At 63.6% G+C, this 57671-nt stretch carries 42 protein-coding genes (1 of these 42 running past the window's edge); 29 read left to right on the top strand and 13 right to left on the bottom strand.

Annotated elements, in window-relative coordinates:
- The 5 genes from V4558_05805 to V4558_05785 all read left to right on the top strand — a co-directional run.
- Positions 1-1203 carry the 3' portion of a Gfo/Idh/MocA family oxidoreductase gene (locus V4558_05805; protein ID MES2304999.1) on the top strand. 42 nt of this gene lie to the left of the window's left edge, so 1203 of the gene's 1245 nt are visible here — the last part of the coding sequence; the start codon falls outside the window, past its left edge; the stop codon is at positions 1201-1203.
- Between the two features lie 101 nt (positions 1204-1304).
- Positions 1305-1622, top strand: a complete 318-nt coding sequence (locus tag V4558_05800) for a heavy metal-binding domain-containing protein (protein MES2304998.1) — start codon at positions 1305-1307, stop codon at positions 1620-1622.
- Between the two features lie 333 nt (positions 1623-1955).
- Positions 1956-3095: an FIST N-terminal domain-containing protein gene (locus V4558_05795; protein ID MES2304997.1), complete on the top strand. Its 1140-nt coding sequence runs from the start codon at positions 1956-1958 to the stop codon at positions 3093-3095.
- 2 nt (positions 3096-3097) lie between these two features.
- Positions 3098-5902 (top strand): response regulator, encoded by a 2805-nt coding sequence (locus V4558_05790; GenBank protein MES2304996.1) that lies wholly within the window; start codon positions 3098-3100, stop codon positions 5900-5902.
- Positions 5899-8055: an EAL domain-containing protein gene (locus V4558_05785; GenBank protein ID MES2304995.1), complete on the top strand. Its 2157-nt coding sequence runs from the start codon at positions 5899-5901 to the stop codon at positions 8053-8055. Before V4558_05790 ends, V4558_05785 begins: the two co-directional genes overlap by 4 nt.
- A 166-nt stretch (positions 8056-8221) precedes the next feature.
- Here V4558_05785 and V4558_05780 read toward each other — a convergent pair whose 3' ends face one another.
- From V4558_05780 to V4558_05750, 7 genes are all read right to left on the bottom strand, one after another.
- Positions 8222-9514: an acetyl-CoA hydrolase/transferase C-terminal domain-containing protein gene (locus V4558_05780; GenBank protein ID MES2304994.1), complete on the bottom strand. Its 1293-nt coding sequence runs from the start codon at positions 9512-9514 to the stop codon at positions 8222-8224.
- 194 nt (positions 9515-9708) lie between these two features.
- On the bottom strand, positions 9709-10416 hold the full coding sequence (locus V4558_05775; protein MES2304993.1) for a hypothetical protein: 708 nt from the start codon (positions 10414-10416) through the stop codon (positions 9709-9711).
- A 16-nt stretch (positions 10417-10432) separates the two neighbouring features.
- Positions 10433-11836 carry a multicopper oxidase family protein gene (locus V4558_05770; GenBank protein MES2304992.1) on the bottom strand — a complete coding sequence of 468 codons (1404 nt, stop codon included), beginning with the start codon at positions 11834-11836 and terminating at the stop codon, positions 10433-10435.
- Positions 11837-12128: 292 nt separating this feature from the next.
- Positions 12129-13871 (bottom strand): CHAT domain-containing protein, encoded by a 1743-nt coding sequence (locus V4558_05765; protein ID MES2304991.1) that lies wholly within the window; start codon positions 13869-13871, stop codon positions 12129-12131.
- 39 nt (positions 13872-13910) lie between these two features.
- The gene (locus tag V4558_05760) at positions 13911-17417 is read right to left on the bottom strand and encodes a caspase family protein (protein MES2304990.1); all 3507 of its coding nucleotides are present in this window, start codon (positions 17415-17417) and stop codon (positions 13911-13913) included.
- Positions 17414-17674: a hypothetical protein gene (locus V4558_05755; protein ID MES2304989.1), complete on the bottom strand. Its 261-nt coding sequence runs from the start codon at positions 17672-17674 to the stop codon at positions 17414-17416. Before V4558_05755 ends, V4558_05760 begins: the two co-directional genes overlap by 4 nt.
- Positions 17675-17742: 68 nt before the next feature.
- On the bottom strand, positions 17743-20601 hold the full coding sequence (locus V4558_05750; GenBank protein MES2304988.1) for a serine/threonine-protein kinase: 2859 nt from the start codon (positions 20599-20601) through the stop codon (positions 17743-17745).
- Between the two features lie 317 nt (positions 20602-20918).
- Between V4558_05750 and V4558_05745 the strand changes: the two genes are divergently transcribed.
- The 3 genes from V4558_05745 (at position 20919) to V4558_05735 (ending at position 23243) form a co-directional block, all read left to right on the top strand.
- Complete coding sequence (locus V4558_05745) at positions 20919-21815, top strand: hypothetical protein (GenBank protein ID MES2304987.1); 897 nt, start codon at positions 20919-20921, stop codon at positions 21813-21815.
- 203 nt (positions 21816-22018) lie between these two features.
- The gene (locus tag V4558_05740; protein MES2304986.1) at positions 22019-22432 is read left to right on the top strand and encodes a DUF1761 domain-containing protein; all 414 of its coding nucleotides are present in this window, start codon (positions 22019-22021) and stop codon (positions 22430-22432) included.
- A 142-nt stretch (positions 22433-22574) separates the two neighbouring features.
- Positions 22575-23243, top strand: a complete 669-nt coding sequence (locus tag V4558_05735; protein MES2304985.1) for an endonuclease/exonuclease/phosphatase family protein — start codon at positions 22575-22577, stop codon at positions 23241-23243.
- A gap of 149 nt (positions 23244-23392) precedes the next feature.
- Here the strand turns inward: V4558_05735 and V4558_05730 are convergent, their stop codons facing one another.
- Positions 23393-23737 (bottom strand): zinc ribbon domain-containing protein YjdM, encoded by a 345-nt coding sequence (locus V4558_05730; protein MES2304984.1) that lies wholly within the window; start codon positions 23735-23737, stop codon positions 23393-23395.
- Positions 23738-24005: 268 nt separating this feature from the next.
- Positions 24006-24302, bottom strand: a complete 297-nt coding sequence (locus V4558_05725; protein ID MES2304983.1) for an addiction module antidote protein — start codon at positions 24300-24302, stop codon at positions 24006-24008.
- Between the two features lie 202 nt (positions 24303-24504).
- Here V4558_05725 and V4558_05720 point away from each other — a divergent pair, with 202 nt between their 5' ends.
- From V4558_05720 to V4558_05700, 5 genes are all read left to right on the top strand, one after another.
- Positions 24505-24765 (top strand): DUF4160 domain-containing protein, encoded by a 261-nt coding sequence (locus V4558_05720; GenBank protein ID MES2304982.1) that lies wholly within the window; start codon positions 24505-24507, stop codon positions 24763-24765.
- Positions 24766-24771: 6 nt separating this feature from the next.
- A complete protein-coding gene (locus V4558_05715) occupies positions 24772-25020 on the top strand; it encodes a DUF2442 domain-containing protein (protein ID MES2304981.1) in 249 nt (82 codons plus the stop codon).
- An 11-nt stretch (positions 25021-25031) separates the two neighbouring features.
- Positions 25032-25955 (top strand): hypothetical protein, encoded by a 924-nt coding sequence (locus V4558_05710; protein ID MES2304980.1) that lies wholly within the window; start codon positions 25032-25034, stop codon positions 25953-25955.
- Positions 25956-26089: 134 nt separating this feature from the next.
- On the top strand, positions 26090-26314 hold the full coding sequence (locus V4558_05705; GenBank protein MES2304979.1) for an addiction module protein: 225 nt from the start codon (positions 26090-26092) through the stop codon (positions 26312-26314).
- A 154-nt stretch (positions 26315-26468) separates the two neighbouring features.
- Complete coding sequence (locus V4558_05700) at positions 26469-26822, top strand: BrnA antitoxin family protein (protein MES2304978.1); 354 nt, start codon at positions 26469-26471, stop codon at positions 26820-26822.
- A gap of 264 nt (positions 26823-27086) precedes the next feature.
- Here the strand turns inward: V4558_05700 and V4558_05695 are convergent, their stop codons facing one another.
- A complete protein-coding gene (locus tag V4558_05695) occupies positions 27087-27749 on the bottom strand; it encodes a hypothetical protein (GenBank protein MES2304977.1) in 663 nt (220 codons plus the stop codon).
- A gap of 580 nt (positions 27750-28329) precedes the next feature.
- Between V4558_05695 and V4558_05690 the strand changes: the two genes are divergently transcribed.
- The 11 genes from V4558_05690 (at position 28330) to V4558_05640 (ending at position 44413) form a co-directional block, all read left to right on the top strand.
- The gene (locus tag V4558_05690) at positions 28330-29511 is read left to right on the top strand and encodes a DUF262 domain-containing protein (GenBank protein MES2304976.1); all 1182 of its coding nucleotides are present in this window, start codon (positions 28330-28332) and stop codon (positions 29509-29511) included.
- A gap of 8 nt (positions 29512-29519) precedes the next feature.
- Positions 29520-30050 carry a HEPN domain-containing protein gene (locus V4558_05685; GenBank protein ID MES2304975.1) on the top strand — a complete coding sequence of 177 codons (531 nt, stop codon included), beginning with the start codon at positions 29520-29522 and terminating at the stop codon, positions 30048-30050.
- Between the two features lie 199 nt (positions 30051-30249).
- A complete protein-coding gene (locus tag V4558_05680) occupies positions 30250-30747 on the top strand; it encodes a hypothetical protein (GenBank protein ID MES2304974.1) in 498 nt (165 codons plus the stop codon).
- A 70-nt stretch (positions 30748-30817) separates the two neighbouring features.
- The gene (locus tag V4558_05675; GenBank protein MES2304973.1) at positions 30818-31192 is read left to right on the top strand and encodes a hypothetical protein; all 375 of its coding nucleotides are present in this window, start codon (positions 30818-30820) and stop codon (positions 31190-31192) included.
- 933 nt (positions 31193-32125) lie between these two features.
- Positions 32126-33409 (top strand): DNA cytosine methyltransferase, encoded by a 1284-nt coding sequence (locus V4558_05670; protein ID MES2304972.1) that lies wholly within the window; start codon positions 32126-32128, stop codon positions 33407-33409.
- Positions 33410-33516: 107 nt separating this feature from the next.
- Positions 33517-35814 carry a hypothetical protein gene (locus V4558_05665; protein ID MES2304971.1) on the top strand — a complete coding sequence of 766 codons (2298 nt, stop codon included), beginning with the start codon at positions 33517-33519 and terminating at the stop codon, positions 35812-35814.
- Complete coding sequence (locus V4558_05660) at positions 35811-37379, top strand: hypothetical protein (GenBank protein MES2304970.1); 1569 nt, start codon at positions 35811-35813, stop codon at positions 37377-37379. Before V4558_05665 ends, V4558_05660 begins: the two co-directional genes overlap by 4 nt.
- A gap of 294 nt (positions 37380-37673) precedes the next feature.
- Positions 37674-42905 (top strand): hypothetical protein, encoded by a 5232-nt coding sequence (locus V4558_05655; protein MES2304969.1) that lies wholly within the window; start codon positions 37674-37676, stop codon positions 42903-42905.
- Positions 42905-43318 (top strand): very short patch repair endonuclease, encoded by a 414-nt coding sequence (locus tag V4558_05650; protein ID MES2304968.1) that lies wholly within the window; start codon positions 42905-42907, stop codon positions 43316-43318. The genes V4558_05655 and V4558_05650 overlap by 1 nt, the downstream gene beginning before the upstream one ends.
- A 434-nt stretch (positions 43319-43752) precedes the next feature.
- On the top strand, positions 43753-44274 hold the full coding sequence (locus V4558_05645) for a nucleotidyltransferase domain-containing protein (GenBank protein MES2304967.1): 522 nt from the start codon (positions 43753-43755) through the stop codon (positions 44272-44274).
- Positions 44261-44413 carry a hypothetical protein gene (locus tag V4558_05640; protein ID MES2304966.1) on the top strand — a complete coding sequence of 51 codons (153 nt, stop codon included), beginning with the start codon at positions 44261-44263 and terminating at the stop codon, positions 44411-44413. Before V4558_05645 ends, V4558_05640 begins: the two co-directional genes overlap by 14 nt.
- Positions 44414-44429: 16 nt before the next feature.
- Here V4558_05640 and V4558_05635 read toward each other — a convergent pair whose 3' ends face one another.
- Complete coding sequence (locus tag V4558_05635; protein MES2304965.1) at positions 44430-45098, bottom strand: hypothetical protein; 669 nt, start codon at positions 45096-45098, stop codon at positions 44430-44432.
- Positions 45099-45415: 317 nt separating this feature from the next.
- Between V4558_05635 and V4558_05630 the strand changes: the two genes are divergently transcribed.
- Positions 45416-46117, top strand: coding sequence for a hypothetical protein (locus V4558_05630; GenBank protein ID MES2304964.1), 702 nt, complete (start codon positions 45416-45418; stop codon positions 46115-46117).
- A gap of 128 nt (positions 46118-46245) precedes the next feature.
- On the opposite strand, the gene V4558_05625 is transcribed toward V4558_05630, so the two are convergent.
- Positions 46246-46527, bottom strand: coding sequence for an XRE family transcriptional regulator (locus V4558_05625; protein MES2304963.1), 282 nt, complete (start codon positions 46525-46527; stop codon positions 46246-46248).
- Between the two features lie 505 nt (positions 46528-47032).
- Between V4558_05625 and V4558_05620 the strand changes: the two genes are divergently transcribed.
- A complete protein-coding gene (locus tag V4558_05620; protein MES2304962.1) occupies positions 47033-48073 on the top strand; it encodes a hypothetical protein in 1041 nt (346 codons plus the stop codon).
- 161 nt (positions 48074-48234) lie between these two features.
- Here V4558_05620 and V4558_05615 read toward each other — a convergent pair whose 3' ends face one another.
- Positions 48235-49956 (bottom strand): OPT family oligopeptide transporter, encoded by a 1722-nt coding sequence (locus tag V4558_05615; GenBank protein MES2304961.1) that lies wholly within the window; start codon positions 49954-49956, stop codon positions 48235-48237.
- A gap of 358 nt (positions 49957-50314) precedes the next feature.
- Between V4558_05615 and V4558_05610 the strand changes: the two genes are divergently transcribed.
- From V4558_05610 to V4558_05600, 3 genes are all read left to right on the top strand, one after another.
- On the top strand, positions 50315-51766 hold the full coding sequence (locus V4558_05610; GenBank protein ID MES2304960.1) for a M20/M25/M40 family metallo-hydrolase: 1452 nt from the start codon (positions 50315-50317) through the stop codon (positions 51764-51766).
- Positions 51767-51993: 227 nt separating this feature from the next.
- Positions 51994-55176 (top strand): protein kinase, encoded by a 3183-nt coding sequence (locus V4558_05605; GenBank protein MES2304959.1) that lies wholly within the window; start codon positions 51994-51996, stop codon positions 55174-55176.
- A gap of 182 nt (positions 55177-55358) precedes the next feature.
- On the top strand, positions 55359-57548 hold the full coding sequence (locus V4558_05600) for a family 20 glycosylhydrolase (GenBank protein MES2304958.1): 2190 nt from the start codon (positions 55359-55361) through the stop codon (positions 57546-57548).
- Positions 57549-57671: the final 123 nt, after the last annotated feature.

The raw sequence follows: 57671 nt of genomic DNA, 5'->3' as shown, positions 1-57671 counted from the left end.
GGCTTCAACACCCGCTTCCACATCCAGTCGTGGACCGGCGTGCGCGACGCCGATGTCCGCGGTGTCTACTCACCGAACTACAAGAACGCGGCCTCGGCTGCGGCGCTCGCCAATCAGCTCAATGTCGGCCCGGCCAAGGCGTACAAGTCGATCACCGAGATGGTGGCCGACCCCGACATCCACGCGATCTGGCTCTGCGGCCCCAATCACGCCCGCATCGAGAACGTCCGCGAGATCTGCGACGCACTCCAGAGCGGCAAGGGCGAACTCCTCGGCATTGCCTGCGAGAAGCCGCTTGCGCGTGGCGTGAGTGAGGCGAAGGAAGTCCTCAAGCTGATCACCAAGGCCGGCATCAAGCACGGCTATCTCGAGAACCAGCTCTTCTCGCCCGGCATCATCCGTGGCCGCGACCTGATCTGGGCGCGTGGTGCCAAGACCACCGGCCGGCCGTACCTCGCGCGCGCGGCGGAGGAGCACAGCGGTCCGCACAACGCCTGGTTCTGGCAGGGCGACAAGCAGGGCGGGGGCGTGCTGAGCGACATGATGTGTCACTCGGTCGAGGTGGTGCGCTATCTCCTGACCGAACCGGGGAAGCCGCGCTCGTCGCTGAAGCCGGTGAGCATCAACGGCCGCATCGCCTCACTGAAGTGGAGCCGGCCGCACTACGCCAAGCAGCTCAAGGCACGCTACGGCAAGGAAGTCGATTACCTCAAGCGGCCGAGTGAAGACTTCGCGTCTGTCTCGATCACCTACGAGACTCCTGAAGGGCTGCACGTCGTTGGCGAAGCGAGCACGTCGTGGAGCTTTGTTGGCGCAGGCCTCCGCCTCTCGGCCGAATTGCTCGGTCCCGAATACTCGATGAGCTGGAACACGCTCAACAGCGAACTCGCCTGCTTCTTCTCGCGCGAAGTGCAGGGGAAGGCCGGCGAGGACCTGGTCGAGAAGCAGAACGCCGAGATGGGGCTGATGCCGGTGGTACCCGACGAGGCCTCCACTTATGGCTACACCAACGAGAATCGCCACTTCGTGAATGTCTTCCTCGGCCGCGAGCAGGCCATCCTCACCTGGCAGGATGGTCTCGAGGTGATGCAGACCCTGATGACCGCCTATATGAGTGCCGAACAGGAGAAGACCGTCGCCTTCCCGCCGCGCGGGCTCGATGCCTTCATGCCTGCCGTCGCCAAGGGGACCTGGAAGCCGTAACGCGGCACTATCCTTCAGCTGGCAGTTGAATTCGCCCACTACTCCGGAGCAGCACCGTGCCATCGCTCATTCGGTCGCAGGTCTTCGACTTTCCGCACGAGATGACCACCACCGGCTTCGACATCCCGGGCTACATCATCACCAACAACCTCGGCGTCGTCCGTGGCGTCGTGGTGCGCTCGCGTTCCGTGATCGGCACCTTCGGCGCCGGGCTGCAGACCATCTTCGGCGGCAACATCTCGATCTTCACCGAACTCGCCGAACGCGCCCGTCAGCAAGCCTTCGACACGATGCTGCAACAGGCGCACGTCGCCGGCGCCAATGCCGTCATCGGTATTCGTTATGACGCGAATGAAATGATGAAGGGCGTGACGGAAGTGTTGTGCTACGGGACCGCCGTGATTGTGCAGGCAGAATAGAGACTGGAGACTGGAGACTAGAGACTGGAGACTAGAGACTAGAGATTAGAGGTTGTCACCCTGAGCGCAGCGAGGGGGCGGAGCTTCCTCTTACGAGTGGGCTCCGCCCCCTCACTTCGTTCAGGGTGACAACTCTTCATCGGAGCTCCGCCCCCTCGCTGCGCTCAGGATGACAACCTCTAGTCTCTCATCTCTAGTCTCTAGTTTCGCTCAGCTTCCCCCTCAACCAACCGATAGCCAATGTGATCCGTGAGTGCGCACGATGCACGGATCACATTGGCGATGAAGAAGTCTTCATACTCGCCGTGATTCTTTGGTGCGCGCGAGGCGTTTGTGGAGATCAAACAGGTCACCCTGGCCGCTCCCTTTCTGGCGACCGCCGAACTCGAACCGCTCGTCAGCATCGCGCCACATCTGGTCCTCGTCTTCGCGCCGACGGAAGCGTTCACCGACCCGGCCTTCGTGGCGCACCTCAAACAGACCTTCCCCAACTCGCATCGCGTCGGCTGTAGCGACGCCGGACAGATCAGCAACGCGGGCGTCACCGTCGGTCGGGCGAGCATTACCGCGGTCCATTTCGACCGCCCCAATCTTCGCGTCGCCTGCGCCACGGCCCCCGATATGGCCTCGTCGCGCAATGCCGGCGTCGCGCTGGGCCGGGAGCTGAGCCGCGGCGACCTCACCGCCGTCCTCCTCCTCGGGCCCGGCTTCGACCTCAACGGCAGCGCCCTGATCGAAGGGCTCGCCGAAGCGGTCGGCCCCGAAGTGATTCTCACCGGCGGGCTCGCCGGTGACGATGGCCGGTTCGAGGAAACTTGGACCTACTGCGGCGATACCGCCTCGCCCCGGAACGTGGTCGGCGTCGGCTTCTACGGCGATAGCGTCACCGTTTCCCACGGCTCCTTCGGGGGCTGGGCCCCCTTCGGCACTGCGCGCAAGGTGACCCGCTGCGATGGCAACATCCTCTACGAGCTCGATGGCGTCCCCGCCCTCGAGGTCTATCGCCGCTATCTCGGCGAGTATGCCGCCGGACTCCCCGGCACCGGCCTCCTCTTTCCGTTCTCGATGCTCAGCGACGAGCACGACGACCTCGGCCTCATCCGCACCATCCTCGGCATCGACGAGAGCACCGGCGCCCTGATTCTCGCCGGTGCCGTGGTCCAGGACGGTTACCTCCGCCTGATGCACGCGAGCACGAACGCACTGGTCGACGGCGCCGAGATGGCGGCGAAGGCCGCGATGTCGCTCAACAACGCCCCGGGTGATGGGCTTGCGATCATGGTGAGCTGTGTCGGCCGACGGCTGATGATGGGCGGGAGGGTCGAGGAAGAGTTCGAAGCAGTCGCGGCCGTCTTCGGCGAAGAGGCGACCCTCGCCGGATTCTACTCCAATGGGGAATTCGCGCCGATCCTGGGTACCTGCACCGGCGTGCTCCACAATCAGACGATGACGATCGCGTACTTGCACGACTGACGATGATGCACAAACTCCTGGCCCGCCAGCTCCGACGCTCCCTCGGGATTCGCGACAGCGATCATCTCGAGGCAGTCCTCGGCGCACTGGCGTCCGTCAGTGAGGGTTTGCCGCCAGATAGCGCCAAGGTGCTTCTCGGACTGCGCGCGCTCCTCGATCAGGTCGATGATGCCTACGTCCAGAGCGACCGCGACCTCGAGTTGCGCACCCGGAGTCTCGATCTCAGCTCGGCCGAACTGATGCAGGCCAACAAGCGCCTCGCCGGTGAAGCCGCCGCCGAGCGCCGTGCCATGCGCACCCTGCGCGAGACCGTCGATCGCCTCGCGACCCGACCCGACATCACGCCGCTCCACGAGACTGCGACGCACGCCGGCGAAGACGACCTCGAAATCGTCGCTGCACAGGTCGCTCGGCTCGTCGAGGAGCGCGAAGCGACCCAGGAGCACCTGCGACAGAGCGAATCACGCTTCCGTTCGCTGACCGAACTCTCGTCCGACTGGTACTGGGAGCAGGACGATCACTTCCGCTTTACCCAGATGTCGGTTGGTGTCCGTGGTGCCAGCGGCATCGACCCCATCGGCGCGATCGGCAAGACACCCATCGAACTGATGTCGAGCGAAGGGAGCGAGACTGACTGGACCGAGCACAAGAACAACCTCCGCGCGCGCCGGCCGTTCCGCGAAGTGATCCTGCAGCATCGCAACGAGCAGGGCGACCTGCGATATCTCGAGATCAGTGGCGAGCCGGTCTTTGCGGCCAACGGCACCTGGACCGGGTATCGCGGCATCGGACGCGACATCACTGACACCGTCCGCGCACGCGCGGCGCTCGAAGCCGCCAAGGAACAGGCCGAAGCCGCGAACGTGGCGAAGTCACAGTTCCTCGCCAACATGAGCCACGAGATCCGTACGCCGATGAACGGCGTGCTCGGGATGACCGAACTTCTCCTCGATACCGCCCTCGACGACGAACAACGCCGCTACGCCAGCAATGTCCACAAGTCGGCCGACTCGCTGCTCGAGATCATCAACGACATCCTCGACATATCGAAGCTCGAGGCCGGCAAGATGCGGATCGCCTGCGCCGAATTCGATCTGCGCGCGATGGCCGAAGATGTGGTCGAAATTCTCGCAGGGCGTGGCCATGCCAAGGGGCTCGAGATCGTCTGCCGGATCGACGATCGGATTCCCGCTCGCGTCATCGGCGATCCCGACCGCATTCGACAGGTCTTCACCAACCTGGTCGGTAACGCCATCAAGTTCACCGAGGCCGGTGAAGTGCTCATTGAAGTGGGGCCCTCAGCCGTCGCCAATGATCCGCGGGTGCTCGAGTTCTCCGTTCGCGATAGCGGCATCGGAATTTCACCCGAGAACATCGGCCAGCTTTTCACCGCCTTCTCGCAGGCCGATGGCTCGATGTCGCGCCGCTTTGGCGGCACCGGCCTCGGCCTCGCGATCTCCCGCGAGCTGGTGACAATGATGCGCGGCGAGATTGGCGTCGAGAGCACCATCGGCGAGGGCTCCCGCTTCTGGTTCACGCTGGCGTTGCCGCCGGTGGAACAGGAGGCGCCGCCTGCCTCGCGAGAGATCGACCTGTCCGGCTATACCGTGATGGTACTCGAACCCAACCGGTCGGCCCGCGAGGCGCTGGTTCAGCAGCTCGAGAGCTGGCGGATGGTGGTGACCGCGGTGGGCGATTGCCACGAAGCCTTTAACGCCGATCGCCGCTTCGATCTCCTCCTCGTCGCCCACGCCTTGCCCTCCGGGAGCGGCGCCGAGTTCTCCGCGGCGATGCATAGTCGCGACGGCGACGCGGCCCCGCCGATGCTTCTGTTGGCCCCGCTCAACGGCGGCAACCTCGAGCGCACTGCGACCGAGGCCGGCTTCAGTGGTTTCCTCGCCAAGCCCGTGCGTGGCCGCGAACTGCGTCGGTCCATCACCCGCGTGCTCCGGCTCGAGAATGCCGACTGCGAGAGCTGCGACGAGAACGCCCGGCAGAACCCGGCGCTGCGTACCGGGAAGGTGCTCCTCGTCGAAGACAACTCGGTGAACCAGGTGATCGCCTCGGCGATGCTGGGGATGATGGGCTTCACTGTCGAATTGGCGCGTGACGGCCTCGAAGGGGTCGCGCAGTTCACGGCAGGCCAGTTCGCCCTGGTGCTGATGGACTGCCAGATGCCGGGCCTGGATGGCTTTGGGGCGACCCAGCAGATCCGCGCGGTCGAAGCGTCCGACAATCGCTCCCGTACGCCGATCATCGCGCTCACGGCCAATGCGATGGAAGGCGACCGCGAACACTGCCTCAGCGTCGGGATGGATGACTATCTCGCCAAGCCTTTTACCTCGGCGCAGCTGGGTGAAGTCATCGGACGGTGGGTCGGGCACGTGATGCCTGCGGCGCCAGTCCCGACGCCGGTAGTTCCGCCACCTGCCGCGAAAGTTGAACCAGCCGCGGTCACCCTGGATCCAGGCCCGCTCAATCATATCCGTGCGCTCCAGCGCCCCGGATCACCGAGTCTCATTGCCCGAGTGATCCAGGCCTATCTCGACGATGCTCCGAAGCTTGCCCGTGAAATTCACGAGGCAGTCACCACGGCCGATCCGGTCCGGCTCGCCCGAGCTGCCCATACGCTCAAGTCGGCGAGCGCCAACGTCGGCGCGCGCGCGACCGCGGAACGCTGCAAGGGTGTCGAAGATCTTGCCCGCAAGGGTGAGCTGATCGCCGCAACCGATGTCCGGGATCTCACCATGGGGCTCAGTGCCTCCATCGAAGCACTCAACCTCGAACTCGAAGGATGTGGCGCATGATGCGCTTTCTTGATGGCACTGCCACGGCGCGAGGCGCACCGCTCATTCTGGTCGTCGACGATGACAGCACCACCCGGATGCTGCTGCGGGAATCCCTCGAGGCCGGCGGCTTCCGGGTCGAGGAAGCCACCGACGGCGAACGGGCAGTCGAGCGATTCGCAGATGTCCTCCCCGATGTCGTACTGCTCGATGTCGTGATGCCTGGGCTCGACGGCTTCGAGACCTGCCGGATGCTGCGCACTCTCCCCAACGGCATCGGGGCCCGGGTCCCGATCGTGATGACCACCGGCCTCGACGATATCGAGTCGGTGAATCGCGCCTACGAGGCCGGTGCGACCGACTTCATCACCAAGCCGATCGTCTGGCCCATTCTGGCGCACCGGGTCCGCTACATCCTCCGTGCGGCGCAGGGCTCTGATGCCTTGCTCCGCAGCGAAGAGCGACTCGCCGAGGCGCAGGAGATGGCGCTGCTGGGGTACTGGGACTGGTCGCTCGCCGATGGCGTCGTCCAGCGCTCCGATGCACTGCTCCGCATGCTCGGTGTCTCACGCGCGGAATTCGCGCGTGACAGCAAGGCGATGTTCGCCCGCCTCGATCGCGACGACGCCCAATCACTGGTAGTGGCCCACGAAGGCGCCACGCAATACGGCGAACCGTTTTCGCTCGAGGTCCGCTGGCAGCACCCGGACGGCGCCGTGAGGATCCTGCATGAACAAGGCGCCGTCGACCGCGACGCTACGGGCAAACCGGTGCGCATCCACGGCACCACGCAGGATATCACCGCGCGACGTGCCGCCGAGGATCGGGTCCGCCAACTGGCGCTGTATGACCCGCTCACGTCACTCCCGAATCGCCGCTTCTTCAACGAGCAGCTCGCGCTCTCGCTCGCCCACGCGAAGCGGCTTACTGCGCCGTATGGCGTACTCGTCCTCAACCTCGATCGCTTCAAGCGGATCAACGAATCATTCGGGCGGGGAGCGGGTGATGATGTGCTGCACGAAGTCGCACTCCGACTCGAACGGGCACTCCGCCTCCCGGAATTCCGCGCGCAAGTGGCCGGCGCGGCTGCGAGCGTCAACCTCGCGCGCCACGGCGGTGACGAATTCACGATCGGCCTCGCTGGGCTCGCCGAAGGCGCCGACGCAGCGCGTGTCGCCGAACGGCTGCTTGAGCTGATCGCGACGCCGATGATGGTCGAGGGCCAGGAGACCGTGCTGCACGCGAGCATCGGGATCGCGATCTATCCGACCGACGGCGAAGACGCCGACGCACTGCTGATGAACGCCGACAGTGCGATGCATCTCGCGAAGCGCGAAGGGAAGAACACCTACCGCTTCTACTCCCCCGCGATCCACGCGCGCTCTTCCGAGAAGCTCGGCATGGAGAACGGCCTGCGGAAGGCGCTCGAGCGCGACGAGCTAGTGCTCTACTACCAGCCCAAGTCGTGCGCGATCACCGGCGAGATCACCGGCGTCGAGGCGCTGATCCGCTGGGATCACCCGCAATTGGGGATGGTCGGCCCGGGTGAGTTCATTCCCGTGGCCGAAGAAGCTGGGCTGATAGTCCAGATCGGCGAATGGGCACTGCACACAGCCTGCGCCCAGCTCGCCGAATGGCGTGCCGCCGGATTCAACAACCTCACCATGGCCGTGAACATGGCGAGCCCGAACTTCGCCCACGCCGGCTTCGTCGGCGTCGTGCGCGCGGCAGTCGCTGCGGCCGGAATTCCCCCCGAGCGACTCGAGATCGAACTCACCGAGAGCGCCATCATCCGCGACGTCGAAGCCACCATCCCGATGCTGCGCGCCCTCACCGCCACGGGAGTCCGTCTCGCTGTCGACGACTTTGGCACCGGCTACTCCTCACTGGCGTATCTGTCGCAGTTCCCGATCGACGGCCTCAAGATCGACCGCACCTTCGTCCGCGAAGTCGCCACGCGACCCGAAGCCGCGGCGATCGCCAAGGCGATCATCGCGATGGGTCGCTCTCTCGGCGTCGAAGTCATCGCCGAAGGAATCGAGGACGAAGACCAGGCGTCCTTCCTCCGCGACGCCGGCTGCCACACGATGCAGGGCTACTTCTTCGGTCGGCCGATGTCGGCGGCGAATATCGAAAGCCGGCTGCTGGCCGGGATGGCGGCGGTGGGGGCGTAGGGATTGTCACCCTGAGCGCAGCGAGGGGGCGGAGCTCCCTCTTACGAGTGGGCTCCGCCCCCTCACTTCGTTCAGGGTGACAACTCTTCATCGGAGCTCCGCCCCCTCGCTGCGCTCAGGGTGACAACATCGATCGACGATCATCGACCATCGATCGACGTTTCTTCTAAAAATGCCGAATCCCCCTCAGCTCAGCTCTCAGCCCCTCCCGAAAATCCGGATGCGCAATACTGACCAGCGCCTCCCCCCGCTCCCGCAACGGCAGGCCGTGCAGGTCCACTGCACCGAACTCGGTCACGATCCAGTGTACATGCCCGCGCGTGGTGACGACCCCGGCGCCAGGGTTGAGTTCCGACACGATCCGCGAAATCGTGCCGTTCGCCGCCGTCGCCGTGAAGGCGAGGATCGCCTTGCCTCCGCGCGAAAGAGCGGCCCCACGCATGAAGTCCATCTGGCCGCCAATCCCTGAATAGATCCGGTGGCCGAGCGAGTCGGCGCAGACCTGGCCGGTGAGGTCGACCTGCAAGGCGGAGTTGATCGCCACGACGCGATCGTTGCGCCGGATCCTTGCGGTGTCGTTGGTGTGATCGCAGGGATGGAATTCGACCAGCGGATTGTCGTCGACATAGTCGAAGACCCGGTCGGTACCGATCACGAAGCTCGTCACCGTCCGCCCTGGATGGACATTCTTGTAGCGATTGGTGATGACGCCGGCCTGAGCCAGCGCCACGAGGCCATCGGTGAACATCTCGGTGTGCACCCCCAGGTCGTGCTTCTCGCCCAGCCGGCGGAGCACGGCGTCGGGAATGCCGCCGATGCCGATCTGCAGGCAGGAGCGATCCTCCACCAGCCCGGCCACCAGATCACCGATGCGTGCCTCTGCCTCGCTCTCCGGCGACGGCGCGTGCTGATGGAGCTGGTGGCCGGTCGCGCAGTAGCGCGCCACCCGATCGAGCGGGATGAACGAATTGCCGTGCGTGCGCGGCATCCGCCGATTGATCTCGCAGAGCAGCAGCGGCGCGACGTCGGCCGCGGCCTTCGCGCAATCCACCGAGGTACCGAGCGAGCAGTAGCCGTGCGCATCGGGCGGCGAGAGCTGCAACAGCGCGGCGTCGAGCCGGATCCGCCCGGAAGTGAAGAGCGCCGGAATGTCAGAGAGGAAGACCGGGATGTAGTCGGCAACGCCGGCCTGCACGGCGGATCGCAGCGGGCCACCCACAAAGAGCGACACCGACCGGAAGCGCCCTTGATGCTCGGCCGCCGCGAACGGCGCCGGTCCTTCGGTGTGCAGATGGTAGAGCGTCACATTCTCGAGATCGGTGCGTCGCGCCAGCGCCTCGATCAGCGGCGTCGGCGTCGCCGAGCCGCCGTGGATGAAAACGTTCATCCCGCTCCGGATCGAAGCGACCACGTCGTCGCTCGATCCAGCGCGGGATGTCCAGTCGGTGAGAACGTTCACAACAATTCCGAGGTTAGTGACCCGGAAAGCTACACCGCGTCACCCTGAACGAAGTGAGGGGGCGGAGCTCTGATAAAGAGTTGTCACCCTGAACGAAGTGAGGGGGCGGAGCTCGCTCGTAAGAGAAAGCCCCGCCCCCTCGCTGCGCTCAGGGTGACACTATCGACCGACGATCATCGACCATCGATCGACGATTACTGTCCTTTTTCGTTCGCCGTCGGGAACGCCGCCACCGGATACGGACCGATCTTGTCGACCGTATACGCCGACGCCCAGAAGTCGGGCGGCCCATCGCTCTCGGCCACCTTGTTCGCGAACGGCTTCAGGCCACGCTTCAGATACGCCGCGATCGCCCAGAGCTCCTTGTCGGGCATATGCCGCCAAGACGGCCACGGCATCGGCACGGCGAGGTAGTGCGGATTCTCGGGGAAGTTCCCCTGGCCCGGCGTGCTGCCGGTGATCTCCACGTCGGGTGTCGTCTCAGGGCGCAGTCCGAAGCGCAGCGCGTTGAAGATCTGGCGCTCGGTGAAGCGGCCCAGGCCGGTGGAGTCATCGGGCGTCAGGTTGCGCGGACGCGTCACGAAGCACGGCTTCGCCTTCGGGTTCGCGAACGAGCAGGCGCCGATCTGGAATTCCTGCAGCGGGCTCATCACTCCGGCGAGCCAGCCCTTGTCGCCGGGATGCGTGCCGCCGTGGCAACCGGAGCAGTCGTGCTGGATCACGACGTCGCGGCCATAGGCGACCTGCTGCGCCGAACCGGGCGCGATCGCGACCTCGGTCACGGCGGGTGTCGAGGAATCGGCCTTCGCCGCGGGCTCTGCGGCCTTCGGTGCGCAGGCGGCGAGCAACAGCACGGGCACGAGCAGTCCAGCACTTCGGGACCAACTGACGAACTGTGTCATCACCTCTCCCCCCGGTTCAGTAAACCTGCAGGACCCCCATCATGCCGTGATCCTCGTGGTCGAGGATATGGCAGTGAAACATCCAGTTGCCCGGATTGGCGTCGAAGTGCACGATGAAGCGAAGCCGCGAATGCTTGGGCACGTTCACCGTGTCCTTCCAGCGGCGCACCTTCTCCGGCACGCCGTTCCGGTCGAGCAGCTGAAAGCGATAGCCGTGCAGGTGGAAGGGATGATCCATTCCCACCACATTTTCGATGGTCCAGATTTCATAGGCGCCAAGCTTCGCGCGCACATCGACCCGCTTCATATCCATCATCTTGCTGTTGATCATCCCCTGCGACAGCACGATGTTCCGCCGGACCGACACCTTCATCGTGTCGAGCGCAGGAATCACCCGCATCACCGCCGGAATCGCGATCGGCTTCACCCGCGGCTCGCTGCTGTAGGCGAGCGTGAGCAGGTTGTGCGGTTCATTCCACGTCGCCGGGCGCGTCTGCACCGTGTAGCGATCATACGGCAGGTTCTTCACGATCGTCTTGCTTCCCGGTGCGCCAGTGCCGCGCACCAGAATCTCGGCCCGCTCACTGTTGGAGAGCATCAGCTCCTTGATCTCTTCCGGCTTCTCGAAGAGCCCACCATCGGTGCCGACCTGCAGGAACGGCTGCCCCGGGATGCTGAGGCGATAGAGTCGTGCGGCACCGGTGTTGATGATCCGCCAGCGCTGCACTTCGCCGCTGCGGATCTTGATGGTCGGCATCACCTGGCCGTTGATCAGCATCACCTTCCCTTCGCGACCATTCTCCTCGTCGACGATCGCCTCGGGCGTGCGCGGCGCGGAGAAGTTGATCGAGCCATCGGGATTGAAGCGATTATCCGCGAGGATCAGCAGCTTCTCCGGCATCGCCGGGAGCGGATCCTTCGCCGCGTGGATGATCAGCGCGCCGTAGAGTCCCTTGGCAACCTGATAGCCGGTGCGGATATCCGGATGCGGGTGATACCAGTAGGTCCCGGCGGTGTTCGGCTCGATGAAGAAGCGATAGTCCTTCTTCCCGCCCGGCGGCACCGGAATCAGCGGCGACCCATCCATATCGGCTGGCAGATGCAGGCCGTGCCAGTGGACCGAGGTCGGTTCATTGAGATTGTTGGTGAAATGGACCACCACGCTGTCGCCTTCGCGCAGGTCGATCGTCGGCCCCGGCACCGTCCCGTTGAACGCAAAGACCTCGGTCGGCTTCCCCGGCACCAGCGCCATCTGCGCTTTGGCCGAGGTGAGGTAGAGCTCCACCATCCGCGGCCGGGTCGAACGGTTGACCAGGATCGGTGGGTTCTTGAGGGTGTCGCCAACGCTTCCGGGGGTGGCCGAAGCACTGGCCGGATGGGCAAGAATCAGGGTAGCCAGCAGGATCGACCAACGAACCATGCGACTTTCTCTCATTGTCTGGATGCGGCTTCTGGGGGGTTAATGCGTTGCTAAGGTACGGGCTAAACGGGGCGCGGGCCAGTGCTGTCGCCCCGGGCGGTGGGGAATTGTCATCCTGAGCGGAGCGGCCGCAGGGTGTTGTCATCCTGAGCGGAGCGAGCCGAAGGCGAGCGCAGTCGAGGGAGCACCCTCTCACCGTCGAGACCATCTCCCTCGACTCCGCCCGCTTCGCGGGCTCCGCTCAGGATGACACCCCTCTAGTCTCTAGTCTCAAGTCTCTAGTCTCTGACCCCTACTTCGGCGTCTCCGTCTCACACGCCGGCAACCCCGCCGCCGGAATCGGCCCGAACTTCGGCGTCACATTCACGTGCCGGCCGAAGATGTCGTTGGTCCGCCGGCCCGAATCCCCCGCGAACGCCTCGACCTCGCCGCCGCTGTTCTTGAAGAAGAGATGCACCTCGGCCGAATCGTCGAGGGTGCCGTTGTCCTTGCGGAACTCCTCCGGCGCCTCGCTTACCAGCCAGGTCTCACCCTCGGGGCTCGGCACCTGGACATACGGCAGGTTGAAGCCGTCCTCATAACTGTTCCAGACGCAGGTGCTGCCGTCGGCCCGGCGCCAGCCACCGTGATGGTTGGTGTCGGCGCTCTCGAACTGCACCACCCATTGGGTCGCGGTGTCGGGCGTGGCCGGGTCGCGCGCCAGCAGGTAGAGGATCCCGATGATCACTGCGACCATGATCCCGCCGCCGATCGCGACACCCTTCCAGACGCCGCCACCCGAAGGCGGTGCCGGCGGCGGTGAGGCGGGCGGAGTCATGAATTGCTGCGGCGGCGCTGCGGCCGCGACGGGAGGTGCTGGCGGCGCCACGATCGCCGGGGCGCGATAAGTCCCGGTCGCCTTGAGCTGCGACGTAGTTGGCCCATCGATGGTGAAGAGCACGCCGTCGGGCGAACGCATGTGCAGCACCGGCGTCCCCCACTCGACCGAATTGCGCGCCGACACACTGATCGCCTTCCGTGCCTCGCCGACCGACGCGTCGATCGGCATCCCATCGGCGATCGCCTCGTAGAGCGAACGTGAGAATTCGATCGCGGCGAGGTCGGAAATCTCGTACTGCATCGCGACCACGGCCGGCACACCGCGGCGCACCAGTGTGGCCGAAGTGCTCGAGAAGATGTCGGTGGTATTCCCCTTGGCGCCGAGGCAGGAGTTCAGCACTACCAGGCGGAGGGTGCGCTCGTCGCCGAGGAGGCGGCCGACTTCGGTGGCACTCAGCAGTTGCGAGTTGCCGGCCTCGTCGGTGAAGGCGAGCACGCCCTCGCCCATCGCCGGATCGAAGCCGCCGTGGCCCACGAAGTGGAAGATGTGATAGTCCTTGCGGCGCAGCGTCGTCTGCAGGTCGCGCCAGGTCGAGCCCTCGAGCCACTCGATCTGCAGCAGCCCCGCGGCCTGCAAGCCGGCCGTGGCCTGCTGCATTCGCTCCTTCTCGCGCGCGGCGTCGAGCGTCGGGCGGTCTTTCGGGCTCGCGACCATCGCGAGAATGGTGATCGGCGGCTTGACGGTGAGTTCTTCGGGCGCGCGATCGAACTGGAGATAGCGCACCAGCGGCGTTTCCGACGAAAGACAGATGTAGTCGCCCGTGGAGGGGTCGTACATGAACTCCCACGGCAGCGTCGAGAGATCGGGCGCATCGATCCGGAGCCGTACGCGTAGTCCCTTCCGCTGGGCGCGCGCGGCGTCCTGGCTCCGGCGGAACACCGTCGCGACCTGATCAACGAAGAGCGCGCCGAAAAGCTTCTTGCCGAAGTCGCTGACCGATTCGGACTCGTCAGGAGCCATCACGATGTCGCGCCGGACCGACCCCGACTTCAGCACCGCGATCTCGACGCCCTTGAGATGGTTCTCGAGTCCCGGGGCGTCAAACGGGAGATGGAAATTCCCGCTCGCCTCGCCCACCGGCGACTTCACCACGAGGATGGGATAGTCCTGGCCGGTTCCCGGCGCGATGTGGATCTCGAAATCAAGGAAGTCCATGCACCCGCTCCGATGTGATATGCACTCGCTGGCCGGGCATCACGCCCCGAGCCACTCGAGGATCTGCTTGCGTGCCGTGGGGTCGGCGAAAAACTTGGTGTGCGACACCGCTTCGTCGCCTTCGAGGACCAGCTTGTCGGCAATCGGGAAGAAGCCCGAGCCATTGGTGTCCCAGACTCCTGCCGTCGGCACTACGAGGTCGTTGTCGCCGTTGATCAGCTTGTTCAGTCCGCGCGCCATCACGAAGTGCTTGAGCCCAGGGTCCTTCGGCGTCACGTTCGCGGCGAGGGCATAGTAGCGCGTGTCGCCAGCGCGCGCACCAGCGTTGATCCATTTCGCGAACTCGCCATCCGGCTTCATCGACTCGAGCCCGTCGAGACCCTTCATCGCTCCCACCGCGAGCTGCTTGATCACGCCCATGATCATCGTGAGCGTGTCGGTAACGCCAGCGCTCGGCACAAAGGAGAGCAAATTGGTGAAGACATCGATCACGTCGCTCAGATGCTTCGGATCGGCGAGGCCGGTCCCGGCATTCGGCGCGCCCACGAAGACCACCTTGCCGACCTTGAACTGCCGCTTCCCCATCGAGAGTTCGCCCTGCTTCTCGCTCAGGATCCGGCTCACCAGCCCGCCACGCGAGTGACAGATAATATCGAGGTCGAGCGACGTCCCCTCAGGAATCTGCGCGAGCAGCCGGCGGACATTCTCTTTCGGGTCGTGCGACAACGTGAAATGGTCGAAGGCAAAGACCCGCCCACCATACATCTGGTGCAACTGCTCGACATACTCCTTCGGCAGCGCGCCAAAGGCGAGGTGCGACCTTGAGAAGGTGCCGTGCACCATCAGTAGCGCCCGGCCGCCCGACATCCGCGACCACCCCGCCGCATCGAGCGCCGGTGCGCTGTCACCGGCGTAGTCGCCTGGCCCGAAGGCGCGCACCCGGTACGGCCAGCGATGCTGCTCCATCCGATTCACGAAGGTGGCACTCACTTCGCCAATGATCGGATCGATCAGCGGGAAGATCATCTCTTTCAGGAACTTATTTCCCAGCACACCAATCACGCCGCGGCTCGCGTTCCCGCTCGGCGGTTCGGTCGGGATGCCGCGCGGAATGTCGTAGCTCCGCTTCGCCGGGCCCGTGCTGATCCCGCCGCGCATCCCGCTGCCATCCTGCGGCGGCGCGAAGTGCCAGCTCACCACCCCAAGTTCGTCGGCCGACATCACCAGCTGGCCGAAGCCCGGTCCCGGGTCGGCAAGCGTGAGCTGCATCGTCGGGGCATCACCCGCGCCACGCGATACCGGGCCGGTCTCCGCCGCGCCGGTGATGGCAATCGTCTGCTTCACATCGATGCCGCTGTCGGCAAGCGCCGCGCTGAGCGAATCACCGACCAGCTTCGCCGCTTCTTCGCGCGCCGGCTTCCCCAGGAAGGCGCTCACCGTGCCGCTCATCCCCTTGGTGCTCAGCGTGGCGTTGCCGATGTTGAGCGCGGTGCCGCTGTCGTTGAGCGGCGCCGACGTCCGCCGCCGCACCACGAAGCTCCGCGACACCGTGGTCCAGTCGTCCTTGATCTCCTCGGCCGGCGGCGCCATCACGATGTCGCGCGTCGGCGCGCCGTGGAAGGTGCGATGCAGCAGGTCGCCGATCGGTGAACTCTTCCGCCCCTCGCCGCGCACTCCCGCCTGCTGGATCACCGAGAAATCGGCGAGCTGTTCGGTGATGAACAGCTTGACGGTCTCGATCGCCTCGGCCTCGCGGCTGTGATCCACGTTGTCGATGAACGGGAAGCCCGCGCTCCACCCGACCGTCGGCGCCTGCTTCATCTCGGGGCCGATGGTGTAGTGATTGCCAGGCCCCAGCTTCTCCTGCGACGCCGGCGCGCCCTGCGGCGGCCGCAGCGGGTTCACCGAGCCGGTGAGCCCGAAGTCCACCAGCGCAATGAACACCTCGGCGTCGTGCGTGCTGGCGACCTTGAAGCCGATCGCGTCGCCCTCGGTGTAAACAATGGTCCCGCCCGCCGTCTCAGGCTCGGCCGCAACCCAGGCACCAGTCGCATCCTTCTTGAGCAGGTCGAGCGTGAACTTGCCCCGGAGCTTGCTCTGCGGGTCGGGATTCTCGAGCGCGAGCGCCTGCCGGTAGCGCGCGAGCGTCTCGAGGTTGTCGCGCACGGTGGCGGCGTCGGCCGCCCGCTTGAGCGGCATCACCAGGTCGCCACTCTCGCCGGTCGCGGCCCACATCGGCTCCAGCAGCGCGCCGGCGCGCTCGACCGGATCGCCAGGTGCCGCCGCATCGCGCTTCGGCAGCAGCTGAATCCGGATCGAAGGCGACGCATCGTCGGCAACGACTTTAAGCAGCGTCGACTTGTCGAGCAGCGCCTGCAGCGCGTCGGCATCGGAACCCGTGGCGTCGAGCGCCACCGCGAGCCGGAAATCGCCGTAGGCGTGCTTCGTCTCGAAGGCGCGCGAGTCGGCGCCGATGCTGGCGGCCACTGCCTCGGAGAGCACCTTCGCCTGCGCCGACACCACACTCACTTCGGTGATTTCCACTTCGCCCAGCGCAGTGAGCCCCTCGGGCGTCTTGGTCCCCTGAGGATACACACTGTATACCGAGCCCACCGTGGCGCCCTGCGCTACCCCCGCCGCAAGCGTCACCGCATCACCGTCGCGCTTCGTCACTCGCACGAACTTCTGCGGCACCAGCTCGCGCATCCCGAAGATGACGCGATTCGACTTCCCTTCCATCTGCGGATGCTGCGCGCTGTGCACCGCGTTCACCAGCCCTGCCGCACGCTCGAAGATGTCGCGATAGGTGGTGGTCGGCGTGACCTGCTTGAGCTGCTGCGCGAGGAAGTACGTCAGTGCGCCGTGAGTGACTTCACCGGCCCCTTCGGGCGGGTTGTATTCAAACGAAGTCTCTTCGTCGCGGCACCCCGAGATCACCACGTACTTCTCAGTCACCGGCATCCAGCCGCTCGGCCCCGTCGCGCCAGAATCGGGAAGCACGCCCGGCACCGGTGAACGACCGAGTGCTGCGGGTGCGCGGGTATCGGCGGGCACCGAGCGCCCGCCGGTCCCCATCGCGTCGCGGGTGATGGTTCCCGAGTGGCAGGAATCGAAGATCAGTGTGATGCACGAGGTCCGCTCGCCGAGCGCCTGGAGCTTGAGCCCGATCTCGTCGTCGGTGATGTCGCGGTTCTTCCCCTGCCACCCTTCCGAGTCATACGGCATGATGGTCGAGTCGAGCCCGGTCGGCTCATCCCCCTCGAGGTCGGTCATCTGCGAGCCGTGACCGGCGTAGGTGATCACCACCACATCATCGTGGTTGGTCGCCGCGATAAGCGCGTCGAACGCCGCCAGGATCGCGTCGCGCGTCGCCGCTTCGTTCTCGAGCAGCGTGATATTCTCGGCCGGGAAGCCGAAGGTGTCGCGCAAGATCGCCTGCATCAACCGGGCGTCGTTGATGCAGCCGTGCAGTTTGGGGAGTCCCGGGTAATCCTCGATGCCGATGAGTAGTGCGCGCTGCGTGATGGCTGCCTGCGGAGAATTCATCGGCTCGAGTCGGTTGAGGAGACGGGTCCCGTGGTCGGACTACTTGCCAGGTTGCGGCGGCTTCTCGGAACCACCACGTCCACCAGCCGGCGGCGGAGCAGTCGCACCTTCACGTCCACCCGCAGGCGGCGGAGCGGTGGCACCTTCACGTCCACCGGCTGGCGGCGGAGCAGTCGCACCCTCACGTCCACCGGCTGGCGGCGGAGCGGTCGCACCTTCACGGCCACCAGCTGGTGGCGGAGCGGTGGCACCTTCACGGCTATCAGCTGCTTCTTCCTTGTTCGACATCGTGTCCTCCGGGTACTCGTGAACGGAACCTGCTGAATCAGCTACCCGACATCGCCGTCATCCGCGCGCGCAGCGCGGTCACCAGCGACGCCTGATTGAGGGCGGTGGCGGCTTCGATGCGCAGCGCCAGACTCGCCCTCAGATACAACGGATACACGGCCGGCAGGGCCGAGTCGTGAATCGACAGCACGCCGATGGCGCGGGCGTATTCCTTGTGCCAGATCAGGAGCCTGCCCAGGACGAGTCGATCAAGGCCCAGCGAAGCGGCTTCGTTCCACGTCAGCTGATCGACCGGGGCAGCCGCTTGAATCAACCGCTCGAACTGCCGGAGCGCTAGCAGGGAATCACCGCCGACGAGCGCGGCATGGGCCGCCATCGAGGCCGCGAGCAGGGAATCGGTGCGGCCCCCACTCGCCGATCGGGTCGCGAGGTCTGCCGCGACCGCCCGCACCACCGACGCCCGCCCCTCCTTCGCCGCCCAGACCCCCAGCTCCCAGAGCCGGACCGGAAAGCGAACCGCCGCATAGTTGGCGCCGCTGGTAACTGAATCCTGCTTCGCTACGGCGCGCGCCCGGTCGGCGAAGGCCGGCACCACTGGCGCCGCCAACAGATATATGGAGGAGCCGGAGCCCCAGCGGGCGGCGAAGTCGGCGATGAGTTTGTCCGCCGCCTCGTCCTGCCCGGCGCCGACCATCACGTTCACGAGGCCGAGGAGGGCGGTGAAGCGCCGGCCGTCGGCCGCATCAGTCTTCAGGGTGTCGTCGCGCAGCAGGGTCTGGTAGCTCGCCCGGGCGCAGCTCGCGGTGGCGCTCGACGCCCCCAATGACTTGGCCGCCACCACCAGCGCGAGCGGATTCTCCCGCGCCAACGCCTTGAGGTCCACCCCGGAGAATCCCTTGGGGCCGCACGATGAGACCAGCATCGCCTCGCGCGCAAGCTGGCTGTCGGCCGATGCGGCGCGGAACTGCTTCGCGAGGGTCGCGGAGCCAGCCTGGTCTCCTCGGCGGGCGCGCAATTCGATCAGGTGATAGAGCGGCGCCGTCACCGCCGAGTCGAGGGCGTGCACCTTCCCGAACGCCGCCTCGGCGAGCGAGTCGGTTTCCCCTTCGGTGGGGAGCAGGTGCGTATACACCTCGCCCAGCTGCATCCACGCCACCGACATGGTCGAGTCGAGCGCGAGTGCCGCGCGGAGTTGCGCCGCGGCCGAATCGGCGCGGCCGTCGAGATAACTTTGGAAGCCGGTGGCGAAGAGCGCGTAGCGCGGCGAGAGTTTCTGCCGCAGCGCAACGCCCAGCAATGACCCTGCTTCCTTCGGCTGGTGATTCCAGGTCGCGACCTGCGCGCCGCGCACGGCCGCGATGCCGAAGGTCGAATCGGCTTCGACCGCCGCGCGGAACTCACTCAGCGCACCGGTGAGTTGCACGCGCCGGAACGCCGACTCACCCAGCAGGAAATGCGCGACAGCCTGCGGCGGGCGCGCCTTCCACTCGCTTTCCACGTCAGGAACGGTGGTCGAGATCAGCGTCGGCAGAATTTCCGTCACCGCGCGCATCCCGCCGCGCCACCCTTCGGCAATCGCGGCGCTCTTCGCCTGCGTGCGCACCACGACCGAATCGCCCTGCACATCATAGAGCTCGAGGAAGACGTCGGTGGAATCGCCACGCGCGACGAGTCGACCGAGAATTGCCCAGGCGCAGCGTTGTTCCTTGGCGATCTTCATCGCTTCGGCCACCGCCATCATCCGGATATTGTCGCGCTGCGCCGGCTGCAGCAGTTGCCAGCCATCGACCCAGCGCAGCTGTCCCGCGCCATCCATCGCGCTGCCAATCACCGTCGCGACATCTTCGCCCGACGTCTTCGCACCGGGCCAGTCGGCCGGAAGCACCAGCGGATAGACAATCACGCGATTCTTTTCGAGCGGCGGCGCTGCCGTGGAAGTGCGCCAGTACGCCGCAGCCGCGATGACCGCAACACCCGCCGCAATCGCCAGCGTGCGCGGCCTGAGCCACCACGCTGGCTTCGCCTGTGGCGTGACTGCCGTGATGATCGGCATCGTCGCCGCTTCGGTGATCGCGTCGCGGAATTCGGTCGCGGTGGCCCAGCGATCCTGCGGCACCTTCGCGAGTGCCTTCTCGATTGCCGCCTCGAGCGCCTGCGGCACGCTCTGCCGCAGCGTCCGGATGCTCGGCACCGGATCCACCGCGTTGCGCGCGAGAATCGCCTGCGCGCTCGGTCCCGTGAACGGCGGCGTCCCCGCGAGTGCCTCATACAACACGCAGGCGAGCGAATAGATGTCGGCGCGGCCATCCACCGGTTGTGCCCCGGCCTGCTCCGGACTCATATAGGTCACGGTGCCGACCGCGAACCCCGAATCGGTGATCCGTTCGGTGGCCGACATCTCGAGCGCCTTTGCGACGCCGAAGTCGGCGATCATCGCGTGACCGTGCGAGAGCAGGATGTTGCCGGGCTTGATGTCGCGATGGACGAACCCCGCGGCGTGCGCGTGCGCGAGTCCCTCCGCGATTTCTCCCGCGAGTCGGACCGCCTCGTTCAGCGGCAGCCGGCTCTCGCGCTGCAACCGCTGGCCGAGCGACTCGCCTTCGACATACGGCATCACGAAGTACGGCATCCCGGCTGCTTCGCCGGAGCCGAGCACCGTCACGATGTTCGGGTGCTGCAAGCCTGCGGTGATCTGGATCTCGCGGGCGAAGCGCGTCCCGCCCGCCGACACCGCGATATCTGGGCGGAGCACCTTGATGGCGACCTGGGCGTTGTGGCGCAGGTCGCGGGCGAGGTACACCGTGGCCATCCCGCCGCGGCCGATCTCGCGGAGCAACTCATAGCGATCCGCCAGGGCGGTCGCGAGTGCGTCCTTCGAGTCGTCTGCGGTGGACAATGCGGGCTCCCGGAATTCCGGACGGTGTGGGCTGGTATCGCGACTTGGGGGATGGTGGGAGGGTGATTGTGCCGGATTTTCGGTCTTTCCGCAAGGCCGGAGGAAGGACGGGTTATGGGTGACGGGTCATGGGTGATGGGAGGAGGGAGGAGGGAGAGTTGTCACCCTGAGCGAAGCGAGGGGGCGGAGCATCGCTCCTTCGCTCCGCTCAGGATGACAACCCCATCACCCATCACCCATCACCCATCACCCGTCCCTTCTCCCTTCTCCCTTCTCGCAGTAACCTCTACCGTCTCCCTCATCTCTCTGGAGCTCCCATGCGCCACCTCGCCCTGGCCCTCTCCTGCCTTGCCCTCGCCCAACCCCTCGCCGCCCAGTCCCCGGCGATGAAGCCATTCGAACTCAACATGGACCGGGTCACGGTCAAGGGCTTCAACGGGAACTTCAACACCTACTTCGTCCCGTCGTGGGATCTCGTCATCTCGGTGAAGGGGTCGGTCTGGGCGCAGAAGGGCGGGGCGCAGGCGCACGGCAAGTTCTTCGTCGACGGGCTCGAGAAGCCGATGCTGCACGAGCTCGCCACCAAGCTGCAGGACGATCTTGTCGCGAAGCTTCGTGCGGCCGGGTACACCGTCCTGACCTATGCCGATCTCAAGGACCATCCCGACGTCGTCAAGCGCGGCCTCGACAAGGACGACGAGAAGTGGGGGCTGCCGATCCGTCACGGCACGCCGCTCACCTATGTGATTGCGGCGCCGAGCGACGCGCAGCAGTTCAACAACCCGATCCAGGGTGCGGGGTGGCCGTGGCGGGGGATTGCGAAGGAGAAGAACCTGGTCGCGATCGTCCCGGAGATGACGCTCTCGGTGCCGCAGATGTGGGGTGAGACGCGCGCGGGCTACTCGACCAACAAGGCCGGCATCTCGACCGATCCCGCGATGATTTTCGAGGGCGCCTGGGTCAAGGGGATGGACGCCAAGGGCGGCGGGCCCTACATCCTGGCGCAGCGGCACGGCACCCGCCTGGCGGCCGAGAACGCCGGCACCATCAAGCAGCTCAGCGAAGACAAGACCAGCTTTTCCAAGGAATGGCAGCGCACCTCGGGCGACTGGAGCATGACGCTCGATCCGGTGGCGTTCACCGACGGCGTGCTGCGCGTGGGCTTCGCGATCAACGCGCTGATCGTCGAGTCGGTGGTGAAGGCGCATAAATAATCGGAACGGGCGGAGCTCCGCCGGTGGTGCCGCGCTTGCGCGGCACCGGAGATGTTGTCCCCCTGAGCGCAGCGAGGGGGCGGAGCCTCGCTCCTTCGCTTCGCTCAGCATGACACCCTCTAGTCTCTAGTCTCTAGTCTCTTCTCCCCCTCAAGCCCCCCGCCCCTACGCGTAACTGACCTTACCCCATCCGGAGCCCCACCATGGAATCTTTCAACTGGCTGGTCATCGCCGGCGCCACGCTCGCCGCCTGGATCCTCGGCGCCCTCTGGTATTCGCCGCTGCTCTTCGCCAAGGTCTGGGTGGCAGCGCACGGCTACTCGCCGGAGAAGTTGAAGGAAATGCAGGCCGGCGCCGCGAAATCGTATGGTGGCTCACTGATCGCGATGTTCATCACGGCGACGGTCCTCACCCTCTTCCTCCACCATCTCAGCGCCGACTCCTGGCAGGATGGCTTCAACTGGGGCTTCCACGCCTGGCTCGGCTTCGCGATGCCGCTCGGCCTCACCGCGAATCTCTACTCCGACAAGAAGTTCTCGACCTTCCTGATCGATACCGGTTACCAGCTGGTCTATCTCTGCGTGATGGGGGCGATCCTGGGGAAGTTCGGGGCGTAGCTCAAGTAGGTTGTTGCTCCTATGTGGGTGCCGCGCTCTGGTAGGCTCTTGCTTCTATGTGGGTGCCGCGCTCTGGTAGGCTCTTGCTCCTATGTGGGTGCCGCGCTCGCGCGGCACCATTTCCTTCCCAGCTCGAGCCTCCATGCGCCTCACCTCCTTCAACCTCCGCCAGGGCGGCTCCCCTCTCCACTGGGAGGCAATCATCGCGGCGACCACGCCCGACGTGCTGCTGGTGCAGGAGAGCAAGGAATCGGGGCTGCCGCGTACGCATTGGGAGCAGGTGCCCGGCCGCCGCTGGGGATCCGCGGTTCTGCTCAAGCGCGGCAGGGTCACCCCGATTCCAATTCCCGGCTTCACCGGATGGGTCGTCGGCGGCGCGTGGCGCAATGGCTACGTCTTCTCGGTGCACATCCCGCCGATCCGGGGCAACTACCACAAGTCGGCGCACGCGCTGCTCGATCTGTTGCGGCCGATTGTCGCGGGGAGCAATGTCATTCTCGGCGGCGACTGGAACATCACTGCGGGTCGCCGTCGCGATGATGAGGCGCGCCGCACCTCAAAGCCCGATCACGAATTCCTCGATCGACTCGAACGCGATTTCGGTTTGCAGAGCGCCTGGTGCATCGGCAACCCCGGCGTGCCGCTCGCGCAGACGCTACGCTGGATGAATGCGCCGCAGACCCCCTATCACTGCGATGGGATATTCGTGAACGTGGCGAAGCGGAGAAAGGTGCGTGCGGCGCGGGTGCTGAGTGGGGCGGTGTGGACGCGGCTGAGTGATCACAATCCGGTCGTCGTCGATTGGGGGTGATGGGATGGGGAAGGGGGAAGGGGGAAGGGAGACGAATGTCATCCTGAGCGTAGCCCGCGAAGCGGGCGAAGTCGAAGGAGCGGAGCTCCGCCCCCTCGCTTCGCTCAGGGTGACAACTCCCTTCCCCCTTCCCCCTTCCCCCTTCCCCATCAAACCTTCTTAACGAACTCTGATTTCAGCCCCATCTCCCCCACCCCATCAATCCTGCAATCGATATTGTGATCGCCGTCGACGAGACGGATGTTCTTCACCTTGGTCCCCACCTTCACCACCTGCGACGAACCGCGGAGCTTGAGATCCTTGATCAGCGTCACCGTGTCGCCGTCGGCGAGCACGGTGCCGTTGGCATCGCGCACTACCAGGGCAGCCGGAATGGTCTCGGGCAGCACGGGATCCCACTCGAAGGCGCATTCCGGGCAGACCAGCAGCGGGCCGTTCTCGTAGGTGTAGACCGAGTGGCAGGAGGGGCAGGGTGGGAGCGGGGAGTCGGTCATCAGGACAGAATAACCTGACGGGAAGGGGGAAGCGGGAGGGGGGTTGTCACCCCGGGCCATCGGGCAGACGGGAGAATGGAGACGCGACGCCTGGGGTCCCCGAGGTCGTATGGGCAGGACCGCAGAGGGAACGCGAATAGTTGCTTGGCAAGTATCTCAATGTCAGGCGATTGTCCGGCCCACCCGACTTCGGAGACCCCAGGCGTCGCGTCATTGAGCACCCGCCAGGTCGACGGCCCGGGGTGACAACTCACCATGACCCAGTTCCTCACTTTTTCACCGGCACCGCCTTCAGCTTCAGGCCGAGCGCCGCGATCACTTTGAGGATCGTCGCGAATTCCGGATTGCCATTCTCGGAGAGTGCCTTGTAGAGCGACTCGCGGCCGAGGCCGCTTTCACGGGCCACGTGCGTCATCCCCTTGGCGCGAGCGATGTCGCCGAGAACCGCGGTGATGAGCTGCGGGTCGCCATCGTCGATCGCCGCTTCGAGGTAGTGCGCCATATCCGCGGGGGTCCTCAGGTGGTCGACCGGATCCCAGCGAGTGAGCTTCATTTTGGCGGGCATAATTGACTATATCCTATGGGATACAGACAAGCAAGCAGGGCTCGCGTGCCTGAAATCACGGATACCGACGGGCCGGCTCGCCACTCGGTTAGGTACCAATAAACGCGACGAGGAGATGCGATTCTGATCGCCTGGCAGCAATTGGCCGCCCGCTGCGCTCGTTCGAGCAACGCGGCGAGCGGGCTCGATGAGATGATCTCTCATGCCAGAGATCTCGCGCTTTTTCGGAATTGTGATCCGGATGTACTTCTCGGATCACGACCCACCGCACTGTCACGCCACGTACGCTGGAGAAGAGTGCCAGCTGCGCATCACACCGGTCGGCGTTCTCGGCGGCCGCCTCCCCCCGCGGGTGTTGGCACTCGTCGTCGAATGGGCTAGTCTCCACGAGGCAGAGCTGCACGCCAATTGGCGTCGGTTGCAGGCGAGTGAACCGCCGCTTCGCATTCCACCGCTGGAGTGATCCCCGATGCTCCACCCCCGCATCATCACCGCTAGCGCCGAGGGCGGCTTCCGGCTTCGGCTCGCCTTCACTGATGGCTCGTCGGCGACTCTCGATCTGGCCCCATTTGTCGAGGGCCGCGGCGGCGTATTCGAGCCGCTTCAGGATCCGGCGTACTTCGCGTTGGTGGCCGTCGATCGCGAGGCCGGAACGATCGTCTGGCCGAACGGCGCCGACCTCGACCCCGATGTGCTCTACGAGGCGGCGACGCGGTAGCACGGAGCTCAATGACCCGCGCCCTCCTTCTCTCGCTCCTCCTAGCGAGCCCCCTCTCCGCCCAGTCGCCCCCGCGCCCGCTCGAGTTCCCGCGCGACTCGGCCGTCTTCGCCGCACTGCGGCAGGCGGTTTTGCCGGTGCTGCGCCGGGAGATGGAGTGGATCGACAACGGCACCCTGCGTCGTCCGCTCCGCTTTCGCGCGCCGGCACAATCGGACTCTTTTGCCTGGCAGTGGTTCGCGCGGGAACTCAGCGACTCGCTCTTCGCACGGCCGGTGGTCGCACTCGATCGCATCGGCGGCGTGCTTTCGATCGGTCGCGCGCAACTCCACGATTCACTGCTTGAGGTTTCGCTCTCGATCGGGGCGGAATACTTCTGCGGCACCAGCCGTGGCGGTAACCCGAACGACTATTCGCTCCGCGCAGTCCGTCGGAGCGACGGCAGCTGGCCGCCTTTCCGCCTCAACCAGGAATCCGTTTTCGACGGCGGTTGTTTCGTGAAGAGCTTGAAGCCAGAGAAGATGCCGGGCGCCGCCGCGCGCATCGCGTGGATCACCGAGCGATACCCCTGTCCCCCCAAGGTGCCGCGCGAGTGGACCGCCGCCGACGCATCGCTCGGCATGGGATTTCGCTGCTCGCTCCTCGTGCTCGCGACCGCCACGCTCGAGGAAGCGCCCGCCACGCCACGCTTGCCGAAGTTCGATCCGGGCGCCACTCGCTGTGTGCGCTTGAGCAGTCATGCGATGCTTGGCTTCGGTGATTCGAAGGAACTCGAGCCCGGCGATTGGGGAGTCACCTTCTACGGTCGCAATCAGCCCGGCGTATCGGTCTGGATCGACGCCGTCAGCGGCGAGACCCGCGGCTTCCCGGTGCGGCCCTCCATGGACCCCAAGTCGAAGCCGCCGTGCAGTTCCGGCGGAGGAGATCGGCCGTGATCGCCCCGGACCGCTGCTCGCGTGGCGCCTCGCAGATCTCGACGCCGGCTGGTGCTTCGACACCCACCAAGCACGCCTTCCCTCGGCGTTTGTTTGCTCTTGCCGCAGTCGTACCACCTCGCCACCCTTATTCCATGACCAAGACACTGGCGGAGCTTTTCCGGCTTCCGGTCGCCGAACGAGCGGAAATTGCGGCAGCGCTTTGGGAGAGCGTGGCGGGGTCGCCCGAGTCCACGGGGCTGCCGTTAACTCCAGAGCAACGTGCTGAGCTTGAGCGGCGCCTCGCGGAACATGAGCGCGATCCCGACTCGGCACTCGACTGGGAAATCGTCCGCCGGCGCCTGCTGCACGAGGTGTGAAGCCTGGGATGCTGCCGTGAACTCAACGAGCTCCTGCTCGCGCTGCGCCCGCAGCCTGCCCCGCGCATCTCAGTTCCATCCAATTGCTGTCTAACGTCGCGGGGCCGCGCAGATCTCACGATCATCGGATGCCACCGAAACGAACGGAGGAGTTATGGCGAAGCGTAAGGAGCTCAAGCCGATTCCACGGTTCGCGTCCGAAGCGGAAGAGCGCGATTTCTGGGAGACCCACGACACCACGCCATACGTCGACTGGAGTCAGGCCCGGCGCGCCGTCTTCCCGAATCTCAAGCCAAGCACCACGACGATCTCACTCCGGTTGCCGACCTTCCTGCTGGCAGACCTCAAAGTCCTCGCCAATCGCCAGGACGTTCCGTATCAATCCTTGCTGAAGGTCTTCCTGACCGAGCGAGTCGCCGCTGAAACGAAGGGTGCCGGCCGGGGGGTCGCGAAGAAGCCAGCCGCGACTCGGCGCAAGCGGGCCGCGGTGGCCGTGCGGAAGAAGTAGGCGCCGCGCGGTCGGAGGCGCCAAACTCCGACGAGAGCTGTCGCCCCGGGCCGCCGGGCCGCCGGGCGGGCGGGAACGCAGAAACGCGACGCCTGGGGCCCCCGAAGTCGGATGGGCCGGACAATTGCTCAAAGCTGGGATGCACGTGCCGCACCTCGAACCATTCCCTCTGCGCTCCAGCCCATAACTACGGGATCATTTTGTTGACGCCAACAAAATGATCCGCTCCACCCCCTGCCAGCACCTCCTTCCGGCGCCGAGCGCTCACCCATCCGCCTTCCCCACATTCGCCTGCACCCCCACCACCCCCGCCACCCGCATCAACGTCTCGCCCACCGCCGTCCCGACATAATCCGCCGCCAGCATCGGCAGATGTCCGCCCAGATCCCGAAACCGCCCATGTTCTCCCGCGGCGAGCCATTCCTCGAACAGCTGCGCCGCTCGGCCCGCGTCGGTCTTGAAGAGCGAGTACATCAGCCACGGTCCGATCCAGGGGATCGCCGCGGCCAGCACCACGAGGTCATCGAACGTCGCCGAGGAGGCGAAGCGGACGATGTAGCGATCGCAGTCGCGCGGGTTGTACTCTCCCGTCGAACGCGCCGCGATCCAGCCGAGCCAGCAGGGGTAGAGCCGCCGGCGATGCAGCGTTGTTTCGAGCAGGAGCCTGGTACTCCCCGCTCGGCGGCCGATGTGGCTGAGGGTGGCTGCGGCGCGGGTGTGCGCGATGGAGAGCGGCGAGTAGCGCTCGCAGCGCTGGAGCACGTCGACCACCGAGAGTGGCGCGGGCTGTTGCCCAATGGAGCGGGTCACCCGCAGGACGGCGCCGCGGCGGAGCTGCAGGCGGTAGTACGTGTCGGCGTCTTGGTCGTAATAGATGCCGGCGAGCGAGGCGAACCAGTCGAGGAAGAGGATGTTGTCGAGATGCATTGGGACGATCCTGTCGCGGTCGAGCCGTCTCGTGCGCGCATCCCCCGGAGTCGGGGAGCCACCGTGACGCTCGGGCGAGCGGTCGGTTGGCAGGTGGCGAGCGTGCCACCATTCGAGATGCCCGGGTCGCCAAGACGGAAGCGAACCGTGCGGGGAGGTTAGCAGGAGAAGGGAGGAGGGAGAAGGGGCTTGCAGGAAGGAGAGGCAGGCGCGACCCTTACATAGTCACGCACCACCGCCCGACTGTCACACCCGTCCCCGAGCTTCCCAGGCTGAGGACGGCCCCCGCACCCTTTGGGACAGAGGCTAGCACTTAAATGCTGTCCGAGATCACGCGAGAGCGGGTGGACGAGCTCGTGCGGCTCCTGCGCGCTTCCGAGCATTCGGGCTTCGAAGCAGGGGCGAGCGTGAAGCCGGTCCCTGTCGCAGTAGTAAGGCCCTGAAAGTACCCGGAGTACTCGCCGGTCATTGCCGAGACTCTCCGTCCAACGTGTTGCTGAGCGGGACCGGGAGGGTTGTCGTGGACGGCTCTGCAGCACAATTGCTAGTTAGGTCCTAATAACGGCACAATCCTCTAGAAGTGAGTCACGAGATGCCGAGTTCAGTGAAGGAATGGTACGACGATTACGCGGCCCAAGAAGGTGATGACGAATTCGATATTGACGAGTACGAACTTACGTCAACGCCCAATGACTTCAACGTACTCACGATCAATAGTTTCATTGAATCCGGGGCCGTTGTCATTCCTGGTTTCCAGCGAAACTATGTGTGGGACATCAAACGCGCTTCGAAGCTCATCGAATCGCTCATCCTTGGATTGCCGGTTCCTCAGATCTTCCTGTATGAGGAGGCCCGGAATCGCTTTCTCGTCATTGATGGGCAACAGCGCATGATGTCTATCTACTACTTCATGAAGGGGCGCTTTCCGCGCAAAGAGAAGCGTTCAGAGCTTCGGACAATTTTCGCTGAGCGTGGACAGATTCCCGAGTCCGTTTTGCACGATGATGAGTATTTTACTCCATTCAAGCTCAGCCTTCCGCATTCGCTCCCAGGTCGCACAAACAAATTCCGGAATCTGAACTATCAGACGTTAGAGGAGTATCAACCCCAGTTCAACCTGCGCCCAGTTCGCAACATAGTTGTGAAACAGACGAAGCCCAGTGATGATGACTCGTCTGTTTACGAGATCTTCAATCGCCTCAATACAGGTGGGATCAACTTGCGTCCTCAGGAGATCCGCACAAGTCTCTACCATTCCGCATTCTATGACTTGCTCTATCGAATCAATCTGGATCCGCGCTGGCGCCGCGTCGTGAGCCTTCCGGAGCCTGATCTTCACATGAAGGATGTGGAAGTGCTACTTCGGGGGTTCGCGATGTTGCTTGAGTGGCGGAACTACAAGCCATCGATGGCGCGTTTTCTCAATAATTTCTCAAAGAAGGCGAAAGTCTTCGATCTGGCAAAAATCGACTCACTGAACGCTCTGTTCGATGCGTTTCTGGAGGCTTGCAAGGACCTTCCGGCCGACGCGTTTGTGAGCACGCGTACGCGGCGCTTTAGCATTGCGCTCTTTGAGGCGACGTTCTCGGCAATCATGGCCACGGCTTACTCCGGCGGCCTCCCGGAAGTCGGGCTAGTGTCAGCGACTAAACTGCGTCAATTGGACGCCGACCCCGCCTTCATTGAGTCATCAGAGAAGGCAAGTGCGGACAAGACGAACGTTGACAAGCGTCTTGCACGTGCAACAATTCTGCTCGCATAGGTGTATTCATGAGCACGAGCATCGTCGCTCAATTGCACGACGACTTTCTTGCGCTAACTAGTGTGATCGATGCGAGCGTCGAACCGTCTCTGGCGATCACCGCAAATGATGTCTTTCGAAAATCGCTATTGCTCGCTGCGGCTAGTGAGTTTGAGCTTGCGATCACCTCGGTGATCACCGCCTTCGCCGAAACCGAGGCTGGAGGCTCGTCGCCACTCGTAGCCTTCGTGCGCAGCAAAGCGCTTGCGAGGCAGTACCATACACTGTTCAAGTGGGATGCCGCCAACGCAAACCAATTTTTCGGGCTATTCGGCGATGAATTCAAACGGCACGCGAACGCAGCGATTGGGGCTGACGCTGCCCTTAAGGACGCCATTGCGAGTTTTTTGCAGCTGGGCGACGAGCGCAATCGATTGGTTCATCAAGGATTCGGCACCTTCGTCCTCGAGAAAACGGCCGATGAGATATTTGCGGCCTACGCGCGGGCGTCACTGTTCGTGGCGCGATTGCCTGACCTGCTGGCCACGTGCCCGCGATGAAGGGCAGGAGACTCAGCGTGCTGGCTCGATGTAGGATCGCGACCTAACACGCGCTTGCCGCCGACGAGGCCAAGCCGGTTCGGCCACCGTGATGTATTCTCCACTTATGGACTGCGGCGGCAACGCCACGCCCCGCGGCAGAAGCGCCGAGCCGTTAGGCGGCAATCATTTCCGGTACCGGTCGTTCGCGGAGTTGATCATGGCCCAAATCATGTTTGACAATCCCAACGCTCCGGAGCAGCCGGCCAAAGGCGTGTATCGCTGGTTTTACCGGCACGCTGATGGTGAGGTGACGATCTATGTTGGTTGCGCCGGGAATCGTGCTAAGACGGTTGGTGCACCTAGTACGCTTAAGCGCGGTGTTCAAGAAGCGCAGCGAAGTTGTGTATCCAGCGACAAGGGCAAGCGGCTTGACACCGACTTCGTGGTCGGCACGGCGCTGCACTATCTGAAGCAACAGGGCCACGATTGTATTTGGCAACACATCTCCGATAACCCTACCGAAGAGCGCTCCATTTGCCGGAAGCTCAATCCCTTGCTCCAATCCGGCGCGTCCAACATTCATTCGCACTTGCGACTGATGAAGCCAGGCGGCGCGACTTGGGCGGGCACTGACGTCCTTCTCGCAGAGCAGCATTTGCTGGACGCGTTGCGGGCCCATTTCGGAGCCATCCCTGGTGCGAGGCCAGCCGTCTAACTCGCGCTTGCTGCCGTCGAGGCCAAAGCGGTCGACACTCTTCCTATGAACGGCTTGAGGTAAGGATTCGATGCACGACCTACCTTCTGCAGAGCAATACCGGAAAGCGCCCTACGAGCTCAAACACGCGATTGCACCGAAGCACAAGAAACTGCTCCTTCGGCACTACGAATTTCCCGCGCACACGGCCACCGCCACCGACCTGGCGGCGGCAGTGGGATACCCCAACTACAACACGATCAACCTGCAGGACGGACAGTTCGGCCTGCGATTGGCGGAGCGGATGAATTGGGAAATTCAGGCTGGGGCTCAGGCAGCTTTCGTGATCGCTTCTTTCGTCGAACCGGATGAAGACAATCCGCACTGGCGTTGGCTGATGCATCCAGAGCTCGCCGAGGCGCTCCAAGCTTTGGATTGGGTCAAGAAACCGGGAGCGTCAATGTGACCCGATCCGAGCGTGCCAGCCAAATCTGGGCAGTCTTAGCGTGGGCAGCCAGAGGTCGGCAGAGCCTTACATACGGACAGTTGGCGAAGTTGATAGGCGTGCCCACAGCAGGGCTCGGCCAACTACTCGAACCGATCCAGTCATACTGCCTCCTCCGTTCATTGCCGCCGCTGACGGTCTTGGTGGTCCAACAGGAGTCCGGCCTCCCCGGGCCCGGGTTTACCGGCGCCTCGGCCGAGGATTTCGCTGGCGCGCAGGCGGCGGTGTTTGGGTACGACTGGCTAGGGCATGGGAATCCACAATCCGAGCTCCTTGAAGCGGCGGTGAAGGAATTACCATCGAACGGAAGGCTGCAGCTCAGCCCTGACTGAACGGAGCTCGTGTTATGTCAGGCCAATTGGGAAAGCGCGTTACCGGGGTCGGGCTTGCGCGGCAATGGAAGGTCCTTGTGAAGCACGCGCTCTATCATAAGGACGGGGTTTGGTACAACAATTTGGAAAGGTTCCCAGGCGCCCTCTTCGATCCGAATGGCTACGTGGTCTTTGCGTCAGAGGACGCATGGCGCCGCTGTCCCTATCTGTCAATTGGAAAGGAGACGAATGTCAGGGCTGGAATCGCTGCGATTCCAGGGTACATCAAGCGATCCTAGCGCCCCAAGTGTTGATCTCCTCAGGCAGCCAAAGCTCTATCGCTTGTGATCCCGAGTCGTGGGCTAGCGGGGAGGTGACCCTGTTAGGGAAGCGGGGCGATTGCCGCTAACTTTTTCACCCGAACGCCTCACCACCTATCCGAATGCCAGCGATCAGGTTCCTAGCATTCGCGCCAAGCCATTGGCGGGGCTGCTGAAGCTGAGGCCATCTGGACGATCTCCGAGTGCGCCGCATTTCAGAGACCATCTATGCTCGTTCTTGATTTTGGAGTGCTCAAGACACCATGCTGACCGACAAGCTCACGTTCATTGATCTATTTGCTGGCTGCGGCGGAATGTCGCTGGGACTTGAGCAGGCTGACTTCCAGCCCGTTTTCGTCAATGAGCTGAACCCTGACGCCCTCGAAACGTGGATGCGCAATCGAAGGGAAATTGCGCCGTGGATCGAGGAGTATGGACTGTCGGTTAATGATGTCCGGAAACTGACGAAGCACTCCAAAGCACTGCACGACTTGCAGGCGAAGCTTGACACAGAACTCGGGATTAAGGCGGGCGAGATCGATTTGCTGGTCGGTGGCCCACCGTGCCAAGGTTTCTCTGGGATTGGGCACCGGCGATCATACTCGGTCGCGAAGGAAGACCTTCCAGCAAATCGACTCTTCGAAGACATGGCGACTGCGATTCAAGGGCTGCAGCCAAAGGCATTCGTCTTTGAAAATGTCCGGGGCTTGCTAAATGGCAGGTGGACGCCGTCCGGTAGGCCTGGGCAAATCTGGGAAGACGTCTATCAAACTTTCAAGAGCCTAGGGACATACCAGATCGCAGCGCAGTTGATTTACGCGAAGGACTATGGCGTGCCGCAGAATCGCCCGCGTCTCATACTTGTCGGGTTGAGGAGGGACATCAGTAATCTCCCAGGAAGCGAGTCTGAGTTATCGAATGACGCCGTGGACCGCGGGTTCTTGCCGAGTTCGATCAAGGCCGAGCCCCCACATCTGGGCGAACTGCTCGGCGACTTGGTTGATCCGGACTACCAGAACGGTGGGGCCACGGAGGCTTATCCCAATGCGGCGACCGGCATCCAACGGCGTTTTCGAACCCCTCGTGATGGTGGACCTGTTAGCCGGAAAGGCTCAGCAGTAGAAGAGCACCAATACAGCAACCATTCGGCGAAAGTGGTCGAGAAGTTTGAGGCGATGTTGGCGGGCGATGGCCGTGTTCCCGCTCGTTTCGCAACAAAGAAGTTTGCGCAACGCGTGTTGCCCGAGAATTGGGATGAGGGCGTCGGGCCCACTATCACGGCCACCTCGCTGCCGGATGACTACGTTCACTTTTCCCAACCAAGAACGCTGACGGTAAGAGAGTGGGCTCGACTACAGGGCTTCCCTGATTGGTACCAGTTTTCCGGGAAGCGGACAACCGGTGGGCTTCGCCGCGCCGGTAATCCGCGGCTGGGCGTCTTTGACAGAGAGTTGCCTAAGTACACACAAATAGGCAACGCAGTGCCAGTTCAGCTTGCGTATCAGATCGGAGTTCATCTTCGCGACATCCTTCACGGGAAGCGCTAATGCCCCCTCTCCCAGATCGGCCGCCAGAAGATGTTATCGCCTTCTTCAAGGAACGCGGGGTGGCCTGCGGCATTCTAGTTCCGACGGATACTGGACTTTCGAAGTCTGTGCTCGATGCTCCGCATTCTTTGCGAGAGTTCCTCTCGGATCAGGCTGTCCACGACTACGGACGTCAAGGGAAAGGGCCAGATTCGAAAATCACAACTACCGCCTGGTTCGTTGGGTCAGCAGAGCTTTCGCGAACGGTTGCGACATTATACCGACCGAACAGCGGGGACGGCGATCCGAGAATCTGGTTCAAGTCACTCCCCAACTATGCTAAGGCCGGCAACGTACTCTCGGTCTTGGTAGTCCGGGGCGATCTCGTTGTGGTCAATGCTAGCGATCAATCGCTCATGGCGACGGCAGATGAAATTGGCACACCGCTACACAACATCTTGCATAGCGCGCAGGGGGTTTCGGGAACCACCGGTGTCGTCGTCAACCCATTTCTCGAAAGGCTCCTCACTTTGCAACAAGACGGTACCGGCGCAATAAGTGCCCCGTCGTCGTGGAGCGAACTGCCAGTTCTGGAAATTTCCGAGACCGTTACCTACCGATCGGTCGATCGAATGCTGAGTCACTTGGCGGCCGATCCGTCTGTGCCAGCCTGGCATTTCTTTGTCGGGTCACCAGGGAATGGGAAATCCGCCGCGACTGGCCGCCTCGTCCGTGAATTGGTGCAGCGGAAGTGGAGAGCGTTGGACGAGTTCGATCACCCGATTCTTGAAGCTGCGCCAAGAAACCTTCCGGTCTCGATCCGGCTCATTCCGCCGGACTCCGAAATTCCGAGCCTGTACATCGTGCAGGACGCGTCTGTAGTCTCGGACCCGTATTCGGCCATGCCAGACCCGGCGAAGGATTTTGCACAGGTCTTGGAATCGGCGCGACAAGCAGGGGCCTCGGTGTGGGTGTGCGTGAACCGCGGCATTCTCGAGCAGGCGGGAAACCATGCTCTTGAAGGCACGCTTAAGTCGATGCTCGTCGATCTAGCGGCAGCTCGAAACTCGGGCGATCCAAGAGATGTCCTGCTGCTCGAGCGCTCTGTACTCCTATCTTGGGATGCCCTCGATTCCCATTCCCTAATCCGTTCATCGGACAGGGAATTCCGTAGTTTAACCAACGCAGCTACCTCACCCGACAACTGGTCTGTGTGTAGCACCTGTCCGTCTGCAAGGGTTTGCCCATTCTTCGGCAACCGCGAACTGCTTTCCACAACGGCTGGGATGGATCGGTTCCTAACGCTGGTCGGGGACGCCGAGCTTCTAAGCATGCAGCCAGTGGTGTTCAGGGAGGCTCAGGCGCTGCTTTCAGTGATACTCGCTGGAGTTCCGCTCGACTACGGCACGAGCGGGCCTTGCGAGTGGGTCCATGAGCGGAACGCACGAGACGAAATCTTCTCACTCGCGTCCCGCCGGCTACCGATGATGCTGTTCGCCGCGGTTGAACCGCTGGGTATTGCTTCCTCCGAGGCAACGGCCTCTGACATTGACAGACTTGGCGCGCTGCTGACTCTTGCTGGCGCGAGTGCTCGACTTCCTCAGTCCAACCTGATGCCGTCGGTAGATGTCGGTGTTCCACGCCTAATTGGGCCTAACGGGTGGCTGCGACGACTCGACCCGTTCAAGGGGCCGATTCACAATGACCTTGATGGTTGGGAAGTAATCTTCGCCGGTCTGGACGACCCAAGCTGGGCACCAGCGTTGGTTGGAGATTTGGAACGCAGGCTTCTGGCCGCATGGGAGAAGATTGAGCAGTACCTGGCTGCGCAGCGCGCAGATTTGGCAATGTCGACGCTAGTTCACAGGTGGCGCTCGGCGTTTTCGATTCGATACGGCGCATTCGCGCTCGGACGTCACTGGTTCTCGGCGGAACTTGGTGACTTTCGTCATGCCGTGGGTCTTGGTGAACCGTTGTCAGACGCGGAACGGGACAGTCTGGCCATGGAGCTACAAGCAATTCTTCAGGAAGGCGCGAAAGGGATTCGACTCACCCTCGCCGCGGAACTTGGAGGTGACTGGGCGAATAGTCGGCTCGCACCGGAGATTCGCGACGACAATGAGGCAGGGCTTCCCAGGTTGCATGTGGTGTTTGGTGGTTCCGCGCCGCTTACGGTGAGCACGGAGTCTTTCTGTTGGCTCCAATATCGGAGGAAGACTGGATTGATGCTCTGGACGATGCCGCAGCAGATCGCGGAGGCGGGCAGGCTTGCCTTGCAGAGAGCCGCATCGCAGGGCGGTTACTCCAGGAGTGTTGAGCAGCGGCCACCGCGAGTCTCGCTAGTGATTCAGCGTCCGTCCAACAGTGCATGGACGTTGACTCGCTATGGAAGCGATAAAGTGGTGCTCGATGGGGACGTCATATGATCGACAGCGCCGTGTTCGAGGCCATACCATTCACGGTCACAAGGAACGAAGTCGAACCGCACGCAGCTTATAAGGAGAGTTTCTTTGCCGTTCCGACAACAGGATTGCGGAACGCTCCAGAGGAATTGGTGCTAGAGCTCTTCCGCGAGGTCTTCTTCGGGGCGAATCGACATACGGGTACTCCCGTCGACACCAAACAACGAAATCTCGACCCGGACACCCTTCTGATAGGCAACGAGGCGCGAGCTGTTCTCTACTCCTTACGGGGTCGCACTAAGCGGAGGGCGAGTGCAACCAAATCCAACCAAACCAATCATTATTACGCTCCGGCATTTCCCCGGTTGGCTGCGCACGGGTGGTTTCGAAAACAGTCAGATGTCGCGCTGAGGCAGCTGTTGCTGGATGGGGCATTGGCGAGCTCATTGTCGCCGAGTGATCGACAGCGAGAAGCGAATGAGCTAGCGAACCAGACAGTAGTGGCACTGGATGGTGGGGCGCTCGAGCCTCGCGATTTGCTGCATATTGCTGCAAACGCTGCCGAATTACCTCCAGAAATGTTCGGGACAGAACAAGCGACGTCCTGGCTTGCCGAACGTTTTCAGAGATCAAAGTTCGCAATTCCGTCTGGGCTGAACGGATCGTCGCCAGACGGCTTGGCAATACACATAGCCAATGATTGGAGAGCCATCTGTCGCCTTGAGCCGAAGATCCCACGGCTCGAATGGATCCAGGTCCTCAAGGCGTTTCTCTGTGTTTCGGCAGGCATGTGGCTTCTTGCACAGATGCGAATGACAGCGATTGTTCGCGATGCGCTTCGAGAAGGGCTTTGCGGTGGACCACTTCCGGACCCGGAAGGTTTCTCCGCTCGAATTGGCTCGCGCAACATCGGACTACTCGACCCGACCGAAACATTGTGTAATCCGATTCCAACGCGCGTGGCGGAGTTTATGGCCGCACGAGTCGAGCTGAATGCGCTATTGCATGCGGGCGCGGCGAACGGCTCAGTGGCGCAGGTGCTTGAAGGGCGGATCTTGTCCACTTTCGCCGGAAGCGGACTTCTACCTGTTACCGAACTCTCCCGAGCGTTACAGGAGGCGTTTCCCGGAGAGCAGGGGGAGGAACTTCTCCGAGGGGTGCAGCGAGCCTCCGAAGGTGCGAAGGCCTGGCGTGACCCGCTCGCGCAGGGGACGACAGGAAACAATTTAGACGAGTTCTTGCGAGTCCTGACTGACGATAGGGCCGATAGCACGGACAATGGTTTCCTACTTCACCGTGCTCCGACGGTACAGCGGCTCTACCGCGTCTTCCCATCGAGCAGGCTGCTATCGCTCTTCGCCCATCTGGCAGCCGTAGACCAAGATGGCAGGGTAGCCAGGGTGGTCCCCCTCTCCCGAATCGAGCGGCACTTCGGGGAATACGGCATCGACTTTGCGCGAGCAGGCGGTGCTCGGACTGACTTGATAAAACGACTTGAGCAGCTCGGTCTTTTGCGAGGGGCCCCGGACGCGGGCTCGGCAGTGATGGTGTCCGTCGAGTATACCTCGAGTGTCGGGGGAGGCAACTAGATGTCAGTCAATCCGCTCGTAAAGGCGATGGCTGGGGTTGCCGCTTCAATGGCTGAGAATGGGATGCGAGAGTTTCGGATTGTCATCCCCTGCCCGACTGAAAGGGTGGCCGTCGAGCTCCATGCCATGTTGAGGTCGTTACGACTCCCCTCATACCGGGTTCTTCTGCCGGGCTCGACTGAGGGTCCGAGTGAGACCGATCAACGGCTCCTTCCTGAGTCGCTGACAACAGTTCGCGAGGGAAGCTTCCTTTTGGTCTTGATGCCTGGGACGCTCTCCCACCTTCAGGACAGCATGTCCGGAACGGGCGGCGCGATCAGGTCGGTTGCCTTTGCCAACGAATGGCCCTGGGCTCCGGGCGGCCAGTCCGTTTTTGATTTTGACCAAGCCGTTCTCCCCTCGTGTGTCGCGGCCTGGGGGTTCACCAACCCTGTCTGGGAACGACTCTGTATCGATGTGATTCAGGCGGTGGTTCACGACTTGGAGCCCTGGCAAGAAGGGAGGGCAGCGTTTCTCTTCGACAAGCTCCTCTCGAAGGCCTGTCCACCTGATATTTCGGACATTGCCCGGATCGAATATCTGTGCTACGCGATCGGAATCCCGAGAGACAGTGCGTCAACAACGCCGGATGGGATTCGGGACCACATTCAAGCGTGCCGTCAGGTCGTGGGCAAGACACTTCTTACACGGCTTCGTGAACCCAACATCCGTGGAATTGTGTCAGAGCGCGCGCGCACCGTTGCTGCAGAACTAGAGCTCGATGTCGATCTACTTCAGGAAACCATCTCCCGCTTTTTGGATCGCCTTGGCGCGCTGGCCATGCAGCCAGCGGGCGTACTCGCCCTGACTCAGGGACTCCAAGCTTCTGAGGACTGGTCAATAGACGACTGGGGCTTGCTCTCGCTTGCAGTGCTTAGACGGCTATTCCTTGATGAAGCGACTATCGGCTCGGAGGAGCTCGAGGCGTCGATAAGTTGGCATGGCTGCGAGTCGGGTGCCTGCTTCATCAGCCTTACTGGAAAAAGCATGGCTTGCACAGAAGTACAGAATCCCACACTCAAGATCAGGCTAACCGGGCCAGTCGGGCGATATGAAGTCGTCGCGTCAGTGGGGCGACGTACTCTGGGAAGAGCCGAGACGACGGTACCCCAAGACGCATTCGAAATGCAGCTCGACTTGGCTGGCCTAAAGGCAAAACTGAAGCAAGTCGTAAGGGTCGACGTGAGTTCCTCAAGTGGGCGATTTCGGTCCGAAATGACCCTATTCCTCATTTCGTGTACGACGACGCCACTCGTCATTTCGGAGAGAACGGTAGCTGGGGGCTCCGACAAGGTCGAACTCCTTCAGTTGTTGCCTGAGGTTGGGGAGCTTGGGTCGATTCCTGCGGACCATGGCACGACGCTTCACTTCCCTCCCTTCAGGGAACAAGTGCTGACGCACGCCGAGTTCGATGGAACGTCGTCGGAGCTAGCAATGGTCACTGATCGGTTTCCAATGCTTTCGCTCGGTGCTAAGGGGTTTTCGATCGCTGGCAATGGAAGCGTGCTTTCGGTAAGTATTGATGGGGAGCCCTTTGCCGGCCTACTAGTGGGCGGTGACAGGCGACGAGGTCCTGCCACAGTACACGACGCCCTACTGCACGCTCTTCGGCATGGCAGCCGTCAGCGCGTTTCAGAAGCCCATGAGGTCTTCACGAACAAGCGATCCAGCGACGCGTTCATAGGAACGCCGCGCTCGCAAGCCTACCAATTCTTGATTGAGTTGGCTTCGGTGTTCGAGCATGGTGTTTCGGAAGAATCCGTTTTGCCGGTCCTGATCAACTTCAATTCAGTCAGCTACGCCTCGTCGCACGTCCACGTGCATGGTGTGATACGGTATCTCAATGACACTACACTCGCGTCCCTGCCGGCAGCTCTCAGGATCGAGGAACCCCAGTCCCTGGAAGATCGGGCACTCCTAGTTGATTATGCTACAGCCCGTGCGACCTTCATGGGAATAATTCAGACTCAGTTCAGTAGCAGTACGTCTGCCGGACGAGCCTTGTATGCGTCCCTCCCGCTCTTTCATCCTGATCCATCCTCGCGGGCGGCGGTCGAAGCCGCGCTGGAAGGTTATCTAGAATCGTACAGGCGAATACTCCATAGTCTTCGTGGGGCCGCGCAGAGCCGGAGCTATTCCCATCAATTCCTGTTCGCGAACCTCGATTGCGTCGTGCATGTCGGGTCCGGGCCCCGCTGTGCTCTGCTCGGACCATGGCACCCGCTTGTCGTAGCCAGCCGGTATTTCACGCAAGCGAACATTCTGCAACTCATCGCAGAAGCAGGTCCAGATCCCGACGTCAGATTGTTGGTCGAAGTCTTTGCCAGGGTAACGTCCTTTCGCTGGATGCCTGGCCTCGGGCCGGATACCCTTCCCGTTCCGTTCTACTCCGGGCCTACGGAGGATGCGGGCTGGTATGCTGTTGCGGAATCAAAAGGTGAGTCGCTCGATCAGGCTCAACACTTGATCATGAACGCATTTGGGGTCGAGGCGAGCCTGGCTCCGGAGCCGGCCGGTGTCGACATCGCGAAGTACCTCGAACTCTACATGCGGGCGTTTCCGTCACGGCGCGCCATCGTTGCTAGGGTTGATGGGTCCTACGATGAGGAGCGAGTAATGGACTTGGTGCGTCCGTTCCTCTTCGATTCCGATGGCAATTCCACCAGTAGGGCTCAATCGTTACCTGGTGGTATTCACTTGCACATCCCTGGAGTGGTGCCGAGCGAGGACAACAGTCCGAGCTGGACTGAACCTCCTATTTGTATTTATTCCGGGGTGAGTGACATGGAATCCCGTGTCGATCTCGTGCTGGCGGGTTCAAAGGCACACCCAGACTTTGAGCCGATAGCCGATGTGAGCGCTCGGCTAACAGTCGCGAGGGGGCGCGGAGATTCATGCATTCTGATGATCCCATCGCGCGAAGTGGCCGCAGGACTGCATACAGTACCTAGCTCGGCGTCCGATGAAACAAGCTCGTTGGACCCCGAAGCAACCGGAGCATCTGGGGCGTTTCTGGCTGCCCTTGTCGGCGCGCAAGAAGCGGGAGGTGCACTAAGGTCCACTAAGTGGCGGTTGCCTGTTGATGGAACCGATCATGCTCGTTGGGTTGTCATTCCCGGCGGGCACGCCGATCCGGCGGTGCTGTTGAAATGGAGCCGTGCCTCACTAGCCAATCCAGGGAAAGAGAGATTCCTCTGGGACTATCGAATCTCACCTACCGGTGGATTTGAGTCATTCTATATCATCTCGGCTTTACCGCGTGGTTTCACTGACCTCATCCAGGGGTCGTTTCTACCTACGTCGGCGGCCGCTGAAGACGCGATGCGAGTATTGGTCAGCATCGGGATTGGCGTGGGAAACGAGACATACCGAAGCCGCACAAGTGCACTGGGTGTGATCGGGTTGATCGGGGCTGCACGAGTGGTTGAAAGCCTGCGCGGCAATTGTGATGATCAGTCCACTGTGATTGTCCTTCCTGTAGACTCTTTCACTGACGTGCTAGGGAAGGACGGAGTCCAACCGAGAGACGACCGCGGCGAGGCCACGGACCGACGATTCTGCGATTTGTTGGCGATTCATATCCAACTTGCTGGGTCGGAGACGGGACCCTTGAGTCTTCGCTTCACCGGCATCGAAAGTAAGTACAGGAACCGAGAGATTTCGCTCGCGGAGGCGACTGCTTTTGCCGGACAGGCTCAGGTCACGGTAGATCGCGTCGAAATGCTCGCTAGGCGAGGTGCGAGTAGTTCGGCGCATAGATGGGTCATCGCCAAGCTCGTTGAGCATGGTCTTCGCCTTGGACAAATCCCGCCGCTGGTTCAGAGAGAGATTCTTGGCGCCATTCTTCGTGGTGAGTATCAGGTGCGGCAGGCGAGGACCAAGGCGCTGCTTGTATCAACTGAAGAGGGTCGCACGGATTGCCGTCCCCAGGCCATTCAGTTGGTAAACGGGTGCGATGCCTGGTGGGTGAAGCTGGGCCCCTCTCACTTCCCCCGCATGTTGAATGACGGTGCGTTCTCTGAAGCCATTGTTGGGATCCCAAGGTTCTGCGAGGCGCTAGTGGCCTCGTCAGCTGCGGCTAACGTCTCTGCTGCCCCAGGCGTGGGTACGGATCCAAGTTCCACTCATGTCCCGGTGGCACTCGACCCGGCGCCGATCACCGGAGCAGGTGAAATCCAAGCTAGCCCTGTACTGGACGCTGTGGTGTTTGCGCTTCCCCGCGCTGGGTCCCGCGCGTCACTCGGGATCACCGAGGATCACGAGATTGTGGCTTTCGACACCGAAGATATTGGACAGGGGGTAGAGAATTACAACCTGATGGTTACTGGATCGTCTGGTAAGGGTAAGACACAGCTGATCAAGTCGATTGCGGTGCAGTTGGCAGAACGAAATCTTCCACTGCTCTTTCTCGATTTCAAGAATGACTTTGCGAGTGACCAGGAGTTCCTACGGCAGGCGAGCCTCGAACCGCAATGGATTGCTCACGATGGGCTCCCATTCAACCCGATGATTCCCGCTGCCTCGACGCACCCTGGGACCGGGGAGTCTTACTTCGATTTACCACAACATATCTCGGGAGTACAGGCTGCCCTGCAACGAGCGTACGGTCTCGGCGAGCAGCAGGCGGGTAACGCGTTACGAACGGCAATGAGGAAAGCATACCTAGAACGAGGAGTAAATCCATCCACCAGACCAAGTGTTGCGGAACTTGTCGAGTGGCCGGATTTCAACGACATCGCGCGCGAACTCGAGGCGGCCGACCCGAAGGCCTTCACCCGGCTGACACCACTGTTCGACCTCGGGATTTTCCGCAATAGATTTCGGGATGTGCCTTTCGGTTCACTGCTTTCGAGAAAGTTGGTCCTTGACCTGAGTCAGATTCAATCCCAGCGGGTCAAGGAGACCCTTGCGCACCTGCTGATCTACTCTGCCCATCGTTACCTAAACGCGCAAGAACACGCTACGACGCTTAGGGAGTTGATCGTAATTGACGAGGCACACTGGGTGCTCGACTCACCTGACCTCGAGGCATTCACACGTGAATGCCGTGCGTATGGGGTTGGCGTTCTACTGTCCAGTCAAAATCCCGGTGACTTCCCACCTACGGTCCAATCAAACCTTGCAACCAAAATCATCCACGGCAACGGACCGGATGCTACGCGGGTCTCCGCTATTCGGCAATTGACTGGGTTGCCCGATGCACTTTCGAAACGGATTGCGGCGCTTTCGGAGTTCTGCGCGATTGTTACCGCTGGTACGCGACCAGCGAAGTTCGTCGAGACCATAGGATATGGCCAGCTATTACTTCTCCGGCGGATGGGGAGCGAGGAAAAGGGGGCCCTCCTGGCGGAACTGCAGGAAGTAAGCGGTGTAATCCCGAGTCGGGTGGACGAGGCGGTGAAGCGACTGATTCGCGTTGGGCTCGCGACTGAAGTGAATGAGCGAGTTATGGCGACGCCCGACGGGCGCAAAGCGCTCAACCGCTAATGCTCGCGGGTCCGGTTGCTGTCACCCCTGGCCGCGCTCGGACCATGGCCTCGATCCGAGGCAAGGGGAACGCGAGCACCGAGCTTCGTTTGGCCGCCGCTTTGCGGTTGTTCAGGATGTCCGGCTGGCGTCGCCACCTCCCACTGCCCGGTAGGCCCGATTTCGCATGGCCGGGTTCCAAGGTCGCGGTTTTTGTTGATGGATGCTTCTGGCACGGATGCCCGAACTGCTATCAGGCGCCCCGACATAACCCGGAGTTCTGGAAGGCAAAGGTCGAAGGGAACAGACGACGCGATCGCCGTGTCGCGCGCCAGCTTCGGGCTTGCGGCTGGAAGGTCCTACGGATCTGGGAATGTCGACTAGGAAATGCCGGGACGCTTTCAAGGCTACGCCGAGCTCTGGGGCGAAGTTAGGCCGCAACCTCCGTCACAAACCAGCTCCCCTCGATCAACACCGCCCGAATCCGCGCCTCATTCTCATGGCTAGCCTCCCCCCACAGCACCACCCACCCCCGCCCCTGGTAATTCCCGGCGTCGCGGTAGCGGTACTCGAAGCGGCAGCGGGGGCGGGGCATTTCGTACCCTAATAATTGGGGCGGACTTTAGGGGGACCATTTCTACGCGTGCTCCCGAGCCTTGCAGTCCCATCTCGAGTGGGTCATTTTTTAACCCATTCGGGTGCTTTAAGGCCCCACGTGGGTTCGTTGCGATCAATCGGAGGCCAAATGTCCCTCATCTCCTCTCCCCTCGACGACTGCCTCGGCTCTCAGGCCAAGGTCCGCCTCCTCCGATTCTTCTCCTCCACCCGCGAACCTGTCTCGGGCCGCGAGGCGGGGAGGCGCGTCGGAATGTCGAAGCGTCCAATCGACCTCGCGCTGCGTGATCTGGTAGCGGTCGGCGTGGTCCGCCGGAGAGACATTGGCAACCAATCGCTCTATCAGCTCAACCCGCACAACGCCCTCGCCCGGCACGCGGTGTTCAAACTCTTCAAGGGTGAGCGGACAACCATCGATGAATTCTTTGACACTCTGCGGGACCTGGTGGAAGTCGATGCCGAATCACCACCGCTCTGGGCTGGCCTCTTCGGGAGCACGGCGCAGGCTACCGATCAGCCGGACAGTGATGTCGATCTTGCCGTGGTCGTCGGCACCGAAACGCTGGTCGATCCGATGCTGACCAGGCTCAGCGAACGGTCGCGCAAGATGTTCGACCGCCGTTTTGGGAGGGTGCTGTCACCGGTGGTGATAAGTCAGCCACAACTCAGGCGGCTCGCCGCGGCGTCGAGCCCATTGATCGAGGCACTTCGGTCGGCACGACAGGTCGCAGGCACGGAGTCGGATTTCGACCGCCTGCTCGATGACCCGCGCTGATCGTAGCAAGCGGGTCGCGCCAGCGAGCGCAGGGAAATACCGCACGACGGCCCGCTCCTTCCTGAAAGCGGCGGAAGACCTCGCGACGCTGGCTGTGGGCCGAGCAGATGTATCAGCGGCGGCCGACGCCATCACTTGACAGCCTCCCAACACTTTCACAGCTTCTCGGCACCCCCCGACAGCTCAGCTGTCGGCCCGAGCGCCGCTGACGAGGATTTCCTCCGAGGTGGCGTTCGCCTTTTCGAATCAGGCCTTGGCGCCGGGGGGGCCGTTCGAGGGTGCTCCTTCGACTGCGCAGCCCTTCGGGCTGCTTCGCTCAGGATGACAAACGCAGGCGCGAGCACCCTCCCCGCCGCCCCGAACCCCACCAACTCGCCATTCACGACCATCAATTCGATTTCTATGTCCAGATCCAGTACACGCGGGACCATCTCGCCGATGTTCAGCGCCATATCGCGGGCGTGAGGGTCCAGAAAGTCGTCGTGAGGGAGCAGAAAGTGGGCGTGAGGGAGGAGAAAGCGGTTTGACGGCAGCAGATCGCGATCGTTCAACACCATCTCGCGGGCGTTCACCTTCAATAAGTGGGGAACGGGGACGAGGAAGCGGGGCGCCAACAGCATCTTCGCGGTCGCAGGGAGCATCTCGCCGGTTGGCACCTCCATCAAGCGAGCATCCGCGCCGCGCACGCGCGGCGCCAGCAGGAGATCGCGACCGTCCACCACCATCTCGCCGGCGTTCACCTCGAGAAAGCGCGGCGCCACCACCATCTCGCCACCGCACAGGACCATCTCGCCGCCCACCACCTCCATCTCGCCCGCGTTCACCTCCATCAACTCGGCCGCACTGACCTTTCTCCTGGTCACACTGTCCAGAAATCTGGACGCTCACAGAATGGCCAGAAGTTTGCGCATGAATTCGCCGCCGAAATCCGCCCACCTCCGCAAACCCACTCCCCGCGCCGCTTTCAGCTCCATCTGTCATCTGTCATCTACCATCTGTCATCCATCGTCCACTGCTGGCACGCCACTAGCGCTTCGGTCCCCGTCGCCCGGCGGCTTGGGCACCGGTTCGCGACACTCTTCCTCACAAAAATCGCACGTGGCTCTCGCCCCAGCAGGGGACCACAGCAATGGAGGTCGGTATGCAGGCGATCATCCGCAGGAAGATGTCGATGGCAGGGAAGGCCCTCGCGTTCGAACGCGCCTATCCCGCCACCGACGAGAGTCACGCCGGCGTCGTCGCCCGGCTTGCGGCCCTGGTGACCAAGTTCGACAGCATCATCTCCCAGGAGCGCAGCGGCGCCGTCGGCGAACACGCCGCCGTCGCCCGCCGCAAGAAGCTGCGCCAGGATGTCCGCGAACGGCTCCGCCACCTCGTCCGCGTCGCCGACTTCGCCGCCAAGGAGAACCCCGACCTCGCCGGCAAGTTCGTCGGCCCCCAGTACAACGGCCCCAACCGCGTCTTCCTCGGCATCGCCCGCACCCTGCTCCAGCAGGCGACCGACCAGCAGGACCTGCTCGTGAAAGCCGGCCTCGGCACCACCTTCATCGAAGACCTGACCAAGAGCATCGCGGCCTTTCTCGCCGCGTCGCTCGACCTCGACGCCGGACGCCGCAATCACATCGGCGCCCGCGCCGACTTCGGTCACATCGCCGATCAGTGCATTGGCCTCGTTGGCGTGCTCGATGGTCTCAACACCGCCCGCTTCAGCGATGACCCCGACCTGCTCGCGGCGTGGAAGGCGACCCGCAATGTCTTCGGACCGTTCACCAAACACGACATCGAAGACGGCGTCGTCGGAAGCATCCCGCCGGCGCCGGGGGCGGATGAGAAGGTGGCGTGAGGGCGCTGGCGCCGTGCCTTGCGCGGCGCACCACTCCAGCGCTGTCACCCTGAACGAAGTGAGGGGGCGAAGTTCACCAATGCAGCGATGCTCCGCCCCCTCACTTCGTTCAGGGTGACAACCCATTCCTACCCCACGTGTCCCCCAAACTGCCTGATCACCACACTCCCCTCCGGAAATCGCGCCACGAGTTCCAGCTCACCTCCGAGCGCCTCCACGTAGCGTCGGAGCGTAGCGACGCGAGTGTCAGTTCTCTTCTCAAGCTTCGAAATGCTCGATGAGGTGGCTCCCGTTCTGTCGGCAATTGCCGATTGTGTGAGCTCGAGCAACTCGCGTAACTCGCCAAGCGTCACTCCCGCATCCAGCTGGCGGCTCCGCGCGGCGACTCGCGCCCGCGCTTCGGGGGACATCTTTGCTCGCAGGTCTGCCCAACGATTCACCGTCGCCCCCTTTGCTGGAAGGCTGCAGTTTGATGTACAGGTTGGCCATAGAGGGGAGCAATAAAACGCGTGGCGAGCGAGGGAATGCTGCTTGTCATCCTGAGCGGAGCGAGGGGGCAGTTGTCACCCTGAACGGAGCGAGGGGGCGGTTGTCACCCTGAACGAAGTGAGGGGGCGAAGCTCACCCTTGCGGCGATGCTCCGTCGCCTCGCTACGCTCAGGGTGACAACCTCAGAGATGCTCACCGTTCGCACCGAGAGGATCGGGGCGAGGTACCGGGGGGCCGTTCGAGGAGAGCCGGCTGTCTGAGCGAGCGGAGCGGCTGTCACCCCCCTGAACGAAGTGAGGGGGCGAAGCTCACCCTTGCAGTGATGCTCCGCCCCCTCGCTACGCTCAGGGTGACAACCTCCTCCTGACACCATCTCTCCCGTAAATTCGTCAGACTCGCATCTCGCACCGCACGCAGGAGCAACGAATGCGCCCCACCCGCTCGCTTGGAATCTTCTTGCTGCTCGCGACCCCCGCCGCAGCACAAGTCCGCCAGCCGATCAAAGCGCTCACGTACCCCGAAGCCGTCACCGCCGAAACCGCGCGCCTCGAATTCCACGTCGCCACACCGACGCACGGCTCGCTCGACAAGCAGATCCAGAGCGCGATCCAGGAACTCACCAGCAAGCACCGCGGCGCGCGCTTCATCAAGGTCCGCGTCTTCGCCGCACCCGCGGATCTCGCCGCGAGTCGCAAAGCGGTCACTGCGTTCATTGGTAACGCCCACGCGCTCCCGCCGGTGATCTCCCTCGTTGGCGTCGCCGGCTTCCCCGACAGCGCGCAACACGTCGCCATCGAGGCCACCCTCTCCACCGGCCGCACCCTCAACCCCAACGGCCTCGGCTTCATCGCCGGGCTCGCATCGCCCGCGGGTGAACGCACCATCGCCGGCCTCGCTCGCGTCACCCGCGAGATGACCATCCCCGACAGCAACGTGTTGCGCATCTCCTGCTTCTACGAATCGCCAAGCCAGGTCGACTCGGCCCGCGCCGGAATCGCCGCAACTTTCCCGAAGGCCGAAGCGCTCTTTGTCTATTCGTTTTCGCAGAATGCGAAGCCGCTCATCGAATGTGAGGCGATGGCGCGACTCGCGAACACACCCGCGCAACCGGTGCAGTACTTCAATCGCGCCGGCATCACCGCATCAACGAACTATTCGCAGGCCGCATTCGTCGGCACGCAGAAAGTGATCTTCCTGGCATCGCAGGAAACCTCCGAAGCAACCGACTCCGCCTTCACCGCCCTCTTCGAGCGGATGCAGGCCGCTGTCACTCCCCTCGGCGCCTCGCTCGTCGATGCCGTAATGGCCGACTACTACTGGCTCACCCCCGACGCGCGCGATATGTCGCGCACCGTGCGCGTGCGCTTCTTGGGCGGCACCGTCCCCGCCGCCACCGGCGTCTTCTTCGCGGGGCTCGCGTCGGGGAGCAAGGGGGCGGGGATTGATCTCGTTGTGGCGGTGAGATGACTGTCCCCTCGGGCGCTGTCATCCTGAGCGGAGCGACCGCAGGTCGCGTAGCGAGGGAGCACCCTCTCACCGTTGAGACCAGCTCCTTCGACTGCGCACTCCTTCGGAGTGCTTCGCTCAGGATGACAACCTCTAGTCTCTAGCCTCTAGTCTCTAGTCTCTCAACCCGGCGGCCCCCAGATCCCCAGCACATACGTGATCGGCAGAATCACCGCGACCAGCGCATCGCCGGCGATGAATCCCGACGCGACCGGAATCGAATAGGCGAGCGACGACGCCGGCTTGAGCTTGCGCCAGATGAAGTCGCCGAGCGCGCCGAGGAACATCGTGGCGACAGCATTCGCGGGGACCAGCATCCCGATGCCGAGTCCGGTTGGCGACGGCACAAAGTTGCGCCACTCCTTCTTCTGCTCGAGCACCGTGAAGATCACGCCGAGCACGGCGCCGATGAGCAGCGCCGTCATCGCGCCGGGAGGGAGCTTCGAGAAACCCTGCGACAGGATCTTCGCGAAGCCGACCCAGCGCACCGACGTCGGCGACGAAAGCTGGCCCCCTTCGCCGATGCCGTAGGTATCGCGCAGCAGCGGATAGATCACCGCGAGTGCTATCGCCCCGAACGGCACCGCGATCAGCTGCATGTAGGTCAGCGACTTCGGCGTCGAGCCGATCATGTAGCCGGTCTTGTAGTCCTGCATCAGTCCTTCGGATTCGGCCGCGACCGACGCCGTGATCCCGCTCGACACCATGCCAGCGCGCAGGTCACCGGGGGCGAGCCCGCCGAAGATCGCCTGCATCACGTTGGTCATCGTCGAGATCGGCCCCCAGTTCGTCTCGCCGAGCACGCGGAGTGCGACCACCATCAGCGGAATCGACACCGCGATCGCCACCAGCGACTGCCACACCGGCGTGCCGATGAACACCTTCTGCACGAACACCAGTGCGATCGTCGCCGCAATCGACCCGCTGATCAGCCACTTCATCGGGAAGTCGCCGGCATCGACCGAATCACTGCGCATCGACGTGAAGGTCCGCACCAGCACGCGCCACTTGAGCACCAGCGCGGTGAGTCCGCCGGCGACCATCAATCCGGTCGCGGGCCACATCACCCAGAGCAGCACCATCGTCTTGGTGGCATCGGGCGGAATGACGCCCGCCTGGCCGAGCATTACCGGTGCGACCACCCACGCCGCGATGGCGCCGAGGAGCATCGAGAAGGTGATCCGGAGGCCGATGATCATTCCCGAGCCGATGCTCAGCAGCGAAATCCCGAAGCCGACGCCGGTGGCGGCCGAATACTGATTGATGTTGAGCCGGAAGACATCGCTGAAGAAGGCGCGCGACGTCGCGAACATCAGTGCGCCACTCGACACCATCGCGGCGACCATCGCCTTCGCCGACTTCCCCGCCTGGTCCCCTTTCGAATCGAGCAGTATGAGCGTCTCGGCCGCGGCCACGCCGTCGGGATAGGCGAGCTTCTCGTCGACGATGAAATGTCGCCGCAGCGGCACGGCGAGCAGCACGCCGAGAATGCCGGCGATCGAGAGCCAGAGAAACGTTTGCAGGATGGTGAGGTGGATCGTGAAGCCGCTGCTCTTGTCGGCCGCGAGCATATCGAAGGCGGCGAGGAGCCAGCAGAGGAACGAGATCTGTCCGGCGGTCGTCCCGGCCGTCTGGACGATGTTGTTTTCCCAGCGATTGTAATTCTTCGAGAAGATCCCCAGCGCGAGGAAACCGAAGAACGCCGAGACCACCGAGATGTTGGGTCCGAACCCGAACTTCAGCACCACATAGGGATACGAGATGCCGATCAGGAGGGCGACGCCGAGCGCGACAATGACCGAACGGACGGTCAGTTCGCGGATCTCCGGCGGTTTCTGCGGCATCGGCTCGTCCACGGGGACCTCGAGGTTCGAAGATGGGAAAGAGTGTACGACCAGAAAGGAGATGGGAGAAGGGAGGAGGGTTGCTGGCGCCGCGCCTCGCGCGGCGCAGATCCCACCTACGCCCTGACGCATACCGACGTAACTTCCGTCGTCGCCGTGATCTGCGCGGCGCGATCCCGCCCCCACGCCAACGCATGTGCGTGCCGCGCTTGCGCGGCGCGATCTCACCCCCACGCCAACGCATGTGCGTGCCGCGCTTGCGCGGCGCGATCCCGCCAATCGACATAGCTTCAATCATTCCGAAGATGGTGCCGCGCGAGCGCGGCACCTACGTGCTCCACGCCATCCCGGGCTTCCGATGCGCCGAACGATTCTCCTCGTGGCTTCCGTCCTCGCCCTCGCGACCCCCCTCGCCGCGCAAGAACCGCTCGACCGCGCCACCCTCGCGAAGATCCGCGACGAAGCGCTGAACCGCTCGCAGGTCGCCGAGACCTTCAACCAGATCGCCAACGTCGTGGGTCCTCGGCTCACCGGCAGCCCGGCGTACAAGCAGGCCGCCGACTGGAGCGCGGCGGAGCTCAAGAAGAACGGGCTGAGCGCGGTCCACCTCGAGAGCTGGCCCTTCGGCCGCGGCTGGGCGCTGGACAAACTCACCCTCGAGATGACCGAGCCCTGGTACTTCCCGCTCACCGGCTTCCCCGAGGCGTGGAGCCCCTCCACCAAGGGCGAGCTCCTTGGGAGCCCGATCTACCTCGGCGACGACGCCGACTCCAATGCGGTTCGTGCCCGAGGCACCACCCTGCGTGGCGCCATCATCCTCGCGACCGCACCGCAGACACAGTTCATCACCGCCGACCGCGCCGAACCATCGCTCACCGATTCGGCGGTGCGCATCGGCGCGCCGGCCTTCTTCAACGCTCGCACCCCCGCGCCCGGCGGCGCGATGAATCGCATTCTCCGTGATCTAGGCGCAGGCGTGGTGCTTCGCCCGACACAGGGGCAGCACGGCACCTCGTTCGTGCTCGGAAATCGCGCGACGCCACTCGATGCCGCGCCGTCGATCATTCTGCTCGCCGAGCACTACAATCTCCTGGTAAACATCGCGAAGAGCGGCACGCCGGTGAAGCTTCGCGTCCGCGTCGATACCCGCTCGTTCACCGCCGACACCAACGGCTACAACGTCATCGCCGAAATCCCCGGCACCGATCTCAAGGATGAAGTCGTCCTGCTCGGCGCCCATCTCGACTCCTGGCACTCCGCCACAGGTGCGACCGACAACGCCGATGCCGCTGCGTCATTAATTGAAGCGATGCGTGTGTTGAAGGCCAGCGGCCTCAAGCCGCGCCGCACTATCCGGATGGCGCTCTGGGGCGGCGAAGAGGAAGGGCTCCTCGGCTCCCGCGCCTACGCCGCCGCCCACTACGCCGGCGACGCCAACGCGACCGCCCGCGAGAAGCTCACCCTCTATCTCAACTCCGATCCTGGCACCGGCCCGATCTACGGCTGGTATATGGAGGAGAAGCCGGCAGCGAAGTCGATCTTCGATGCCTGGCTCGAGCCGCTGAAAGACCTCGGCGCCCGCCGCAACGTCATCGCCAAAATCGGCAACACCGATCACCTCACCTTCGCCGCCCTCGGCGTTCCCGCCTTCAACTCGCTCCAGGACTACCGCGACTACGACACCCGCGATCACCACACCAACCAGGACTTCGTCGAGCGCGTCAAGATCGACGACCTGAAGCAGAACGCCGCGATGCTGGCGTGGTTTGCGTGGCAGGCGGCGAACAGGAATGAGAAGATTCCCCGTTAGGGTTTGTCACCCTGAGCGCAGCGAGGGGGCGGAGCGTCGGTGAAGGGCTGTCACCCTGAACGAAGTGAGGGGGCGGAGCTTACCCGTACAACGATGCTCCGCCCCCTCGCTGCGCTCAGGGCGACGGCTCCCCGTCACCCGTCACCCGTCACCCCATCCCCCCTTCCCCCATCCCCATCTCCTCGTAACTTTCCGCACTCTCTCGACCTTCCCGATCCAGGACACCCGTGGATCCCAAGACCCAGCTGCAAGAACACCTTGGAGCGGCCTTCCGGATCGAGCGCGAGCTCGGCGGCGGCGGCATGTCGCGCGTCTTCGTCGCCGAAGAAGTCCGCCTCTCCCGCAAGGTCGTCATCAAGGTCCTCTCGCCCGAACTTGTCCAGGGCCTCAACGCCGACCGCTTCGAGCGCGAGATCCTGCTGGCCGCGTCGCTCCAGCAGGCCAACATCGTCCCGGTGCTCGCGGCCGGTGAGGTCGATGGCCTGCCGTATTTCACGATGCCGTTCGTCGAAGGCGAATCGCTCCGCACCCGCCTCGGCGGCGCCGGACTGCCGATCGCCGACGTGCTCGCTATTCTCCGCGACGTGGCGAAGGCGCTCGCCTACGCCCACGGCCGCGGGATTGTCCACCGCGACATCAAGCCCGACAACGTCCTGCTCTCGGGCGGCACGGCGGTCGTCACCGACTTCGGTATTGCCAAGGCACTGAGCGCCTCGCGCAACGAGGTTGGCGGCACGCTCACCTCTGTGGGCACCAGCATTGGCACCCCGGCCTACATGGCCCCCGAGCAGATCGCCGGCGATCCGAACATCGATCACCGCGTCGATCTCTATGCCCTTGGCTGCATGGCCTACGAGCTCCTCGCGGGGAAGTCACCCTTTGCCGATCGCACCCCGCCGAAGATGCTCGCCGCGCACCTGAGCGAAACGCCAGTCAGCATTGGCTCGCTCCGCGGCGATTCACCCGCCGGGCTCAACGCGCTGGTGATGCGGCTGCTGCAGAAGGACCCTGCCGATCGGACCCAGAACGCCAACGAGGTTCTCCGCTCACTCGACTCGATGAGCACTGCCTCGGCGCCGACCCTCTCCCTCTCGGCGCCGGGGATGTTCCCCAAGGTGCTCGGCCTCTATGTGGTGGCGACCGCGATCGTCGCCCTCCTCGCGAAGGCGGCCGTCGTCGGCATCGGCCTCCCCGATTGGGTCTTCCCCGGCGCCGTCGGCGTGATGCTCCTTGGCCTCCCGATGCTGCTCGCGACCGCCTACGTGAAGCGCGTCGCGCGCCACGCCGTGACCGCGACGCCGACGCTCACTCCCGGCGGCACCATGGTGCCGAAGGTGATGAGCGGCACGATGGCGACGATCGCCCTCAAGGCGAATCCGCATATGTCGTGGCGGAAGACGGCGCGCGGCGGTGTCTACGCGATGGGTGCCTTCGTGGTGCTGGTCGCGGCGTTCATGACGATGCGCGCGTTTGGCATCGGGCCATTCGGTTCACTTCTCGCGACGGGTTCACTCAAGGCCGATGCACCGGTGGTGCTCGCCGACATCAGCTCTGCGCCGGAAGATTCTTCCCTCGCGCAGATCGTCGGTGAGGCCGTACGCACCAGCGTGAGCCAGTCGACCTCCATTCGCGTGCTCGACAAGGCCGCGGTCGGGGGCTATCTGGCGCAGATGCAGCGCGACCCTGCGACGCCGCTCGATGCCGCCGTGGCGAAGGAAGTCGCGATGCGGGCCGGCGCCGGCGCGATCCTTAACGGCAAGCTCGCGCGCGCAGGCTCGGGGTACGCCATCTCGCTCGAGCTGGTGAGCGCAGAAGGGGGCGCGTCGCTCGCGTCATATCAGGCGACTGCCGATGGCAACAAGGATCTGCTTGCGGCGGTCGATGGTCTCGCCAAGAAGCTTCGCGGCAAGATCGGCGAGTCGCTGAAGCAGGTGCAGCGCGCAGTGCCGATGGAAGAGGCCACCACAGCCAACTTCGAGGCGCTGCGCAAGTACACCGAGGGCGCGAGACTCAACGACAACACCAGCGACCCCGACGGCGCCGTGGCCCTGCTGCGTGAAGCGGTCGCGCTCGATTCCACCTTCGCACTCGCCTGGCGCAAACTTGGCGTGGCGCTCTTCAATGCTGGCGCCGCGATTTCTTCTCAGGACTCCGCGCTCGACATGGCGATGAAGTACGCCGACAAGGTCCCCGATCGCGAGAAGTACCTGATTCAGGCGTTCTACTACGAGAATCACAGCAAGGCGTCGCGACGCGACAAGGCCGCCGAAGCGTACCGCAAGGTGTACCAGATCGACTCGCTGAACAGCACGGCGCTGAACCAGCTGATGATTGGCTACGGGCAATCGCGGCAATACGACAGTGCCCTGGTCTACGCCAGGCGGCAGGCCGTGGCCAACCCGACCGTGGCCACCGCGATGCGGGTCCCCGAGTATCTCGCCAAGCAAGGCAAATTTGACGAAGCCGACCACGTGCGCGACTCGGTGCTCAAGGCCGATCCGTCGGCCGCCACCAACACCCAGTTCTTGCGAAACAAGTTCATGGTCGCCGCAGGTCGCGGCCGTCAGGACTCCGTGGATGTCGTGATGCAGGAGTTCATGAAGCTCAAGTCGGTGCCGGCCCAGAACAGTATCCGCTTCGCGATGGCCAATTTTTCGATGTTGGCGGGTAAGCTGAAGCAGGCGATCGCTGTCGACTCCCAACGCATTGCGGTGGCGGTGAGCCGGGGTTCGGCCGCACCGATCTATGGGCTCTTGCAGGCCGAGTTTGACATCGAGATGCGCGGCAAGCCGGCGGAGGGTCTGAAGCGGCTCGACGCGATCCTGGCGAGCAAGGCGTGGGCGCAGGCTGACGTCACCCAGCGGCAGTATCTGTACCTGGCACACCTCTATGCTCTCGCGGGTGAGTCGGCCAAGGCACGGTCCCTTGTCGCACGGTTCAAGGCGGAGGACCCTGGTGAGGCCAATGCAGCCTATACCATCCAGCCACTGAATCAGACCGAAGGCGACATCGCGCTCGCGGAAGGGAAGGCCACCGAAGCGGTGGCGTTTTTCCGCAAGGCCGAGGTCCAGGAAGATGGGTCGCCGGTCGAGTGCGATGCTTGCACGTACTTCGACCTCGCTCGCGCCTTCGACAAGGCCGGTCAGCCCGACTCCGCGCGCATCTACTTCGAGAAGTATCTCGCGGTGCCGCGGGTGCAGGACCGTCGCCTCCCCGTCGAGGGGCGCGCCCGCGCCGTGATCGAGAAGCGGCTCGGCGAGCTCTACGACTCGCGGAACGAGCGCGCCAAGGCGATCGAGCACTACGCCGCCTTCGTCGATCAGTGGAAGGACGCCGACGCCGAGCTGCAGCCGGTGGTGGCGACGGTGCGGCAGCGGCTGACTGAGTTGCGTGGGCGCGAGGGGAAGTAGTCCCCCGGTGGTGCCGCCCTTGGGCGGCACCGGTCCTTCCGCCGAGTAAGGTCCCCGGTGGTGCCGCGCTCGCGCGGCACCGGTCTTCCCAACGAACAACGCTCAGCCTATCGATCTCGACGGAGACTCCGCTGCCCACCCGCTTGACCCAATTCGCGAAACACCCGGCTGCCCTGAGACCGGTGCCGCCCAAGGGCGGCACCACCGGAACCGCTCGGCGAGCGCTTCCTCTCCTGGCCCTCTCCTTTCTTCTCTTCGCCACCCCCCTCCCCGCCCAACTCCCCGCCCTCGCACACGCGGTCACCACCGCTGGCGCCTGGACGCTCCCCGACACCATTCGGATCTCCTGGAACAACAAGAGCGCCGAGCCGGCCGAAGCACTGCTCCGGGAGATCTTGCCGCGCCCGGTCGCGCACACCGATCGGATCCCGAGCCTCTCGCTCCAGATCGGCAGCGCGGCACCGGGCGACGAGAGCTATATCCTCAGGGTCACCGACAGCGGCGCGGTAATCTCGGCGCCAAGCATCTCGGGGTTGAGATGGGGCGCGCAGACGCTGCGTCAGCTCATCGCCGACGCCGATTCTGGGCGCGTGCCAGCAATGGAGATCCGCGACGAGCCGAGGTATCCCTGGCGCGGCGTGATGCTCGACGTCGGCCGCCATTTCTTTCCCGTGGCCGACATCCTTCGCTGGATCGACATCTTCGCCCGCTACAAGCTCAATGTCTTCCACTGGCACCTCACCGACGACCAAGGCTGGCGGCTCGCCAGCGCGAAGTACCCGCGGCTCACCTCCGTCGGTGGCTTCCGCATCGAGGCCGACGGCTCCCGGTCGGGCGGCTTCTACACCGCGGCCGACGTGAGGCGGGTCGTCGCCTACGCCGAATCGCGCGGAATCACGGTGGTCCCCGAGATCGAGATGCCCGGCCACGCCCGCGCCGCAATTGCGGCGTACCCGGCGTTGGGGTGCACCGGAAAGGCGCTGCCGGTGCCGAATGGCTGGGGCGTCTTCGACGACGTCCTCTGCCCGACCGAACCGACCTTCAAATTCCTCGAGGGCGTGCTCACCGAGGTGCTGGCGCTCTTCCCGTCGAAATACATCCATATCGGCGGCGATGAGGTTCCCAAGACGCGCTGGCAGGAGTGTACCGCCTGTTTGGGCGTAATCGCCCGCGAAAAGCTTGGTGACAATGAAGGATTGCAGCGCTGGTTCACGGCGCGCATCGCCAGCTGGCTCAAGGATCACGGCCGCCGGATGATCGGCTGGGATGAAATTCTTAACGGCGGCGCGCCCGATGGGGCCGTGGTGCAGGCGTGGCAGGGAAGCGAGCGGATTGCCGTCGCACTCAAGGCCGGCGCCGACGTGATCGCGTCGCCGAGTGAGTGGGTCTACATCAATCGCTCGGCCGAGGAACTTCCGCTCGAACGGATCCTGAAATTCGATCCGCGCGCCGGCTCCGGCGACTCCCCGCGCATCCTCGGCGGCGAGGCGCCGCTCTGGACCGAGAACGTCACCTCCCCCGTCAATGTCGAGTTGATGCTCTTCCCGCGGCTCAGCGGATTCGCCGAGGTGATGTGGCGCGGACCGACCGACCTGGCCGAATTTACGCCCCGACTCGCGCGTGAATTGCCACGCCTCGCCGCCGCGGGAATCGCCGTCGGACCATCCGACGCGGCGCTGCCGAGCATCGTGATGAGCTACGACTCCGCGCTGCACGCTCTGCGCGCGACCGTGGCGAACGGTATTCCGGGCGTGGCAATTCGCACGACCAGAAAGGGGCGCATCCGTGACGTTTCGGAGGGTGCGCTCTCACTCACCGACAGCGGCACAATGACGCTGCAACTGATGCGCGGCACCAGCCGGATTCGCGACGCGCGCGTGGTATCGCTCACGAATCATCTCGCCGCGCACAAGCCGGTATCGCTCGCAAACCCAGCAGACGTGCGCTATCCCGGGACCGGCCCCTTCACGCTCACCGATGGCGCGACCAGCGTCGACTTCCACGACGGTCTGTCGAACGGCTGGCTGGGGAAGGATCTCGACGCGACGATCGACCTCGGCAAAGTCACCCCGCTGCGTACGGTGGCATTGTCATTGCTAGAAGATGTTCGGAGCTGGATCGTCTACCCGACGTCGGTGAATGTCCAACTCTCGGATGACGGAAATTCCTGGCGCGATGGCGGCACCGTGAGCGTGAATGTGCCGACCAAACCGGAAGGGCGATCGACGAAAGTGGTGATGGTTACTCTGCCGCCGAAGAGTGCGGCGCGCTGGATCAGGGTGGTCGCGAAGAACGCCGGTGCGCTGCCGAGCTGGCACCCGGGCGCCGGAGAAATGAGCTGGGTCTTTGCAGATGAGGTAATCGTCCGATAGTTTTATCTCGACCGCCGTCTGCTCCTTGGGAGGCTCCACAGACGGTCGTCGCCGCCGCTTCGGGTTCACGCCTGGAGCGGCGGTTTTGCGTCGTCACCCTGAGCGCAAGCGCTGTCGCCCTGA

Source organism: Gemmatimonadota bacterium (assembly GCA_040388535.1).
In the GTDB taxonomy this organism is placed as follows: Bacteria; Gemmatimonadota; Gemmatimonadetes; order Gemmatimonadales; family GWC2-71-9; genus Palsa-1233.
This window is presented reverse-complemented; position numbering and strand designations above follow the sequence as displayed.

Bases quoted from the DNA above. Each gene is read 5' to 3' on its own strand.
- V4558_05715 (MES2304981.1), top strand. From the start codon at position 24,772: ATGCTCCACCCCCGCATCATCACCGCTAGCGCCGAGGGCGGCTTCCGG.
- V4558_05720 (MES2304982.1), top strand. From the start codon at position 24,505: ATGCCAGAGATCTCGCGCTTTTTCGGAATTGTGATCCGGATGTACTTC.
- V4558_05620 (MES2304962.1), top strand. From the start codon at position 47,033: ATGCGCCCCACCCGCTCGCTTGGAATCTTCTTGCTGCTCGCGACCCCC.
- V4558_05765 (MES2304991.1), bottom strand. From the start codon at position 13,871: ATGGACTTCCTTGATTTCGAGATCCACATCGCGCCGGGAACCGGCCAG.
- V4558_05675 (MES2304973.1), top strand. From the start codon at position 30,818: ATGCACGACCTACCTTCTGCAGAGCAATACCGGAAAGCGCCCTACGAG.
- V4558_05625 (MES2304963.1), bottom strand. From the start codon at position 46,527: ATGTCCCCCGAAGCGCGGGCGCGAGTCGCCGCGCGGAGCCGCCAGCTG.
- V4558_05735 (MES2304985.1), top strand. From the start codon at position 22,575: ATGCGCCTCACCTCCTTCAACCTCCGCCAGGGCGGCTCCCCTCTCCAC.
- V4558_05695 (MES2304977.1), bottom strand. From the start codon at position 27,749: ATGCATCTCGACAACATCCTCTTCCTCGACTGGTTCGCCTCGCTCGCC.
- V4558_05680 (MES2304974.1), top strand. From the start codon at position 30,250: ATGGCCCAAATCATGTTTGACAATCCCAACGCTCCGGAGCAGCCGGCC.
- V4558_05610 (MES2304960.1), top strand. From the start codon at position 50,315: ATGCGCCGAACGATTCTCCTCGTGGCTTCCGTCCTCGCCCTCGCGACC.
- V4558_05775 (MES2304993.1), bottom strand. From the start codon at position 10,416: ATGACACAGTTCGTCAGTTGGTCCCGAAGTGCTGGACTGCTCGTGCCC.
- V4558_05705 (MES2304979.1), top strand. From the start codon at position 26,090: ATGACCAAGACACTGGCGGAGCTTTTCCGGCTTCCGGTCGCCGAACGA.
- V4558_05670 (MES2304972.1), top strand. From the start codon at position 32,126: ATGCTGACCGACAAGCTCACGTTCATTGATCTATTTGCTGGCTGCGGC.
- V4558_05800 (MES2304998.1), top strand. From the start codon at position 1,305: ATGACCACCACCGGCTTCGACATCCCGGGCTACATCATCACCAACAAC.
- V4558_05650 (MES2304968.1), top strand. From the start codon at position 42,905: ATGCTCGCGGGTCCGGTTGCTGTCACCCCTGGCCGCGCTCGGACCATG.
- V4558_05685 (MES2304975.1), top strand. From the start codon at position 29,520: ATGAGCACGAGCATCGTCGCTCAATTGCACGACGACTTTCTTGCGCTA.
- V4558_05710 (MES2304980.1), top strand. From the start codon at position 25,032: ATGACCCGCGCCCTCCTTCTCTCGCTCCTCCTAGCGAGCCCCCTCTCC.
- V4558_05645 (MES2304967.1), top strand. From the start codon at position 43,753: ATGTCGAAGCGTCCAATCGACCTCGCGCTGCGTGATCTGGTAGCGGTC.
- V4558_05615 (MES2304961.1), bottom strand. From the start codon at position 49,956: ATGCCGCAGAAACCGCCGGAGATCCGCGAACTGACCGTCCGTTCGGTC.
- V4558_05770 (MES2304992.1), bottom strand. From the start codon at position 11,836: ATGGTTCGTTGGTCGATCCTGCTGGCTACCCTGATTCTTGCCCATCCG.
- V4558_05740 (MES2304986.1), top strand. From the start codon at position 22,019: ATGGAATCTTTCAACTGGCTGGTCATCGCCGGCGCCACGCTCGCCGCC.
- V4558_05730 (MES2304984.1), bottom strand. From the start codon at position 23,737: ATGACCGACTCCCCGCTCCCACCCTGCCCCTCCTGCCACTCGGTCTAC.
- V4558_05760 (MES2304990.1), bottom strand. From the start codon at position 17,417: ATGAATTCTCCGCAGGCAGCCATCACGCAGCGCGCACTACTCATCGGC.
- V4558_05630 (MES2304964.1), top strand. From the start codon at position 45,416: ATGCAGGCGATCATCCGCAGGAAGATGTCGATGGCAGGGAAGGCCCTC.
- V4558_05655 (MES2304969.1), top strand. From the start codon at position 37,674: ATGTCCGGAACGGGCGGCGCGATCAGGTCGGTTGCCTTTGCCAACGAA.
- V4558_05660 (MES2304970.1), top strand. From the start codon at position 35,811: ATGATCGACAGCGCCGTGTTCGAGGCCATACCATTCACGGTCACAAGG.
- V4558_05745 (MES2304987.1), top strand. From the start codon at position 20,919: ATGCGCCACCTCGCCCTGGCCCTCTCCTGCCTTGCCCTCGCCCAACCC.
- V4558_05725 (MES2304983.1), bottom strand. From the start codon at position 24,302: ATGCCCGCCAAAATGAAGCTCACTCGCTGGGATCCGGTCGACCACCTG.
- V4558_05790 (MES2304996.1), top strand. From the start codon at position 3,098: ATGATGCACAAACTCCTGGCCCGCCAGCTCCGACGCTCCCTCGGGATT.
- V4558_05700 (MES2304978.1), top strand. From the start codon at position 26,469: ATGGCGAAGCGTAAGGAGCTCAAGCCGATTCCACGGTTCGCGTCCGAA.
- V4558_05785 (MES2304995.1), top strand. From the start codon at position 5,899: ATGATGCGCTTTCTTGATGGCACTGCCACGGCGCGAGGCGCACCGCTC.
- V4558_05640 (MES2304966.1), top strand. From the start codon at position 44,261: ATGACCCGCGCTGATCGTAGCAAGCGGGTCGCGCCAGCGAGCGCAGGG.